52 protein-coding genes and 4 pseudogenes (1 of these 56 running past the window's edge) are annotated in these 56813 nt (G+C 70.0%); 35 read left to right on the top strand and 21 right to left on the bottom strand.

The genetic code is table 11. The annotated features are described in order from the left end of the window. Positions 1 to 1114: 1114 nt before the first annotated feature. From ACZ4SW_RS32835 to ACZ4SW_RS32855, 5 genes and pseudogenes are all read right to left on the bottom strand, one after another. Positions 1115 to 1603, bottom strand: a complete 489-nt coding sequence (locus ACZ4SW_RS32835; RefSeq protein ID WP_468252607.1) for a GNAT family N-acetyltransferase — start codon at positions 1601 to 1603, stop codon at positions 1115 to 1117. 244 nt (positions 1604 to 1847) lie between these two features. Further along, entirely contained in the window at positions 1848 to 2132 is a 285-nt protein-coding gene (locus ACZ4SW_RS32840) for a globin domain-containing protein (protein WP_468252609.1), read from the bottom strand. Between the two features lie 10 nt (positions 2133 to 2142). Next, a complete protein-coding gene (locus tag ACZ4SW_RS32845; protein WP_468252611.1) occupies positions 2143 to 2583 on the bottom strand; it encodes a globin domain-containing protein in 441 nt (146 codons plus the stop codon). Positions 2584 to 2667: 84 nt separating this feature from the next. Then, positions 2668 to 3681, bottom strand: coding sequence for a nucleotide-binding domain containing protein (locus ACZ4SW_RS32850; protein WP_468252612.1), 1014 nt, complete (start codon positions 3679 to 3681; stop codon positions 2668 to 2670). 23 nt (positions 3682 to 3704) lie between these two features. Continuing rightward, positions 3705 to 3998: pseudogene (locus ACZ4SW_RS32855) on the bottom strand (GNAT family N-acetyltransferase); the annotation flags it as partial. A gap of 926 nt (positions 3999 to 4924) precedes the next feature. Here ACZ4SW_RS32855 and ACZ4SW_RS32860 point away from each other — a divergent pair. From ACZ4SW_RS32860 to ACZ4SW_RS32875, 4 genes are all read left to right on the top strand, one after another. Next, complete coding sequence (locus tag ACZ4SW_RS32860) at positions 4925 to 6256, top strand: copper resistance CopC/CopD family protein (RefSeq protein ID WP_468252614.1); 1332 nt, start codon at positions 4925 to 4927, stop codon at positions 6254 to 6256. Positions 6257 to 6309: 53 nt separating this feature from the next. Further along, positions 6310 to 7365, top strand: coding sequence for a cupredoxin domain-containing protein (locus tag ACZ4SW_RS32865; protein ID WP_468252615.1), 1056 nt, complete (start codon positions 6310 to 6312; stop codon positions 7363 to 7365). Between the two features lie 269 nt (positions 7366 to 7634). After that, positions 7635 to 8027: a hypothetical protein gene (locus tag ACZ4SW_RS32870; protein ID WP_468252618.1), complete on the top strand. Its 393-nt coding sequence runs from the start codon at positions 7635 to 7637 to the stop codon at positions 8025 to 8027. After that, the gene (locus ACZ4SW_RS32875; protein WP_468252620.1) at positions 8015 to 8749 is read left to right on the top strand and encodes a cupredoxin domain-containing protein; all 735 of its coding nucleotides are present in this window, start codon (positions 8015 to 8017) and stop codon (positions 8747 to 8749) included. Before ACZ4SW_RS32870 ends, ACZ4SW_RS32875 begins: the two co-directional genes overlap by 13 nt. Before the next feature lie 307 nt (positions 8750 to 9056). On the opposite strand, the gene ACZ4SW_RS32880 is transcribed toward ACZ4SW_RS32875, so the two are convergent. The 4 genes from ACZ4SW_RS32880 to ACZ4SW_RS32895 form a co-directional block, all read right to left on the bottom strand. Next, positions 9057 to 11525, bottom strand: a complete 2469-nt coding sequence (locus ACZ4SW_RS32880) for a SpoIIE family protein phosphatase (RefSeq protein ID WP_468252622.1) — start codon at positions 11523 to 11525, stop codon at positions 9057 to 9059. Between the two features lie 411 nt (positions 11526 to 11936). Then, positions 11937 to 13121, bottom strand: a complete 1185-nt coding sequence (locus ACZ4SW_RS32885) for a cytochrome P450 (RefSeq protein WP_468252623.1) — start codon at positions 13119 to 13121, stop codon at positions 11937 to 11939. A gap of 29 nt (positions 13122 to 13150) precedes the next feature. Then, positions 13151 to 14506: an NAD(P)/FAD-dependent oxidoreductase gene (locus ACZ4SW_RS32890; protein ID WP_468252625.1), complete on the bottom strand. Its 1356-nt coding sequence runs from the start codon at positions 14504 to 14506 to the stop codon at positions 13151 to 13153. Beyond that, complete coding sequence (locus tag ACZ4SW_RS32895) at positions 14496 to 14705, bottom strand: ferredoxin (RefSeq protein WP_030176846.1); 210 nt, start codon at positions 14703 to 14705, stop codon at positions 14496 to 14498. Before ACZ4SW_RS32895 ends, ACZ4SW_RS32890 begins: the two co-directional genes overlap by 11 nt. 385 nt (positions 14706 to 15090) lie before the next feature. Between ACZ4SW_RS32895 and ACZ4SW_RS32900 the strand changes: the two genes are divergently transcribed. The 4 genes from ACZ4SW_RS32900 to ACZ4SW_RS32915 all read left to right on the top strand — a co-directional run bounded on the left by ACZ4SW_RS32900 (position 15091) and on the right by ACZ4SW_RS32915 (position 16761). Continuing rightward, positions 15091 to 15531: a hypothetical protein gene (locus tag ACZ4SW_RS32900; protein WP_468252626.1), complete on the top strand. Its 441-nt coding sequence runs from the start codon at positions 15091 to 15093 to the stop codon at positions 15529 to 15531. A gap of 239 nt (positions 15532 to 15770) precedes the next feature. Beyond that, positions 15771 to 16172, top strand: coding sequence for an SsgA family sporulation/cell division regulator (locus ACZ4SW_RS32905; RefSeq protein ID WP_468252628.1), 402 nt, complete (start codon positions 15771 to 15773; stop codon positions 16170 to 16172). Between the two features lie 42 nt (positions 16173 to 16214). Continuing rightward, a complete protein-coding gene (locus ACZ4SW_RS32910; RefSeq protein WP_468252629.1) occupies positions 16215 to 16544 on the top strand; it encodes an NIPSNAP family protein in 330 nt (109 codons plus the stop codon). A gap of 37 nt (positions 16545 to 16581) precedes the next feature. After that, a complete protein-coding gene (locus ACZ4SW_RS32915) occupies positions 16582 to 16761 on the top strand; it encodes a hypothetical protein (RefSeq protein WP_468252632.1) in 180 nt (59 codons plus the stop codon). Between the two features lie 35 nt (positions 16762 to 16796). Here the strand turns inward: ACZ4SW_RS32915 and ACZ4SW_RS32920 are convergent, their stop codons facing one another. Both ACZ4SW_RS32920 and ACZ4SW_RS32925 read right to left on the bottom strand, forming a co-directional pair. Further along, a complete protein-coding gene (locus ACZ4SW_RS32920; RefSeq protein ID WP_468252633.1) occupies positions 16797 to 16973 on the bottom strand; it encodes a hypothetical protein in 177 nt (58 codons plus the stop codon). A 155-nt stretch (positions 16974 to 17128) separates the two neighbouring features. Beyond that, a complete protein-coding gene (locus ACZ4SW_RS32925; protein ID WP_468252635.1) occupies positions 17129 to 17773 on the bottom strand; it encodes a TetR/AcrR family transcriptional regulator in 645 nt (214 codons plus the stop codon). A gap of 252 nt (positions 17774 to 18025) precedes the next feature. On the opposite strand from ACZ4SW_RS32925, the gene ACZ4SW_RS32930 reads away from it, so the two are divergent. Both ACZ4SW_RS32930 and ACZ4SW_RS32935 read left to right on the top strand, forming a co-directional pair. Then, the gene (locus ACZ4SW_RS32930; protein WP_468252638.1) at positions 18026 to 21247 is read left to right on the top strand and encodes a bifunctional cytochrome P450/NADPH--P450 reductase; all 3222 of its coding nucleotides are present in this window, start codon (positions 18026 to 18028) and stop codon (positions 21245 to 21247) included. Positions 21248 to 21410: 163 nt separating this feature from the next. Next, on the top strand, positions 21411 to 22457 hold the full coding sequence (locus tag ACZ4SW_RS32935; protein WP_468252641.1) for a zinc-binding dehydrogenase: 1047 nt from the start codon (positions 21411 to 21413) through the stop codon (positions 22455 to 22457). A 294-nt stretch (positions 22458 to 22751) separates the two neighbouring features. Here ACZ4SW_RS32935 and ACZ4SW_RS32940 read toward each other — a convergent pair whose 3' ends face one another. Continuing rightward, positions 22752 to 23390 (bottom strand): TetR/AcrR family transcriptional regulator, encoded by a 639-nt coding sequence (locus ACZ4SW_RS32940; protein WP_468252643.1) that lies wholly within the window; start codon positions 23388 to 23390, stop codon positions 22752 to 22754. A gap of 138 nt (positions 23391 to 23528) precedes the next feature. Here ACZ4SW_RS32940 and ACZ4SW_RS32945 point away from each other — a divergent pair, with 138 nt between their 5' ends. The 6 genes from ACZ4SW_RS32945 (at position 23529) to ACZ4SW_RS32970 (ending at position 30429) form a co-directional block, all read left to right on the top strand. Then, a complete protein-coding gene (locus ACZ4SW_RS32945) occupies positions 23529 to 24674 on the top strand; it encodes a VOC family protein (protein WP_468252644.1) in 1146 nt (381 codons plus the stop codon). Then, the gene (locus ACZ4SW_RS32950; protein WP_468252646.1) at positions 24671 to 25648 is read left to right on the top strand and encodes a fumarylacetoacetate hydrolase family protein; all 978 of its coding nucleotides are present in this window, start codon (positions 24671 to 24673) and stop codon (positions 25646 to 25648) included. Before ACZ4SW_RS32945 ends, ACZ4SW_RS32950 begins: the two co-directional genes overlap by 4 nt. After that, entirely contained in the window at positions 25645 to 27258 is a 1614-nt protein-coding gene (gene mhpA, locus ACZ4SW_RS32955; protein WP_468252648.1) for a bifunctional 3-(3-hydroxy-phenyl)propionate/3-hydroxycinnamic acid hydroxylase MhpA, read from the top strand. The genes ACZ4SW_RS32950 and mhpA overlap by 4 nt, the downstream gene beginning before the upstream one ends. A 16-nt stretch (positions 27259 to 27274) precedes the next feature. Next, positions 27275 to 29308 (top strand): acetoacetate--CoA ligase, encoded by a 2034-nt coding sequence (locus tag ACZ4SW_RS32960; RefSeq protein ID WP_468252650.1) that lies wholly within the window; start codon positions 27275 to 27277, stop codon positions 29306 to 29308. Continuing rightward, positions 29305 to 29652, top strand: coding sequence for a DoxX family protein (locus ACZ4SW_RS32965; RefSeq protein WP_468252652.1), 348 nt, complete (start codon positions 29305 to 29307; stop codon positions 29650 to 29652). Before ACZ4SW_RS32960 ends, ACZ4SW_RS32965 begins: the two co-directional genes overlap by 4 nt. A 72-nt stretch (positions 29653 to 29724) precedes the next feature. Then, positions 29725 to 30429, top strand: a complete 705-nt coding sequence (locus ACZ4SW_RS32970) for a hypothetical protein (protein WP_468252653.1) — start codon at positions 29725 to 29727, stop codon at positions 30427 to 30429. Positions 30430 to 30510: 81 nt separating this feature from the next. Here ACZ4SW_RS32970 and ACZ4SW_RS32975 read toward each other — a convergent pair. Beyond that, positions 30511 to 30603 (bottom strand): annotated as a pseudogene (locus tag ACZ4SW_RS32975) (hypothetical protein); the annotation flags it as partial. Positions 30604 to 30812: 209 nt separating this feature from the next. Here ACZ4SW_RS32975 and ACZ4SW_RS32980 point away from each other — a divergent pair. Further along, a pseudogene (locus tag ACZ4SW_RS32980) lies at positions 30813 to 30881 on the top strand (50S ribosomal protein L28); the annotation flags it as partial. Between the two features lie 332 nt (positions 30882 to 31213). Here the strand turns inward: ACZ4SW_RS32980 and ACZ4SW_RS32985 are convergent. Next, the gene (locus tag ACZ4SW_RS32985) at positions 31214 to 31924 is read right to left on the bottom strand and encodes a peptidylprolyl isomerase (protein WP_468252655.1); all 711 of its coding nucleotides are present in this window, start codon (positions 31922 to 31924) and stop codon (positions 31214 to 31216) included. 330 nt (positions 31925 to 32254) lie between these two features. On the opposite strand from ACZ4SW_RS32985, the gene ACZ4SW_RS32990 reads away from it, so the two are divergent. Continuing rightward, the gene (locus ACZ4SW_RS32990) at positions 32255 to 32947 is read left to right on the top strand and encodes a CAP domain-containing protein (protein WP_468252656.1); all 693 of its coding nucleotides are present in this window, start codon (positions 32255 to 32257) and stop codon (positions 32945 to 32947) included. A gap of 354 nt (positions 32948 to 33301) precedes the next feature. Here ACZ4SW_RS32990 and ACZ4SW_RS32995 read toward each other — a convergent pair whose 3' ends face one another. Continuing rightward, positions 33302 to 33919 carry a TetR/AcrR family transcriptional regulator gene (locus ACZ4SW_RS32995; RefSeq protein ID WP_468252658.1) on the bottom strand — a complete coding sequence of 206 codons (618 nt, stop codon included), beginning with the start codon at positions 33917 to 33919 and terminating at the stop codon, positions 33302 to 33304. Between the two features lie 126 nt (positions 33920 to 34045). On the opposite strand from ACZ4SW_RS32995, the gene ACZ4SW_RS33000 reads away from it, so the two are divergent. The 3 genes and pseudogenes from ACZ4SW_RS33000 (at position 34046) to ACZ4SW_RS33010 (ending at position 36654) form a co-directional block, all read left to right on the top strand. Then, a complete protein-coding gene (locus tag ACZ4SW_RS33000) occupies positions 34046 to 35038 on the top strand; it encodes a substrate-binding domain-containing protein (protein ID WP_468252660.1) in 993 nt (330 codons plus the stop codon). Between the two features lie 105 nt (positions 35039 to 35143). Then, positions 35144 to 35296, top strand: a pseudogene (locus tag ACZ4SW_RS33005) (IS630 family transposase); the annotation flags it as partial. A gap of 698 nt (positions 35297 to 35994) precedes the next feature. Continuing rightward, positions 35995 to 36654 (top strand): response regulator, encoded by a 660-nt coding sequence (locus tag ACZ4SW_RS33010; protein WP_468252661.1) that lies wholly within the window; start codon positions 35995 to 35997, stop codon positions 36652 to 36654. Here the strand turns inward: ACZ4SW_RS33010 and ACZ4SW_RS33015 are convergent. Genes ACZ4SW_RS33015 through ACZ4SW_RS33025 form a run of 3 tightly spaced genes read right to left on the bottom strand, consistent with a single transcriptional unit; the run spans position 36615 to position 38935 of the window. Beyond that, positions 36615 to 37601 (bottom strand): DMT family transporter, encoded by a 987-nt coding sequence (locus ACZ4SW_RS33015; protein WP_468252663.1) that lies wholly within the window; start codon positions 37599 to 37601, stop codon positions 36615 to 36617. The genes ACZ4SW_RS33010 and ACZ4SW_RS33015 overlap by 40 nt on opposite strands. Continuing rightward, positions 37598 to 38149, bottom strand: a complete 552-nt coding sequence (locus tag ACZ4SW_RS33020) for a MarR family winged helix-turn-helix transcriptional regulator (RefSeq protein ID WP_468252664.1) — start codon at positions 38147 to 38149, stop codon at positions 37598 to 37600. Before ACZ4SW_RS33020 ends, ACZ4SW_RS33015 begins: the two co-directional genes overlap by 4 nt. Positions 38150 to 38182: 33 nt before the next feature. After that, positions 38183 to 38935 (bottom strand): sulfotransferase-like domain-containing protein, encoded by a 753-nt coding sequence (locus ACZ4SW_RS33025; protein ID WP_468252665.1) that lies wholly within the window; start codon positions 38933 to 38935, stop codon positions 38183 to 38185. Positions 38936 to 39287: 352 nt separating this feature from the next. On the opposite strand from ACZ4SW_RS33025, the gene ACZ4SW_RS33030 reads away from it, so the two are divergent. The 13 genes from ACZ4SW_RS33030 to ACZ4SW_RS33090 all read left to right on the top strand — a co-directional run bounded on the left by ACZ4SW_RS33030 (position 39288) and on the right by ACZ4SW_RS33090 (position 51172). Next, on the top strand, positions 39288 to 39908 hold the full coding sequence (locus tag ACZ4SW_RS33030) for a hypothetical protein (RefSeq protein WP_468252667.1): 621 nt from the start codon (positions 39288 to 39290) through the stop codon (positions 39906 to 39908). Then, positions 39898 to 40947, top strand: a complete 1050-nt coding sequence (locus tag ACZ4SW_RS33035) for a BtrH N-terminal domain-containing protein (protein WP_468252668.1) — start codon at positions 39898 to 39900, stop codon at positions 40945 to 40947. Before ACZ4SW_RS33030 ends, ACZ4SW_RS33035 begins: the two co-directional genes overlap by 11 nt. A gap of 118 nt (positions 40948 to 41065) precedes the next feature. Continuing rightward, entirely contained in the window at positions 41066 to 42367 is a 1302-nt protein-coding gene (locus ACZ4SW_RS33040) for a DegT/DnrJ/EryC1/StrS family aminotransferase (protein WP_468252669.1), read from the top strand. Next, a complete protein-coding gene (locus ACZ4SW_RS33045) occupies positions 42364 to 43218 on the top strand; it encodes a transketolase (RefSeq protein WP_468252671.1) in 855 nt (284 codons plus the stop codon). Before ACZ4SW_RS33040 ends, ACZ4SW_RS33045 begins: the two co-directional genes overlap by 4 nt. After that, the gene (locus tag ACZ4SW_RS33050) at positions 43215 to 44162 is read left to right on the top strand and encodes a transketolase family protein (protein ID WP_468252672.1); all 948 of its coding nucleotides are present in this window, start codon (positions 43215 to 43217) and stop codon (positions 44160 to 44162) included. The genes ACZ4SW_RS33045 and ACZ4SW_RS33050 overlap by 4 nt, the downstream gene beginning before the upstream one ends. Before the next feature lie 56 nt (positions 44163 to 44218). Continuing rightward, positions 44219 to 44395, top strand: coding sequence for a lysine biosynthesis protein LysW (locus tag ACZ4SW_RS33055; protein WP_468252673.1), 177 nt, complete (start codon positions 44219 to 44221; stop codon positions 44393 to 44395). Between the two features lie 4 nt (positions 44396 to 44399). Continuing rightward, the gene (locus tag ACZ4SW_RS33060) at positions 44400 to 45266 is read left to right on the top strand and encodes a RimK family alpha-L-glutamate ligase (RefSeq protein WP_468252675.1); all 867 of its coding nucleotides are present in this window, start codon (positions 44400 to 44402) and stop codon (positions 45264 to 45266) included. Then, positions 45263 to 46288 (top strand): N-acetyl-gamma-glutamyl-phosphate reductase, encoded by a 1026-nt coding sequence (gene argC / locus ACZ4SW_RS33065; protein WP_468252676.1) that lies wholly within the window; start codon positions 45263 to 45265, stop codon positions 46286 to 46288. Before ACZ4SW_RS33060 ends, argC begins: the two co-directional genes overlap by 4 nt. Positions 46289 to 46304: 16 nt before the next feature. Beyond that, a complete protein-coding gene (locus ACZ4SW_RS33070) occupies positions 46305 to 47204 on the top strand; it encodes a [LysW]-aminoadipate kinase (protein ID WP_468252678.1) in 900 nt (299 codons plus the stop codon). Positions 47205 to 47207: 3 nt separating this feature from the next. Continuing rightward, entirely contained in the window at positions 47208 to 48347 is a 1140-nt protein-coding gene (locus ACZ4SW_RS33075; protein WP_468252680.1) for a M20/M25/M40 family metallo-hydrolase, read from the top strand. Then, a complete protein-coding gene (gene cysC / locus ACZ4SW_RS33080) occupies positions 48344 to 48925 on the top strand; it encodes an adenylyl-sulfate kinase (RefSeq protein WP_468252681.1) in 582 nt (193 codons plus the stop codon). Before ACZ4SW_RS33075 ends, cysC begins: the two co-directional genes overlap by 4 nt. After that, complete coding sequence (cysD, locus tag ACZ4SW_RS33085; protein WP_468252683.1) at positions 48922 to 49857, top strand: sulfate adenylyltransferase subunit CysD; 936 nt, start codon at positions 48922 to 48924, stop codon at positions 49855 to 49857. Before cysC ends, cysD begins: the two co-directional genes overlap by 4 nt. A 28-nt stretch (positions 49858 to 49885) precedes the next feature. Further along, the gene (locus tag ACZ4SW_RS33090) at positions 49886 to 51172 is read left to right on the top strand and encodes a sulfate adenylyltransferase subunit 1 (RefSeq protein WP_468252684.1); all 1287 of its coding nucleotides are present in this window, start codon (positions 49886 to 49888) and stop codon (positions 51170 to 51172) included. Between the two features lie 361 nt (positions 51173 to 51533). On the opposite strand, the gene ACZ4SW_RS33095 is transcribed toward ACZ4SW_RS33090, so the two are convergent. Next, entirely contained in the window at positions 51534 to 52550 is a 1017-nt protein-coding gene (locus tag ACZ4SW_RS33095) for a zinc-dependent alcohol dehydrogenase family protein (RefSeq protein ID WP_468252686.1), read from the bottom strand. A gap of 191 nt (positions 52551 to 52741) precedes the next feature. Here ACZ4SW_RS33095 and ACZ4SW_RS33100 point away from each other — a divergent pair, with 191 nt between their 5' ends. Then, positions 52742 to 53635 carry a helix-turn-helix domain-containing protein gene (locus ACZ4SW_RS33100; RefSeq protein WP_468252687.1) on the top strand — a complete coding sequence of 298 codons (894 nt, stop codon included), beginning with the start codon at positions 52742 to 52744 and terminating at the stop codon, positions 53633 to 53635. A 34-nt stretch (positions 53636 to 53669) separates the two neighbouring features. Here the strand turns inward: ACZ4SW_RS33100 and ACZ4SW_RS33105 are convergent, their stop codons facing one another. Both ACZ4SW_RS33105 and ACZ4SW_RS33110 read right to left on the bottom strand, forming a co-directional pair. Further along, the gene (locus tag ACZ4SW_RS33105) at positions 53670 to 55709 is read right to left on the bottom strand and encodes an SWIM zinc finger family protein (protein ID WP_468252688.1); all 2040 of its coding nucleotides are present in this window, start codon (positions 55707 to 55709) and stop codon (positions 53670 to 53672) included. Between the two features lie 452 nt (positions 55710 to 56161). Next, a protein-coding gene (locus ACZ4SW_RS33110) for a DEAD/DEAH box helicase (RefSeq protein ID WP_468252690.1) crosses the window boundary here: on the bottom strand, positions 56162 to 56813 show its end. 2192 nt of this gene lie beyond the right edge of the window; the window shows 652 of its 2844 coding nt (coding positions 2193–2844); its start codon lies beyond the right edge, outside the window — the gene reads right to left on this strand; it ends in the stop codon at positions 56162 to 56164.

Here is a 56813-nt window from a genome sequence, read left to right on the forward strand (position 1 = left end):
ACGGCGTTTTCCGGCGAATCGCTTCGTTGAGCGCTCGACCTGGCTCCTGAAAGCCCCCATAAACCGTTCAATACCAGAACCAAACGCTCACTAAGGGCCTGACTCCGAGGAGGTAGACCCCATTTCACCTGCATATTTGCCGTATCAGCGAAGTGGTGCTGAGTCACCCGCTAGTAATTGCAGCGGAACTCCACCACGTCGCCGGACAGATATCGCCATCTTCCTCTGCGCCAGCCGAGTACGCCTGGCACCACCGGCCCGCGACACGGCACGGGACCGTAGGACGCGGATTGCCGACCCCGCAGCACCGCCCCGACCCTGTTGAGTAGATTCCGGTCGGCCTGCCCCCGATAGCTCTGGTCGGTTTTCGCAACCTCCCCAGGGACGGCTTCGATGAAGTCAACCGCGCCGTGACCTGATCCTGGTCGGGCATGCTCTCCTGAATGATCGACCCGGAGATACAGCCCGCCACCCGGTCGCGAAAGCGAAGGTCGGGCCCGGCAGAGCCGATGGCGAGGATCCTGCTTGCACCACCAAAGGACTCTGGTCACAGCACGCCTACGGAGCCGTCAGCACGGGGACCAATCCATCCTGACCAGCCGCACGACGAAGCCCCGCCCTAGCAGACCCACGAGACTTCGTCGTACTGCCAGCTGTCACCCGCGAATCACAAACTCGGTGGACGCCCTCCCCACACAGGAGCTCGAAAGTGGACATATATGCTGGCATAGGACTGGATGGACGGTCCTGGACGGCTTCTACGACATGTGCCAGGTGGTACCCAGTGAGGGCCCCAGGATCAGGACGGGAGCCTCTTCTGGCCCGTCAAAGCGGTATTGCAGGGTGTTCGACGGTGTCTCACTCACGCCCCAGACCCTCTCACGTCTCACGGACGCCCCTAAAACGGGGGGACGCTGGGTACCGTCCTGACCAGGTTGAAGACCTCTCGGGCGGCATATCGCTTGGGCCATACGCCACCTCCCCCAACCGCTGGCGCAGGCGTTCCCCCGCCAGGGCGGAGGCGACGACACACACGGAACGCGCGGCGTCCAGCGGCTCTGCATGCCGGCCACCGCGCAGGCGAAACCGGGTGCCCTGCGACCCGGACACCGCGTCAATCCGAAGAAACGTGAAACTCGAATTCGGGACGGTCCCACGGCACGGCGGGCGGGTTCGCGAGCGCGGTCCCGGTCCGCACCGCACCAACGCGGTGGTAGAAGTCCTCGGCGGGACGATGCGACACGACCTTGACACGGTCGAGCCCGGCGGCACGGGCCTCGGACTGCATGTGCGCGACGAGCAGCCGTCCAATACCCCGTCCTTGCGCTTCGTCGGCGACGAACAGCAGGTCGAGCTCCGGTGGAGCGAGGACGAGCGAGTAGAACCCGAGGACCCGGCCTCCATGCTCGTCGGCACCGACGGCCACAAAGGCGCGGTGGGCCTCGATGTAATCAGGCCCGACCCGGTAGCCCGCGACTGCGGCTGCGTACTTACCCGCGTAGGCGCCTGAGCCACGCACGAGCCGCGTGAGCCGTTTGGCATCCCGCGCAACGGCCCTCCGTATCGTGATCGGCCGGCTGATCGGGGAAGTGCGTGAACTCATCGGGAGAGTATTTCGCACCGGGGCGTGCCGTCGTGCGGCGGGTCGGCTCCTCGGGCAGGATTCCTGCACCGCTCCCGGGAACCGCCTGCCCAGGCCCCGTTCGACCAAGTCACTGCCGCCGCATCGGCCGCCCGCCGACGCCGACTGGGATGCCCGAACCGCTGCGGAGGAGCCGGAGAACGGGGTGGTCACCCCTTCTTCCCCTGGGCCTGCCGCAGCGCGGGCCAGCCTGTACAGGACGACTTCAGGCTGGCCTCGTGAGCCGCATCAGCAGCGCTGGAAACCTGCGGTGGTCCCGACCGAGGGTGCGCAGATACCCGGTCAGCCGCTCGGGGCTGTCCAGACGCAGGACGAGCTGGGTGAGCGCTGCGAAGAGCCGGTCGCGTTGCTCCCCCATTTCCTCGGGGAACATCTCCCGCACGTGCGGGTTGTGGGAGAACAGGTGGGCGTAGAAGTACAGGGCCACCTGGTCCGCCCGCCGCTCCACGACGGCGAAACTGCGGCGGAGGACATCAGGGTCGAAGGCCACCGGCCGCTCCTCAGCCGCTGTGGGTGGACCCGGCCGTGCCGGCGGCCGCCTCGGCCATCGCCTCACTCATGGTGGTGGTGATCACCCCGTACAGAGCGGTCCACGACTCCTCGATCTCCGGCGTCCAGGCCTCGCCCGCAAAGTGCCCGAGGGTGGCGAGCAGGCTGGCGCCGACGGCCGGGAAGTGCTCGGGCAGCGCGCCGTAGCCGACGTGCCGGGCTCCGAGGTTTCGCAGGATGCGTACGACCGTCTCCGTGTCCTCGAGGTTGGCCACCAGGCCGCCCAAGGCGTTCCAGAGTCGGTCCTCCTGCTCCTGCATGTGCCGCGCGAACAGGCCCCTGACGCCCCGGTTGTTGTCGAAGAGATGTTCGTAGAAATATTTGGTGACCTGGGTGCCGTGGGGTTCGACGACTGCGAAGCTGCTGGTGATGAGAGCGGGGTTGAAAGTCATGCCGCGACCGTAGGCGCGCACTGTTACCGCTCGATGCCCGATCGATGGTTCGTACTTGTCGGATTCCTCAACCTGCGACCAAGATCATTGAGAGGTAGATGTACCAGACAATGACATACGCGCAACACGGTTGAGACAACGGCAGCCCGCAGCCCGCGCTTCCTCTTCCCCGACCCCATCGACTCGTCCCGACCCGACACCCTCGGCGACGACGAAAGCAGACCGCCGGATGGCGTTGACCTGGTGCACGGCCTCCACGAGCGCGGCGGAGACCCGGCGGGAGATCGCCAGACTCTCGTCCGCGTCGGCACTCGTCACCAGCAGGCGAGAGGTGCAGATCACGGCGTCGGCCGAGTCCAGCGCACCAGCAGCCGCGGTCGCGACCTCGGCGATGTGGGCGTCACGCCGCTCCTCGTCGAGCAGGAGGGCCGCCACGTCCCGCTCGCACTCGGCGATCCCGCCGCGCTCCCGCAGCCGTTCCAACTGCCGGATTGCCAGCACGACATGGGACTCCACGACGGGGATACCGTGCGGTGCGTCCCCGCGCAGCGGGCGCAGCTCCGCCGGGGTGAGCGGTGCCCGCGCCGCCTGTCCGGCGCGGGCCCTGACGAAGCACGGCCCGATCCGGTGCAGCAGCCGCGTGCCGTTCTCCTCCGCCTCCGCGAGGGCCAGGGCGAGCACCCGCAGATCGTCGTCACACACGGTGTCGACCACGGCGGTACTTCCGCCGCGCAGCGAGGACAGCTGCCGCGCGGTATGCGCGGGGCCGCCTCCCTCAAGTCGTCGCGGGTGATTCGCAGGACCTCGTTTTGCGGGCACGTGTCCGCCCGTCTTCTCCTCGACCCACTCGGGCAGCGGCGAGCTGCGCAGCCGAAGGCGGCGGACAAACTCGCTCTCGCCGGCCGGGAGCAGCCCGTTCGCATCCAGTGGCGGCAGCCGATGGTCAGCCAGCCTGCCTCGATGTACGCGGGGACCAGTACCATTCCGTCCGGAACTCCGACGCCGAGTTCGGTCAGCTCTTCGGCGAAAACGTGGGTCTCCAGCGTCGCTTCTTCGAGCAGAGAAATCGTTGCTGTGACGCCACCTCGGCCGACGCACGTCCCCGCCGACACCCAGTGGCGACTGCGGTCGTTGGCGGTCTGGGTGCAGAACACCACCGGCTCACCGGGAAGCGCGTCGGCGTACCAGTCGAGTGCCGCCGCGCACGCCTCGGCGGCGTACCCGCGTCCCCATGCCTCTGGCAGGAACAGGTAGCCGAGCTCGGCCTCCCCGGCATCCGGACGGACTCGGCTCGGACGCTTCGCGTCGCGCCGGTTGAGCTCTACGGTGCCGATCACCGCTCCGCCGAGCTCGACCACGAAATGTCCGCGGCGCCGCCCGGGCGTCTCAGGCAACGCGCGTTCGAGTTCATCAGCCCAAGCCACCTGTGCGAGATGCCACTGCCGCGCATATGCATTCGCGGTGATTCAGTGAAGGAATAAATGAGGAGCGCGTTCGAATTCACGAACACTCCATCTTCTTCACGGAATGTCTTGTGCGGATTGGGGTGGAGAGGTCCGTTCTCACAGGCGGGTAGAGGCCGATTATGAGGCAATGAAACGGGCGATTAACTGACGCGTATTGGTCGGGACTCCTCGTCCCGCTCCACTCCTGGGCACTGCCTTTCACACACAGCGTCAGGAGGGGGCATGTCCTTGTTCGCCAGGGCGTCCTGGCCGGGAGACCATCGCGACGAGATCGTGGCCGGTGCCCTGGTCGCCGCGGTGATCGTCGTGCTCGGATACGCGTCCGGCATTGGCGCACCCGCACCCACGACCTTCAACGCAGCCGCACCGCCGGCAGCCCCGGCTCCGTCGGCCTCCGTCGGCCCGTCACAGCGGACGGCGTCCGGGGATCCCGGCAATCCTGGCGGCGATATGGCCGCCGGTTCATCGGGGAATCCCTGGGCCGGAGGCGGCGGCGCCGGAATTCCTGTCGCAAGCGACACGTCGTCCGCCGACGGGGGCAGCGGACAGGAGGCAGGCAGCGGAGACGGAGGTCAGATGCCGATGCCCGGGCCCTCCGATTCGGCATCGGATTCCCCCTCACCGCAGCCGTCTTCCACCCCCTCTCCAACGCCGTCGGACGGCTGCCAGAAGGGCGAGGTACACGTGGTGCAGCCACTGCTGAGCGGCGCGCTCACGTCCGTGACCGGCTTGCTGGACGGCCTGCTCGGGCCGGACGCCCCCGAAGTCACGGCCTCCCCGATGCCGTCTCCCTCCTCGTCGCCGACGGGCGCAGACCTCTCGTCGCTGTGCGTCGGCGTTGCACCGTCACCCTCGGTAGTGCCGGAGGTGCTGCCGTGAGACATCGTGCTGTGCGCCTATGGGCCACCGCGCCGGCCTCTGTTCTGGCCCTGCTGCTGATCGCTCCGGCCGCTTCGGCTCACACCGAACTGGAGTCGTCCTCACCCAAGGAGGGCACCCGGATCACCCACACGCCCGCCACGGTACGGCTGACCTTCAGCGAACCTGTCGACCTGCCCGAGGTCCGTGTCACCGCAGGTGGCAAGCGGCTTGCTGTGTCTCGTCCGGACCACGGCGATCGTCGGGGAAATGTTGTCGAGGTCTCCGTTCCGAGGATGGCCGGTCAGGACCGGCTCGCCTTGGTTTGGCAGGTGCGAGACATGGAGGACGGTCATCCGACCTCCGGAACGCTCTCCTTTGCCCTCACCGCGAAGACGAAGGACGCCTCCGCCTCCGATGCCGCCGTCGTATCCACGCCTTCCGACAGTGTGCGCAAGGTTTGGGCGGCTGCTCGCTGGGCCGGATACCTCGCCCTCGCCCTGTACGTCGGTGGCCTCGTCTTCCTCGCACTTCTCTGGCCGCAGGGCGCCCAGGACCGCCGTACACGCCGCATCCTCACGTCGGCCTGGGCAGGTGGGATCGCGGCAAGCCTGGTCACACCGGGACTGCAGGACGCGTACGGGGCCATGGGCACCCTCGGCGACGCGTTTCACCTGGCCACGTACCGGGACCTGCTGGGCACGGAGGTCGGCATCGTGTCCGCCTGCCGGGTGCTGATGTGGGTGCTCGCCGCGATCGTGCTCGCCGCTCTGCTCCAGGGTGGCGAGCGGGCCGCGCGCTCGCCGGGCTGGCGGGTCGGCGCCCTCGCCGTCGCCCTCGGACTGCTCCGTACGACCGGCATGGCCGGCCACAACGCCGAAGGCACGCATCCCGGTTGGGGCGCCGTGGCCGACCTGGTACACCTGCTCGGTGTGTCCGTGTGGCTGGGCGGTCTGACCCTGCTGCTCCTCGGGGTACTGCCCAGGCACCGCCCGGAAGAGCTGTCGGCCGCCGTGTCCGGCTACTCCGCCCTCGCCGGTGTCTCCGTCGCGGCGATCGCGGTGGCCGGCGCGGTGCTGGCCTGGCAGGTCGTCGGCTCGTTCGGGGCCCTGTTCCACACCGGGTACGGCCGTCTGCTGCTGCTCAAACTCGCCATCCTGGCCGCGGTGTTGCTCATCGCCCAGGGCAGCCGGAGCTGGGTGCGCACCCGGCTCGACATCGCGGTCCTGTTGCGCGGCGACCGCGCCACCGTACGGCCCTTCGTCTACTCGGTCGCAGCCGAGACGGGGCTCGTCCTCGTCGTTCTCGCCGCGACGAGTCTGCTGGTCACGTCCGCTCCCGGCCGCTGACCGGTCCTCCCTGCCCCACCCCCCTCTCATCTGACAAGGAGAGACGCACGATCATGCGTACCGACGACACCACTGCGCCCCCGCCGCGTCACCGCCGCTCCCGGGCCGGCAACCGGGTACTGCTGGCCACCGGCGTGGGCGCCGGCATCACGGCCGCCGCCTGTCTGGGCCTCCTCCAGGCATCCAGCGGCGCCGCCGCTCCGGCGACCGCCGCCCCGGTCGCCGAAACCCACTCCATGGCCCAGCCGGCCGCGGCGCAGGCCAAGGCGGCCGACTACACCATCAAAATCACGAACTACAAGTTCGCCCAGCAAGCCTTGACCATCAAGGTCGGCCAGACCGTGAAGTGGATCAACGAGGACTCCGCTCCGCACACGGTCACCACCACCAGCGGCCCGGCGAAGTTCGACTCCGGCACCCTGAACAAGGGCGAGAGCTGGTCGTACACCTTCACCAAGCCCGGCACCTACAAGTACTACTGCGCCGTCCACCCCGACATGACCGCCTCCATCACCGTCGTCGCCGACAGCGGCGGCGGCACGGGCGGCTCGACCGGCGGCTCCGGTGGTTCGACCGGCGGCTCCACGGGGGGTACGACCGGAGGCTCCACCGGTGGGTCCACAGGGGGCGCCACGGGCGGCTCCACCGGGGGCAGCACGGGCGGATCGAGTTCCGGCGGCTCCGGCGGCGGCTCGGCCGGCGGCAGCAGCGGCTCGGGCGGAACGAGCGGAGGCAGCGGTGACGGCGGCAGCGAGCAGTGCGTCAGCATCCAGCAGGTCCTGCTGCCGATCCTCCAGCACATCGACAAGGCCCATGTGGAGGAGTCCCCGGGCCAGCAGGTCCAGGACGCGCTCAGCCTCGACAACTACATCAAGATGCACACCGTCTGGGTGGAGTCCATCCTCACCCCGGCCGTGAACGGCGCCGGCTCCGTCGGCGACGACACCCTCACAGTGCTGCTCCAGCACATCAACTCCGCGCACTTGGAGGAGTCCCTGGGCCAGCAGGTCTCGGACATCCTCAACCCCGACGCCTACGTGAAGATGCACACCGTCTGGGCCGAGCACATGCTCGCCCCGACCGAGGACTACCTCACCAACTCCTGCTGACATCGGGGCGATGAGACATGGCGGGCCGGCCGAGTCGCAGTCGGCCGGCCCGCCACCACCGCCATTGTCCCCGATCAGGCAGGCGCCCGCCACGAGCCCGAGGTACCGCCATGAACACGGAACTCCCGCCCACGCAACCGCTGCGGGTGCAAACCTCGTCCACCGCAACACTGCCTGAGCAGCCAGCCCATGGCCGGCTCCCCCACCCCGGTGCATACGCAGCCGCCGCTGACCGATGCATCACCGAACTTACTTATCGATTCGGTCCGTTGGTCACCCTGCGCCGACGCGCCGACGTCGAGGAGGCGGCACTGACCGTCGCCCCCGACCCCGAGGAGTCCGTCCTGAGCCTCGCGCTGGGCGGCGACGCACTCGGCGGCGAACTGCTCACCTTCGTCAGCACCGCCATCGAACCGGTGGCGGGCGGGACGCGGCTGCGCGTGCCCGGGTCCCTCGGCACCGGCGACGCCTCGCTCGAACCACTTCCCGCCACGCTGCTGCTACGCGTCGTCGAGCGCACCGACGCCAGCCTGCTCGTCGTCGGCACCGCGCGCGTCCCCTACGGCCCGCTGCACCGCACGACCGGTTTCGCCCTGTCCCGGACACGCCCCGCACGCCACCTCGGCCTGCTCGTCGCCGCGGAGTTCACATGCACCCCTTGACCACCCGCTTCCGGCCCGCCCACACCGTACGCCTGCTGCTGGCAGCCCTGCTCCTGGCGAACACCTTCACCTTCCTCGTCCCCCGCCCCGCGCACGCTGCCGCCTCGTACCGCGTCGTGATGTCCGGCTACGCCTTCAGCCCGCGCAGCCTGACCATCACAGCCGGCGACACCGTCACCTGGGTCAACCAGGACCAGGCCCCCCACGACGTGAAGACCACCTCCGGTCCGGAGTCGATCCACTCCCCGCTGCTGAGCAAGGGCGGCTCGTGGAGCCACACCTTCACCACGCCCGGCACCTACGGCTACGTCTGCACCGTGCACCCGGGTATGTCCGCGCAGCTCGTCGTCAAGGCCGCCGCCGCACCCACTCCCACCACGCACCCGACCGTCCAGCAGCACGCCGGTTCCGCCCCCTCAGCCGCACAGCCCGCCCAGTCCGCTCCCGCGGTTGGCTCCACCGCGCACGCCGGCCACAGCGCGTCAGCCGCCGTGCCCACGCCGGGCAGTCCATCTGCCACAGCCGCAGTGGCAGCCGCCGCGGCAGCACCCACCCAGCAGGCAGCCGCACCGGCCGACGGCACCACGTCTGCGGCCCGCCCGCTCGATCCGCTGCTGCTCCTGGCCGGGGTCGTCGCCGGGGTCGCCGTCCTCTGCCTGCTCCTGGTCGGTTCCCGATCGGCCGCCGACGGCGCACGCCGCGACACCGCCTCGCCGAGCTGACGTACCAGTGGCCGCTCACTGTCTGCGCGCAGGCAGCATCAGTGACGACCGTCCACGGCGACACCCGAGTAACTCCGGGCGGGTAGCGGTTCAATCCGTCGGGGTTGATCCGTGGGCCGCGAGACAGCCACCCGACCCGAGGTCAGAGACAGGCCCATGCACGAATCGCTCGCGACCACCGGATGGGAGCCCGTTCTGCTGGTCGTCCGACGTGCGAGGTCACTGCTGTTCCGGGAGGTCAGGGCCGGATGGCGGTCGGCACGATTCTGGCCGCCTTCGGCACCGCGCTTCGCGGCTCGCCGACGGGTCACAGGGCACCGGCCCTGGCGGGCAGGTCCTGTTCGGCCCAGACGACCTTGCCGTCCGTTGCGCAGCGGGAGCCCCACCGGCGCGAGAGCTGTGCGACCAGGTGGAGGCCGCGGCCGTGCTCGTCGAGCGTGCGGGGACGGCGGGGGCGTGGCCGGCCGGTGTTGCGGTCGAAGACCTCGCAGGTCAGCACTCGGTGCTGGATGAGCCGTAGGCGGCTGGGTCCGCCGCCGTGGCGGACGGCATTGGTGACCAGTTCGCTGACGATCGACTCCACGGGCGTCACGAGCGGCTCCAGACCCCATTCCCTGAGCTGACGGGCGGCCAGGTGCCGGGCTGTCGTGACGGTGACCGGTTCGTTCGGCAGGTCCCAGGAGGCGACCTGGGTGGGCTCGAGCGCGCGGGTCCGGGCAAGGAGCAAGGTGACGTCGTCGGCCGGTGTGCGCCTTTGCGAGGTCTCCATCACTCGCGAGCACATCTCCTCCAGGGACGCGCCCGGCTGTGCAAGGGCGGCGCCCAGACGGCGCAGGCCGGCGTCGATGTCCTCGTCCCGGGACTCGACCAGCCCGTCGGAGTAGAGGGCGAGCACGCTTCCCTCGGGCAGTTCCAGTTCCACGGACTCGAAGGGGACCATGCCGAGGCCGAGGCCGAGCGGGGCTCCGGCGGGCAGATCGGGGACGGTGACCCCGCCCTGTGCGCCGACGATCAGGGGCGGCGGATGCCCGGCCCGCGCCATGGTGCACCACCGTGTGACCGGGTCGTAGACGGCGTACAGACAGGTGGCGCCCACCACCGCGGGGGCCCGGCCGGAGTCATCGGTGTCCTCGTCGTTCAGCCGCCTGACCGTGTCGTCGAGGTGCGTCAGCAGTTCGCCGGGGGGCAGGTCGAGGTCCGCGAGCGTGCGTACGGCGGTGCGCAGCCTGCCCATGGTCGCCGCGGCGTTGATGCCGTGTCCGACCACGTCGCCCACGACGAGGGCCACCCGGGCCCCGGACAACTCGATCACGTCGAACCAGTCGCCCCCCACGCCGTGATCCATGTCGGCCGGCACATAGCGCGAGGCGACCTCGACGGCGGCACCGCCCTGCACACGGTGGGGCAGCAGGTCGCGTTGCAGCGTGAGGGCAGCGGTGCGTTCGCGCGCGTACTGCAGAGCGTTGTCCAGGCAGAGTGCCGCCCGGGTGACCAGCTCCTCGGCGAGGAGCAGGTCGTCCTCCTGGAAGGGCGTCTCCTCCACGGAGCGACCGAACAACGCCAGGCCCAGCACGCAGCGCCGCGCACGGATGGGTACCACCATCAAGGAGTGGACGCCGCTGTCGCGTACCTTCTGCGCCCGCACCGGGTCGTGGTCGACCCAGGGGCCGGAACGGGTGTCCAGCACCGGCTCCAGGTAGGACCGGCCCGTACGTACGGCGGCGGCGAACGACGACTCCGGGTGGGCGTGCACCACCTCTTCGCGCACCCACGGCAGCTCCAGGACACCCAGGTCGACGGAGGCCACACCGGCACGACGCAGCAGCGGCGGACGGCCACTCATCGTGCCGATCCGAGCCGACGGCTCGACGCCGAACGGCACCGACTCCACCAGGTCGACAAGGGCATGGTCGGCCAGCAGGGGCACGGCGAGCTCGGCCAGTTCCTGCCCGGTCTGCATCACGTCGAGAGTGCTGCCGATGCGCGTGCTGGCCTCGCTGAGGATGGCGAGGCGCTCGCGTGCACGCCGGTTTCCGGTGACGTCCACGGTCATGGAGCACACGCCCAGAGGCGTGCCGTCCGCGCCCTGCAAGCAGAAGAACGAGGCCGAGAACGCATGTTCACGGCGCCTGTCGGTCGGCGGCCATGCCCGGTATTCGTGCACCCTCGTGGTCCCGCTCTCCAGCACCTGCCGCATCACCACCTCCAGCGCCTCGGCCTCGACGGCGGGCAGCGAGTCCTTCAGGCCACCCCCGAAGCGCCGGTGCCAAGGCACGCCGTCATGACACTCCATGGCGTCGTTCGCCCAGACACAGCGCAGCCGCGGGTCATAGACGACGATGCCGATCGGGGCTCGGGCAAGGAGCGACTCCCGCACCGGTCCCCCGGTCGCCCCCGAGGACGAGGACAAGGAATCGATGTCCGTCACGGACACCAGCCACCGGGCGCCTGCGTTCTGCCCTCGCAGCAGCGAGACCCGCAGCGTCATCCTGAGCGTGTGGCCGTCGCGGTGGCGTATCGCCACGGTCCCCGACCAGCCACCCTGCGCCCGATGCTCCTCGGCGAAGGCCGACGCCCTCCGTGCCTCCTCGGGTGGCGGCAGCACGTGTGCGGCGTTGCGGCCCACCACCTCCCCGGCCGAGTAGCCGACAAGCTGCTGCGCGGCCTGCGTCCACCCCACCACCATGCCCTCGGCATCGAGCATCGCGATGGCGGCGTCGGGCATCTCAGGCGGGCTCACCGGCTCGGCGAGGGGGGTGTGGTCGGTGTACGTCATCGCGGTTCATCCCATCGGTGCGGAGGTGAAGAGAGCGTCGGCACGTAGTGCCGCGGCTCTGTGTGCAGCGGTGGTGAACGGCGTTGTCCGGTGAGCGGCACACGTGGGGCATGTATCCATATATGGCATTCTGCCTACTTATGATGAAATAATCAGATGTAATCCTGTCATCGTCAAGCCTTGCATCAGAATTGACAGAACGATCAAATGCCGGGGGTGCGTGCTTTCCGCCGCGGCGCGCCGGATGGGGGCGTCAGGCGTGCCGGTGGCGGCCCCGCTGGAATCCGCTGCGAACGCCGTCGCTCCGAGACCTGGCGGGCTCTCGAGTGGGCGGACGCACGGATGAGGCCGCGGCGGCGTCCGGCGCCCTCTTGCCGCTGCAGCCTGACGAGGGCGCCGTGCCTCTCGGCTTCATAGGTGAATGGGCAGGTGGCGGGGTCCGCGAAGCATGGCGTTCTGCCGGTAGGGGGGCGGGTCCTGGGCCAGGCTTGCCGTCGCCAGATGGGGAAGCAGCGCGCCGAGCGCGGCGTAGGCCTCGACACGGGCCAAGGGGCCGCCGTAGCAGGCATGGATGCCACTGCCGAAGCCGAGGTGCTGGTTGTCCGGGCGGGCGGGGTCGAACCGGTCGGGGTCGGGGAACCGCTGGGGGTCGCGGTTGCCGGAGGCGAGGGCCAGGATCACGGAGGCGCCTTGGGGGATGGGCGTACCGGCGACGTCCACGTCGGCGTGCGGGATGCGCTCGCGCATGTGGACCGGGGGCTCGTAGCGCAGCAGTTCCTCCACCGCACGCGGCAGCAGCTCCGGTTCCCGGCGCAGCCGGTCCAACTGCTCGGGCTGGCGCAGGAAGGTGAGGGCGCCGTTGGCGATCAGGTTGACCGTGGTCTCATGTCCGGCGATAAGAAGCAGTACGGCGGTTTCCGCGAGTTCCTCCTGGGTGAGCCGCAGGGCCGGGTCCGGCTCGTGGACGAAGGCGGAGAGCATGTCGTCGCCCGGCTTGCCACGGCGCTGCTCGGCCAGGTTCAACAGGTAGCCGCCCATCTCCATCCGTGCCTGGTCGCCGGCCTTGTCCGGCTCGGTGGAGTCGTCGTCGGGCCTGACGTCGGCGGCTGCGACCAGGGCGTCGGACCAGGTCCGGAAGAGCGGCTCGTCCTCGTGCGGCACGCCGAGCAGGCGGCAGATCACGGTGACGGGCAGCGGGTAGGCGAAGTCGTCGACGATGTCGATGTGCCGGCCCGCCTCGAAGGGCTCCAGCAGTTCCTTGGTGATCCGGTCGATCTCGCCGCGCATGCCGTCGACCCGGCCAGGGCTGTGCGGGGGCCCGAAGGGCCGCATGGCCAGGGTGCGCAGCCTGTGGTGCTCGGGGTCGTCGAGCCGCAGGAACGGCGGCTTGTGGGTCACCTCACCGCGGGTGCGGGGATCGGCACTCATCCGTGGGTCGTGGAGCAGAGCGGCGATGTGGTGGTAGGTGCCGATCAGGTAGCTGCCGTCGGCCTGCGGCACCACAGGACCGGCCTCGCGGAGTTCCGCGTACAGCGGATAGGGGTTGGGGCGGCTGGCGTAGTCGGTGATCCGTGCCAGCAAGGTCGCGGAGTCCATGGTGGCTCCTCGTAGGGGCGGGATATGGGCTACACCACCGTCAGCCGGCGGTCGGGAAGGTAACCGGTGAGTGCGACGGTCGGGCCGTGGGACAGCACGGAGGGGTCCGGTACGGCGGAGGGGATCGTGATGTCGGCGGCGATCGCACGGTCCTGGGCGCCGGGCGGGGGCGGGAAGAGAGCGGCGGTCTCGATCAGGTGTCGGTAGTAGTCGAGCGCCTTGGCCATGTCGACGGTGACGGCGGCGGTGACCCGGCCCTGGTAGCCGTAGACCATCGCGAGCCGGCGTGCCTCCAGGGAGCCCTGGGCGATGACCACGTGGTCGGAGTAGGTGGGGACGCCCACCGACTTGATGTTGAGTCCGAACTGGGTCGACCAGAAGACCGGGATGGCCAGGTGCGGGCGCCGCAGCGGCCCCGGGCTGACCATGTTGTGGGCCGCGACCGCGGCCTGCTCGACCGCGTTGCCCCAGTGTTCCAGCGACAGCATCTGGTAGCCGAACAGCGGGTGGGGAAAGCGGGAGACGTCGCCGGCCACGAAGACGTCGTCGGTGACGATCCCGTACATGTTGAAGGCCCGGCAGCCTGCGTCGCAGGCGATGCCGCGTGGGCCCGCCGCCAGCCCGGACTCCGCCAGCCACTCCACGTTGCGGATCGCGCCCAGTGCCACGACGCACACGTCCGCCTCGACGCGGCTGCCGTCGGACAGTTGCGCGCCGGTGAAGGCGCCGTTGCCGTTCAGGGCGGTGACTGTCACCCCGGTGCGCAGGTCCACGCCGTGGTTGCGCTGCATGACGGCGGCGAGCTTGGACAGGGTGCCGCCGAGCGCACCCACCAGGGGTGCGGGACCGCGTTCGGCGACGGTCACCTCAAGGCCCAGTTCCCGGCAGGCGGAGGCGATCTCGGAGCCGGTGAAGCCGCCGCCGATCACCAGTACCCGCTCTGGTCTCGCGGCCAGCCGATCGGCCAGTCCCGCGCCGTCCTCGCGCGTGCGCAGGGTGAACACCCCGTCCAGGGCGCCTTCCTCCGGGTTGGGCCAGGGCCGTGCCCGGGTTCCGGTGGCGATCAGCAGCCGGTCGTAGGGCAGCGACTCGCCGTCGGCCAGCAGTACCCGTTTCGCCAGCATGTCCACGCCGTTGGCGCGCACGCCGAGGCGCCACTCGGCGTCCGGGTCCCGCCGCATCGGCAGCTCGAGGCTGTCCGCCGTCGCCTGCCCGAGCAGCACCTGCTTGGACAGCGGCGGCCGGTCGTAGGGCACATGGGGCTCGTCCCCGACCACGGTCAGAGACCCGGTGAAACCCTCCTCGCGCAGCGCCTCCGCGGCTCTCAGCCCGGCCAGCGACGCGCCGACGATGACGATACGGCCGTCTTTCAGGTCACCGGGCACCGGTGCTCACCTCTTCCCCGAGGAGGATCGCCTGCACCGGGCACGCCGCCGCGGCCTGGCGTACCCGCTCCACCTGGTCGTCCGGGACGGCCGTGGCGTACAGCAGCCCCTCCTCCCCGTGCAGCTCGAACACCTCCGGGGCGAGGAACACGCACTGTGCATAGCCCTGGCAGCGCGTGAGGTCGACAACGGTCCGCATCTCCACCACTTCTTCCTCCGTTGTCACACCCCCCTCATCTCCAGCATGGGGCCAGACCCGGGTGTCTGCATGCCTTGTGATCGAGAGCTGGGATGGGGGCCAGCACGATGAGAGAGAAATGGTTGAACTCCCGGGAACTGCATTCCAGTTGCTCATCAGCATTCAGCGGTGACACCTCACCGAAGCAGGGGTGCACCTTGCGGTCAGCTCGTCCGGGTGACCCGAGTCACTGTCGCCGCCCCACCCATTTCCATACGTCGTATGGTTATCCTGGCAGGGCGATTCCATACAACGTATGGAACTGCTGGCCGGACAACGCCAGGCGCTCACACCGCCTGCAAAAGCAGCCGTTGCTGCAGATCGCACCAACTGGAAGGAAAAGATCATGAAGAAGCTCACGAGGCGGATTGCTGTCGCTGTTTCCTCCGTGGCGGTCGCGGGTGTCGCCGTTGTCGGTGCCGGGGGCACCGCTTCGGCCGCGACTCCCGCATCCGTGCACGCCCAGCGGTCGGCCGTCGGCGTCAACGCCGCCGACCACCGTTGGGACCACGGCGTCGGCTACCTGATCGAGCAGGGCTATTGCTGGGACGCAAACCGTGGCTGGCACCACGACGACCATGTCGCCGGCTCCCTCTGGCACAGCCGCGACGGTCGCTGCTACCGCTGGGACGATGAGCGGCGCGGGTGGAAGTCCGACAGGTCGTACCGGCACAACTGGAACCGCTACGAGAGCGACGGCCGGGACTGGGACCACCACGACCAGTACCACGGCGACCGGGACCACCTCGGCTGGGACCACTACGACCGGAACCACGGTGACCGGTGAGACAGGTACTGCTTGTGCCCATGGGCCGAAGCCGTACCCCTCGCCCTGATGCCTGCCGGCGGCAGGGATGCGACCGCTGGTCAAGGACCAGCGGTCCCCTGACCGCCGCCCGGGCGGGCGACTGAGTGAGGACCTGTTCCTCTTGAACCTGCCTGCGGACACCTGCCCGTGTCGCAGGCACGCGCCGCCACGCTGCCGCGCCGCCACGAATGTGAATACCGATGGAGTCTTTGAGGACCGTGGTTCAAGGGCTGACCGCGCAGCTCGTCGTCTCGCGCACCTACTCACTCCCCCTGTGTGTACGTCTGCGGTACGAGCCCGACGATCCCTATATCGTCCGTGCCGCCTTCTTCCCCCACAGCGACAAGCCGGTCGAATGGGTCCTGGGGCGTGATCTTCTGACCGAAGGTCTGAAAGGTCCCGCAGGTCATGGGGACGTCCGGATCTGGTCGGCCGACGGCCGTGGCGACCAGGCGATGTACATCGCTCTCGGGTCTCGCGCGGGCACCGCCCTGCTCGAGGTTCCCGTGCAGGACGTCAAGGCATTCCTGGAGCGCACGGAGGCTCTGGTGCCACGGGGCACCGAGGCCGGACGCATCGACTGGGATGTCGAACTGGCGCACCTCCTGTCGCAAAGCTGACCACTGACTATCCACGCTCAGACAGAAAAGGAACGAGTGCCCATGTCCCAGTACCAGCTCCGTGTCTACACGCTGTGCAGCCCTGAGGCGCTCGTCGCCTACGAGAACATCTGGTCCCAGCACATCCCCGGTATGGCGAAATACCGGATCACCACGCACGGCATCTGGACGGTGCCCGCGGCTTTCGGAAGTGAGACGCCCAGGCTGTACGCCCTCGTCTCCTACAGGGACGGCGACGACGTGCAGGAACGGCTGCTGGCGTACCTGGCCGGCCCGGAGTTCAGCGCCGACATGGAGGGCTTCGACCTCGGCCAGATCGTCGGTGTCACCGAGACCGCGCTGACGCCCACCTCCGACTCCCCCTTGCGCTGACGGTTCCCGCGCGACCTGCGCTTCGGCCATTGGGGCCATGGTCGAGCAGCTCTTGTCACGGGGAGGATTCCCCGACGCGGGACATGAGGTGCGGCCGGTGCAGATGACGCGAGGGGGTGCGTTCGATGATCAGGAAAGCGGCGTCGTCGGTGAGTTGCTCGCCGGTGTGCTCGAGCAGGTCGCGGTGAATGTGGTGCGGCAGGGCGTCGGGGCTTGACGAGGGGAAGGCGGCGACTCGTTCGGCAAGCGGTCTCATCCGGTACGGGGCGACACTTCGCGCTCACGGGCGGGAGCACTCGGCGGCGTAGCCGCCTCGGTGAACGGATGACGCGGGTGATTCAGCTCGACGAGGCCGACGGTCTCCTGCTTCAGGAGGGAGACCAGGAACAAGCCAACGACCATGGTCATTGCGCGGTTCAGCGCCGGCATACGGCTGCCGTGTAGAGGCTGGATGTGGAACCACCCCGCCCGGGCGCTCTCACCCGATGTGACGGGGTGGCTCGTGCGTCGCAGCCTGAGATCGCCCGACTGCGGGCGCGCCTCAGCCGCCAGTGCCTGGGGCGCAGCGTCTCAGGCCGACTGGCTCAATGGCCGGCGTGCCGGCCGTCACGACCGGCGATGAGGCGGCCTTCCAGGCCCGTGATCAGCGTGTCCATCACGAGGCGGAACATGTGGTCCTGGTCAGGGGCCGCACTCGTAGAGGCAGGGTCTGCGTCCGCGACCCCGTCTTCGTCGGCTTCAGGGCCGTGGGACTTGAGGGTCGACCACTGGTGGAGTGCGCCGTTGAGTTCTGCGGTGAGGACACCGATGACGACGGCGACCATCAGCGCGGCGATCTCCGAGACCTCTGACTGCGGCACACCGGCAGCGGCCACGATGGCGGTGAGTGCGGTCCAGAACGGGTCGTCGTGCTGGATGAAGTCGGCCTGGTGGCTGAACGAGTACACCATCAGCTTGGGGTGACGGTGCGCCAGGGCCCGGAAGTCCGTGGCGAGCAGGCGGATCCGCTCCTGCCAGGGCGCGTCCTCCAGTGACACGGTGCGGAACTGCGCTCCGACCATTCTCGTCACGCCGCGCAGCACGGCTTCCTTGTTCGGCACGTGGTGGTACAGCGACATCGGGTTCGCGTCGAGCGCGGTGGCGAGTTTGCGCATGGTGAGCGCCTCGACACCGTCCGCGTCGATCAGCCGCAGGGCGGCGGCGTAGATCCCGGCCTCGGTCAGAGGCACGTCCCTCTTCCTCGTTCCCCGCGGGGGACGTCTCGCCTTCTTTTCCATACCTCGTACGGTATCAGTTTCGTACGTCGTATGGAAATGACCTGAATCACAGCGCCCACCAGAGCGACCGGGCTTGCTTCGCATTTCCATACGTCGTACGGTACCAATTCCATACGGCGTATGTTTCCGTACGGCGCCACGGCATCGACCTGCGCAGCGCGCCCTTGCCCATCCCCTTCCGTCCCCTCCGCAGAGGAGCAAGACATGACCACGCACTCCGCGAACGACCTCCGCCCCATCCGGTCCCCGCACGGGATCCCCCTCCTCGGCAATACGCCGCAGATCCCCGACACCAATCCGGTGGAGTACTTCGGTGAGCTGTCCAAGCAGTTCCCCGAGGGCATCTACGGCATGGACATCGCCGGCATCGAGCAGGTCTTCGTCTACGACCCGGACCTGGTGGCCGAGGTCAGCGACGAAACACGGTTCTTCAAGCAGATCGACAAGACGCCGCTGCACCACATCCGGGACTTCGCCGGCGCCGGCCTGTTCACCGCCCACCAGCACGAAGAGGAATGGGGCAGGGCACACCGGATCCTGCTGCCGGCCTTCAGCCAGCGGGCCATGAGGAACTACTTCGGGCAGATGCTGGAGATCGCCCACAACCTGGCGGGCAAGTGGGAGCGCCGGGAGGGTCAGCCGGTCAACATCACCGACGACTACACCCGCCTGACGCTGGACACCATCGCCCTGTCGGGGTTCGGCTACCGGTTCGACTCCTTCGACAAGGAGGAGCTGCACCCGTTCCTCAACGCGATGCTGGGTGCGCTGACCGAGTCGATGCGGCGCTCTCAGGAGCTGCCGATGATGACCAAGCTGCGCAGGGCCGATGCCAAGAAGTACGGCGAGAACATCCAGGTGATGCGCGAGCTGGTCGAGAGCGTGATCAAGGAGCGCCAGGAGGGCAAGGGCAGCGCTGAGGACGACCTGCTGGGCCTGATGCTTGAGGCCACCGACCCGGAGACCGGCAAGCGGCTGGACGTCGACAACGTGCGTGACCAGGTGCTGACGTTCCTGATCGCCGGGCATGAGACCACCAGTGGTCTGCTGTCGTTCGCCACGTACTCGCTGATGCGCAACCCGCACGTGCTGGCCCAGGCGTACGCCGAGGTGGACCGCCTGATGCCCGGCGACACCGTCCCGGACTACGACACGATCATGAAGCTGGACGTCATCCCGCGGATCCTGGAGGAGACCCTGCGGCTGTGGGCTCCCATCCCGATGATCGCCAAGGCGCCCATCGACGACACCGTCATCGGCGGCCGCTACGAGCTGAAGAAGGGCACACGGGTCAGCATCCTTGAAGGCCCGCTGCACACCCACCCCAAGGCGTGGGAGCGGCCCGACGAGTTCGACATCGACCGGTGGCTGCCGGAGAACCGGGCCCAGCAGCACCCGCACGCCTACAAGCCGTTCGGCAACGGCGTTCGTGCCTGCATCGGCCGCCAGTTCGCGCTCACCGAGGCCCGCCTGGCCCTGACACTGGTGCTGCAGAAGTTCAAGTTCTCGGACACCAGCGACTACGCGATGGACGTGCGGGAGGCGCTGACGCGCAAGCCCGGCAACTTCGAGCTGATCGTCCGTCGCCGTCAGGAGCACGAGCGGACCGTCTTCGGCGCCGCGGACCTGCAGACCGACGACACCCAGGCCCAGGCAGCGGTCAGCGGTGTGGGTGTGAACCTGACGGTGGCGTACGGCTCCAGCCTGGGTTCGTGCGAGGACCTGGCGCGCACCATCGCCGACCGCGGCGAGCGCTCCGGGTTCGGCACCACGCTGGTGAGCCTGGACGAGCTGGGTGACAACCTGCCCACCGAGGGACTGCTCGTGGTGGTCGCCGCCAGCTACAACGGCAAGGCCCCCGACAACGCCCAGCGCTTCGACGACCTGCTCGCCGCCGGACTGCCCGAGGGCTCGCTGGCGAATGTGCGGTACGCGCTGCTGGGCGCCGGCAACACCCAGTGGGTGGCCACCTACCAGGCATTCCCCAAGCGGATCGAGGAAGGTCTGCTGGCCGCCGGCGCCACCCCCATCGTCGAGCGCGGCATCGCGGACGCCGCCGGTGACTTCGACGGCATGGCCACACGGTGGATGGACAACCTGTGGGCCACCCTGGCCGAGGAGTACGCCGCCGACACCTCCCAGGCCAGCGGCCCCCGCTACCAGGTCCAGCTGCTCACCGAGTCCGACGTGCGCCCCGCCATCGTCTCCGAGCAGGCGTACCCGCTCACCGTGGTCGCCAACGAGGAGCTTGTGGCCGACGCGACCGGTCTGTGGGACTTCAGCATCGAGCCGCCGCGCCCGTCGGCGAAGTCCATCACCTTCGAGCTGCCCGAGGGCGTCACCTACGACACCGGCAACCACCTGGCCGTCTTCGCCAAGAACGAACTCGCCCTGGTGGAGCGCGCCCTGAGGCGGCTCGGCGTCGACTACGACCAGGTGCTCCGGCTCGACCAGCCGGCCGGTGGCCGCACCCACCTGCCGGTCGGCACCCCGGTCACCGCCGGCATCCTGCTCACCGAGTTCCTGGAGCTGCAGGACGTGGCCGCCCGGTCCCAGATCCAGACGCTCGCCGAGTACACCGAGTGCCCGTGGACCCGGCCGCAGCTCCAGGCGTACACCGCCGACACCCAGGAGGCCGAGGAGCGCTACCAGAAGGAGATCCTCGGCAAGCGCATCTCCGTGCTGGGCCTGCTGGAGCGCTTCCCGGCCGTCGAACTGCCGCTGGCGGTCTTCCTGGAGATGATGGGCCCCATCCGTCCCCGCTTCTACTCCATCTCCTCCGCCCCGTCGGCCAACCCGCGCCATGTGCGCCTGACCGTCGGCCTGCTGGAGGGCCCGGCCCTGTCCGGCGACGGCCAGTACCGCGGCACCTGCTCCTCCTACATCGCGGGCCTCGAGCCCGGAGACGTCGTCTACGGCTACGTCCGCGTGCCCTCCCCGACCTTCGCCCCGCCCGCCGACCCCGCCACGCCACTGATCCTGATCGGCCCCGGCACCGGCATCGCGTCGCTGCGCGGCTTCCTGGAGGAGCGGGCGACACAGCACGCGAACGGCACCCGGGTGGGCCTGTCCCAGGTCTTCGTCGGTTGCCGCCACCCGGAGCACGACTACTTCTACCGCCAGGAGATGCAGGACTGGGAGCAGACCGGGATCGCACAGATCCACACCGCCTACTCCGCGGTGACCGGCCACCCGGCCCGGTTCGTGCAGAACGCCATCGCGAATGCCGCCGACACGGTGTGGCAGGCCATCGAGGACGGCGCGTACATCTACGTCTGCGGTGACGGCCGCCGCATGGCCCCCGCCGTCCGCGAGGCACTCGCCGCCATCCACCGCCAGAAGACCGGCAGCGACGACGAGACCGCCCAGCAGTGGCTCGCCCAGCTCGAAGCGGACGAGCGCTACCAGCAGGACGTCTTCGCCTGACCGTCACAACGCCGTCAAGGCGTGTGACCCCCAGCCGCCGGGAGGCGTGCGGCCCCGTCCTGCAACCCCCCACGCCTCCCGGCCACCACAAGCCCTCCAGACACCCCATGGCACCCTCCGGCCCGAACCGCCGGGCGGTACCGCTCACCGAAAGCAGATCTTCATGGACACCATGCTCGCCGGACGCTTCCACCTCGACAGCAAGAAGTTCGCCGTGGAAGAGGTCCCCATCCCCGTGCCGGGCCCGGGCGAGGTCCTCATCGAAGTGAAGGCCGCCGGCGTCTGCCTCTCCGACGTCCACCTCCTCGACGGCTCCCTCGTCCCGCTGTTCGCCACCTCCGACACCATCACCGTCGGCCACGAGGTCTCCGGTGTGATTCACACGCTCGGCCCCGACCTCAAGCGCGGCCTGCCCGTCGGCGCCCGCGTCACCCTGGAGGCCGGCAAGACCTGCGGCACGTGCGCCGGATGCGTGCGCCACCGCCCCTGCACCCAGATGCTCACCGCCGGCATCGACTACGACGGCGGCTGGGCCGAGTACGTCATCGCCCGCGAGGACACCCTCATTCCCATCCCCGACAGCCTCCCCTTCGACCAGGCCGCGATCATCCCCGACGCGGTCTCCACCCCCTACGCCGCCGTCGTCGCCACTGCGGGCGTCCGTGCCGCCCAGTCCGTCGGCGTCTGGGGAGTCGGCGGAGTCGGCGCGCACAACGTACGCCTCGCCCGCCTGGTCGGCGCCGCCCCGATCATCGCCGTCGACCCGCTGCCCAGCGCCCGCGAGCGCGCCCTCGCCTTCGGCGCGGACCTCGCGCTCGACCCGGCAGCCCCCGACTTCGCCGACCAGGTCCGCGCAGCCACCGGCGGACGCGGCCTCGACTTCGCCTTCGACTGCGCCGGTGTCCCCGCCGTCCGCGACCAGGCCGCCTCCGTGCTCGGCCTGGGCGGCTCCCTGATCCTGGTGGGCATCACACCCCGGCCACTGACCATCACCGAGGGCCTGACCTTCAACTACCTGCAGAAGCAGGTGCGCGGTCACTACGGCGGCTTCCCCGAGTCCGTCTCCGAGCTGGTGCGGCTGACCGCGGCCGGCCGCCTCGACCTGGCCCCCTCCATCTCCGACCACATCCCGCTCGTCGAGGCCGCCGACGCCGTCCACCGGCTGGAGAACAAGATCGGCGACCCGATCCGCCTCATCCTCGTCCCCTGACGCCCGTCAGCAGGACGACAAGCCACCCTGGGCAGGGGTGAGTGGGCGCCGGTGCGTGAGGGAGCACCGGCGCCCACGGCTTTCCTGCAACCGTGGAGAGAGAAAGAACCATGCAGACGACCGACACCCCGGGCCATACTGTGCAGCGCAAGGATGCTCACTACAACCGCCGACGCATCCTCGCGACCGCCCGGCGGAAACCGCGGGAGGACCCGGCGCGAGTCTCGACAGCATCGCTCAGGCGGCCGGCGTCGCCCGGCGCACCCAAGAGGGCCGCGCTTCAGGTGCAGGAGGTCATCGGGCGAGATCGGGCAGCGGGCGCCGGGTGACCTCGTGGGCGTCGTCCGCAGCGAGGCCGAGCATGCGCAGGACCATCTCGGCCAGGTCGGAGGCGGCCTCGTCGCCGTCGAGGTCCGGGCGGTCCAGCCGGAGAGCCACCAGGGACAGCAGGGTGCCGCCCAGGGCGGACAGGGCGGTGGTCGCGTTGCCGCAGGTGAAACGGCCCGAGGCGATGCCGATCTTCAGGTCGCGCAGGGCGCGTGGGGCGAGGCCGCGGTCGGAGTGGATGTGGGACAGGCCGCGGTCGCGCAGGATTCGCATGAGTTCCGGGTGGGAGTCGGCCATCCGGGCGGTGAGCCGGAAACCGGCCGCGACCAGCTCGGCCGGGTCGTCGATGCCTTCCACGCGCTCGTCGATGACCTGCCCGAACTCCTCCAGAGCGTCCGTCACCGCCGCGTCGAACAGCTCCGTCTTCGACTCGAAGTGGTTGTAGAAGGACCCGAAGCCGACATCGGCGCGCTCGGCGATGGCCTGGATGCTTGCGCTCGTATCCCCGGTTTCCGCGAGGATCTGCCGGGCCGCGCGGACGAGCGCCTGACGGGTCTCGGCACGGCGTCGCTCGAAGCGGTTCTTGGGCGGGGCTGACGTCGGCATGCGGCCCAGTGTAACCACCGCCACGATGACACTGCCATTACTGATGAGATCGTCAATTATTTGGACTGCATCTATTGACGATGAGAAGCGGCAGAGTTGATGATTTCCTCATTACGGCAGTGTTGCTTGGAGGACACCATGTCCCACATCCCCGTTAACAAGGGCGGTCCTCTGACGCCCCACCAAGACCTCCACAGTGAGCAGGGCGCCCTACGCGGTGAACACCCCGGACGAGCCCGGAATCCGGTGATCAAAGTGGCGGATCTGGCCTGGCTGGAGTTCGAGAAGGCGGACCTGGACCGGGCCGAGGTGTTCGCCCGGGACTTCGGCTTCGCGATCGCCGCCCGCACCGATCACGAGCTGTGGCTGCGCGGCACGTTCGCGGGTCCTCCCTGCATGGTCATCCGGCGCGGTCGCGCCTCCCGCTTCCTCGGGCCGGCGTTCCGCGCGGCCGAGCGGACCGATGTGGACCGGCTCGCCGCCGCCGTCGGAAACACCGTCCGGGACATCGACGTCCCCGGCGGCGGTCGGTCGGTCACTCTGTTCGATCCCTCGGGACTCCCGGTCCGGGTGGTGCACTGCGCCGAACCGCTTCCCGCGCTGCCCGGGCAGCAGCCGCTCATCCTCAACACCGGCATCGAAGGCCGTCGTACGAACACCACTCAGCGCCCGCCCCGTGAGCCGTCCCGCATCCAGCGCCTCGGCCATGTGGTGCTGGAGACACGGGTGTTCGCCCGCACCCTGGACTGGTACCTGGACACCCTCGGGATGATCGTGTCCGACTTCCTGTTCCTGGACGGACAGCGCCGGCGCGGGCCGACCATGGCGTTCATCCGCTGCGACCAGGGCAGCCTGCCCGTGGACCACCACACCCTCGCCCTGCACCTCGGGCCGGGCACCGGCTACGTCCACTCCGCCTACCAGGTCACCGACCTCGACGCGATCGCCGCCGGCGGGGAGTACCTGGCCGAGCGCGGCTACCGGCGCAGTTGGGGCATCGGCCGGCACATCCAGGGCAGCCAGCTCTTCGACTACTGGCGCGACCCCGACCACTTCATGCTGGAGCACTTCGCCGACGGCGACCTGTTCTCCTGCGACCTCGAACCCGGATGGGCACCGATGTCGGCGAGCGGCCTGGCCCAGTGGGGCCCGCCCGTCACCCGCGACTTCCTGGGCACCAGCCCCTCCCCCGCCAAACTCCGCGAGGTCATGACGGCCCTGCGCGACGACAACGAACTCGACCCCGCACGCCTGCTGGGCCTGATGAAAGCGATGAGCTCATGAGCACCAACGTGCTGCGTACCCCCGACGGCTGGTGGGCCGTCCTCCCCCAAGCTCTCGACTCCGCCCGAGCAGGGGGGACCCCCACCGAGCGCGCCGTCCGCATCGAGACCAAGGCGGTCACCACCGCCGAACTGCTCGCCGACCGGGCCGCCGTCCAGGAGGCCGCCGCCTCCGGCGAGCGCGGCACGCCTGTCGCCGACCTGGTGGCGCTGCCTCCGGTCACCACTCCCTGCCGGGTGGTCGCCCAAATGGTCAACTACCGCAGCCACGCCAAGGATTCGGGCTTCACGGGCGACATCCCGCCCACCTTCTTCCGCAAGGCGTCCGGCTCGGTCAGCGGCCCGCACGACACGATCGTCCGCCCGGCGCACGTGAAGTTCCTCGACTACGAAGTCGAACTCGGCCTCGTCATGGGCGCGGCGCTCCCGGTGGGCACCGTGGTGGAGGAACAGGACCTGCCTTCGTACGTCGCCGGGCTCGTCCTCACCAACGACGTCAGCGCCCGCGACGTCCAGCTGACCAAGACCCAGTTCTACGAGAGCAAGTCCTACCCGACCTTCACCCCGACGGGTCCTTACCTGGCCCTGCTGGAGCCGGAGGACTTCGACCGTCTGATCGACCTGCGACTGCGGCTGTCGGTGAACGGCGTAACGCGTCAGGACCGCACCCTGGCCGACATGATCGTGCGGCCCGCGCAGGCGCTCACCCTGCTCGCCCGCTTCCAGACCCTCGACCCGGGCGACCTGCTGCTGACCGGTACGCCCGGCGGCACCGCCCTGAAGGCCCCGCCCAAGCCGGTCGAGAAGATCGCAGCCCTGCTGCCGCCGGCGCTGAAGTGGAAGACGTTCTTCAAGGGCCAGGCCAAGAACCCCCTCTATCTGCGCGACGGTGACCTCGTCACCGCCACGATCGCCACCCCCGACGGGCGCATCGACCTGGGCGAGCAGCGGACCGCTGTGGCGGACGCGAGGTGAGCGCCGCAACCAGGAGGCCGGTGGTCATCATCGGTGCCGGACCCGTGGGCGTCACGGCCGCGCTCCTGCTCGCCCGGTACGGGGTGCGCAGCCTGCTCCTCGAACGTCACCGGGACGTCTACCCGCTGCCGCGTGCCGTCGTCGTGGACGACGAGGTCCGCCGCATCCTGCAGAGCGTCGGTGTCCACGAGGAGTTCGCCGCCCTCGCCCGACCGGCGCCCGGGTTGCGGCTGCTGGATGCCCGGCGTCGCGTGATCGCCGAGTTCCCGCGGTCCCTGCACGGACACCACGGCTTCCCGCAGACCAGCATGTTCGACCAGCCGGAGCTGGAACGGCTGCTGCGCGACGCCCTGGCGCGCCGCCCCGAGTGCGAGCTGTGGGGCGGGGTGGAGGTCGTGTCCGTCACCCAGGCCGGCGACGGATCACCCGCTGCCGCGGGTCCGGTGCGGGTGACCTTCCGCCGCGACGGCAGCGACGAGGACGAGCACGTGTGGGCCGATGCCGTCCTCGGCTGCGACGGCGCCGGCAGCATCACCCGCGACGCCATCGGCGCCGTATGGGAGGACTTGCACTTCGAGGAGAGCTGGCGGGTCATCGACGTACGCACCAGCCTCCCGGTGCGCACCTGGGAAGGCGCCGAGCAGATCTGCTGCCCCACCCGGCCGGCCACCTTCATGCGAGTCGGCGAGGACCGCTACCGCTGGGAGTTCAGACTGCCGGACGACGAGCCCTTGGACGGCCCGGACGGGAGGGAGCGCCTGCACGAGCTGGTGGCCCCCTGGGTCGACCTGCCGTCCGCTGCCCACGGGGGCGACGACTTCGAGGTGATCCGGCAGGCGCAGTACACCTTCCGGGCCCGCCTCGCCGACCGGTGGCGCCGGGGACGCGTCTTCCTGCTGGGTGACGCGGCCCACCTCACCCCGCCCTTCATCGGGCAGGGCCTGTGCGCGGGCCTGCGCGACGCCCGCAACCTCGCCTGGAAACTCGCCCGCGTCGTTCAGCAGGGCGCGGACGACCGGCTGCTGGACACCTACCAGCAGGAGCGCAAGCCGCACGCCCGCCACGTGATCCGTGTCGCGGTCGCCGTCGGCTGGGCCATGACCGGGGGACAGGACCGCGGTGCGGCCATCCGCCGGGCCGTGGTGGGCGCGGCCTGCCGCATCCCCGGTGTGACCGCGGCGGTGAGCCGGGACCTCAGTCCCGCACTGACCGCCAATCCGCTGGTACGACGCCGCCCCCGGCTGACCGGCCGTTCACTGGCCGGCACCTTCTGCCCACAACCCTGGGTGCTGTACGACGGCACGCGCGAGCGCCTCGACGACATCCTCGGGGACTCCTTCGCCGTGCTGACCGCCGTGCCGCCCACGGCACGGATGACGGGCGTGGCCACGGCCCTGGGCGCATCCGTGATCCATGTCGGCGACCTGGACGACGACGGCACGCTGGCCGCCTGGCTGGCACGCGGCCGGGCGGACGCCGTCCTGCTGCGCCCCGACCGCGTCGTGATGGACACCGTCCCCACCGGAACCGGCGACTTCACCGACGTCGCCGCCTGGGCTCCCCTGCTGCACTCGGCCCGCCGCCCCGCCGAAGTCCGGCCCGCACCCTGACGAGGAACACCACACCATGACCACCCGGCACTCCACGCCCTGTCCGGAACCCTTCCTGCCGCCCGACCCCCAAGCGGCCGCCGGCAGCCGCATCGCGGACTTCGCCCGCTGGACCGCCCGGCACCGGGGCGCCGAAGGCATCCAGGACCCCACCGACTACCGGGCCCTGCACCACTGGTCCGTCACCGACCTGGAAGGATTCTGGGCGGCGGTGTGGGAGTACTTCGACATCGACGCCACCACTCCGTACGAGCGGGTGCTGGCCCAGGAGACCATGCCCGGCGCCCGCTGGTTCCCCGGCGCCACCCTCAACTACGCCCACCACGCACTGCGCAACCTGCACCCCGACGCACCCGCGATCACCGCACTGGACGAGACCGGAGCCGCCTACGAGATCACGGGCCGGCAGCTCCGCGCCCAGGTCGCCTCCGTCGCCGCCACCCTGCGCGACCTGGGCGTTGAACCCGGCGACCGGGTGGTCGGCTACCTGCCCAACACCCCCCACGCCGTCATCGCCTTCCTCGCCACGGCCAGCCTCGGCGCGGTGTGGTCCGTGTGCGGCCAGGACTACGCGCCCAAGGCCGCCGCCGACCGCTTCGCCCAGCTCGAACCGACGGTGCTCATCACGGCGGACGGCTACCTCTTCAACGGCACCCGTCACGACCGCCGCGCCGCCTCCCTCGACCTGGCCGCCGCCCTTCCCACGCTCAAGGCCACGGTTCTCGTGGATCACCTGGGCCTTGCGTGGCCCGCGTCCCGGGCTGCGAGGCTGACGGTTCCCTGGGAGGACGCGGCCGGCCGCACCGAGTACCTCACCATCACGCCGGTGGCGTTCGACCACCCGCTGTGGATCGTCTTCTCCTCCGGCACCACCGGGCTGCCCAAAGGCATCGTCCACGGTCACGGAGGCGTCCTGCTGGAACACCTCAAGATCCTCGGCCTGCACTGCGACCTGGGCGTCGGTGACCGCCTGCTGTGGTACACCACCACCCACTGGATGATGTGGAACCTGGTCGTCTCCACCCTGCTGACCGGTGCCGCCACCTGCACCTACGACGGCAGCCCCGCGCCGGTGGCGCGCCGGGACGTCCTGTGGGAGCTGGCGGCCCGCCACAAGGTCACCGTCTTCGGCACCAGTCCCCAGTACCTGCTGGCCATGGCCAAGCTCGGCGTCGACCCCGCCGTGCACGACCTGTCGGCGATCCGCGCCATCGGCTGCACCGGCTCCGCCCTGCCCGCCTCCGCCTACCCCTGGGTCCGCGACCACGTCGGCGCAGGCGTCCAGTTGGCCTCCACCAGCGGCGGCACGGACGTCGTCTCCGGCTTCGCCGGCAGCGCCCCCACCACCCCGGTGTGGGCGGGTGAACTGTCGGCCCCCAACCTCGGCGTGGCGCTCGCGGCGTACGACGGCGCGGGACGGCCGGTCGTCGACCAGGTCGGCGAACTGGTCGTCACCCGGCCCATGCCGTCGATGCCGCTGTACTTCTGGAACGACCCCGACGGCAGCCGCTACCGCGACGCCTACTTCAGCGCCTACCCGGGCGTGTGGCGGCACGGGGACTGGATCACTCTCACCTCCCACGGCTCGGTGATCGTGCACGGCCGCTCCGACGCCACCCTCAACCGCAATGGCGTACGGCTGGGCAGCGCCGACATCCACGACATCGTCGAACGCCTCCCCGAGATCGCCGAGGCCCTCGTCATCGGTGCGGAGGAACCCGACGGCGGCTACTGGATGCCGCTCTTCGTGGTCCTCGCCGACGGGGTCGGTCTGGACGAGTCCCTGTGCGAGAAGATCCGCGACGCGATCCGCACCGGCGCCTCCCCCCGCCACGTCCCCGACGAGATCCTCGCCGTGCCGGCCATCCCGCACACGAAGACCGGCAAGAAGCTCGAGGTCCCGGTCAAGCGCCTCCTCCAGGGCGCACCCGCCGAGCAGGTCGTCAATCCCTCCGCGGTCGACAACCCCGACCTGATCGCCCACTTCGCCGGCCTGGGAGCCGAACGCCGCCAGGCCCATCGTCCGCACACCCCCGAAGGCGCCTCGTGATCCTCTCCACCTCGCTGACCTGTCTCCTCGCGTTGATCTTCGCCCTGCTGGGCGCGGCCAAGATCCTGGCCCTGGGTCCGATGCCCGAGCTGGCCGCCCACGCCGGCTTCACCACCGCGACCTACCGGGTCATCGGCGGGCTGGAGCTGGCGGGCGCCATCGGCGTGGCCCTCGGCCCGGTCGTACCGCTGTGCGGCGGCCTGGCCGGTATCGGGCTGCTGATGCTGCTCGCCGGCGCCATGACCACGCACGTACGCAAGGGCGACGGGCTGACCAAGCTCCTCCCCGCGGTGACATGCACGGCCCTGGTCGCCTGGTATCTCGCACTCCTCGCCGGCCTCTGACCCGTTCCGGGAGACTGTCGGCGGCCACTCGTCCTGTTAGCGAGCCCAGGGCGGGGCTGGCAGACTGACTCTGTGGTTCCGCTGATGGTCGCGGCGGATCAGATCGCGTCCGCATCGCTCACCGGCGCCAGTGTCGTGTCAGCCTGCGCACTGCTCTTCACCGTCGCGTCGTTCTGGTGGCTCAACGCCCGACAGGGACGCCTGCAGGCGTGGGAACCTCATTCCTTCGCGGCGATCGTCCACGGTTCCACGGCACGCCTACGACTGCCGCTCGTCCTGCACAACACCGGTCCCAAACCGATCGTCGTGCAGGACATCATCCTGACCTTCCCCGATGAGCCGGCCTCTCATCTGCCACTCCTGTGGGTGTCCTCGCCGTCCCGGCTCCAACCGGGGCCGGACGAGGAGGCGAAGCTGCCCGCCGGATTCGTCGTGCCCGGCAGAGAAGCGCAACAGCTCTTCCTCGAGTTCGAGGCACCGTTTTCCGGATTCCTCCCGGAGGCCCGTGACTACAAGGCCCAGATACAGGTGCGGGTCGGCCACCGCAAGGGGTGGCGCCCCCTGCTGACGTTCATCTTGAGGGCCGCCAACATCATCGATCCACTCCGCTACACCGTCTACAACAACGCACCGGTCGAGCTGACGAAGGAAGATCAGAGGAGAGCGGACGCCGCGCTTCTCGAACTGCTGGAAGAGCACGGGGACGGCTCCTCTCCGGGCGGCAGGAGACAGGGAGACCCTCCGAATGACGAAGGTGACGCCGACACGAGCCGCTGACATCGCCGTCCGTCCTCTGACGTGGACAGCGGTGGCACCGGCCCCGCCGGGCCGCCACAGCCACCGCACCGATCACTCGCGTCAGTCGACGCAACCGGCCGCCGCGAGGTCGAGCGCAATGTCCGTGATCATGCCCGCCTGGCCGCCGACCATCCTGCGCCGGCCGGCTTCGATTCATCTCCGGCCTGGTCGTCTCGGACCTCACCACCGCCCTCCCTCTCCCCCTCGGCGTCCTCGGCCACGAGGGCTCGACCGTCATCGTCGGCCTCAACGGCCTGCGGCTCATGCGCGAGGCCGCCTGGGCCCGGGCCCGCACGGAGGGCCAGCCCTGACTCGCCCAGCCCCACGGCCCGCCGTACCCGCGCAGGGGCGACGGGCCGTCCAAGACCGTCGACACGATCGGCATCGAGGCCGCGGTGGCCCGCATCCGCGCCCGTGGAGGGAAGGCCTGATGGCGAAGAAGTGTTCGAAGTGAGGGCGGACGGCGCAGGCCCTCACCTGGTCAGCAGTGCAACCTCGCGGTCTGCGGGAGAAATCTGGGACGGGTGGAGTCGGCCGCGTGGCCTTCGTCATCGACAACCACAGCGCACCACCGGCCGTCGCTACGGCCGCGCTCCCCCGGTCTCCACCGTCGAATCCACGACAGATCCAGGCGTCACGACGCACTCCACACGTTGAACCGCCAGGACCCGGAAACGGTCGAGCAGAATCTACCGGATTCATGAATATGCAGGTCGGCGATCCAGCGTCATAGCTGGACCCAGGGTGACCGCACGACAGTTCGTCAGGGCCGGCAGGACGGCCGGACGCTGAGCAGTTCGGTCCGCAGCACGGGCATGCCGTCGACAGGCGCGGGGTCCTGCGTGGTTGGCTCGATTCCGCCAGCAGCGATCTTGTCGAGCGTCTTCAGGCCGGCGGCACCGACCGTGCCGAACACCGTGTAGTTCGGTCGCAGCGCGGAGTTGCCGTAGACGACGAAGAACTGCGAACCGTTCGTGTTCGGCCCGGCGTTGGCCATCGCCAGCAAACCGCGTCCGTAAAGGCGACGGACGCCGGTCGGATCGCTCGGTGCCGGCGGCAGGTCCACCGGCAGCTCGTCCTTGTACTCGTACCCCGGCCCACCCTCGCCAGTGCCGGTCGGGTCGCCGCACTGCAGGACCTTCAGCGTCGGGTACGCCGTCAGCCGATGGCACACCGTACGGTCGTAGAACCGGTGCCGCGCCAGGTGCAGGAAGCTCTGGACCGTGCACGGCGCCTTCGCCCGGTCCAGGCGCAGCGGGAGCGGGCCCTGGCTGGTCGGGACAGCCATATCGACCGTGCCGTGACTGGGGGTGTGCCGCGGGTCGGGCGGCAGGGGAACCGGCCGCGCCGCCGGCTCGTTCGGTGTCTGGGTGTACTGGCAAGGACCGTGCGTGGTTCGCGGCGGGGCATCGGAAGCGGAGGCGGTGGTGCCGCCCCCGGACACGACCAACGCTGCTGCCGCCAATGCGGTCATGAGAGCTCGGTTCACCCTGCACACCTTCCAAAAGATCGTCAGATTTCGGAGCGGTCGCAGTCTAGAGTGCGGCCCGGCGGGCGAGTACCCGTCCGCAAGCCACATCCGCCTCCCAGCCTTCGGCCCACGGCCGCAGGCCACTACGTTCGTGTGCGACACAGCGTCGGGTTGGCGCTTGACCTGGATACGAGCCAGTTGCGCGGTTGCCCAGGTAGGGAAGATGGGGGCAGGAAGCGAGGCGGGATCCGGGCTTTGCCAGGGAACGGGAGTGCTTTTCGACCAGGTCCAGGGTGCTGGGTTGTTCACGACGAGCACGCCGCTGACACGGCTGTGGGGCCGACCCCAACAGACACTCCCGCCCCGGAGAAGCCCACACGCGCCGAGACCACGACGCCCCCGACCGCTCCGACCGCGGAGCAAACGGCCGCGACGGAGGTCCTCAACGTCATCAACCAGGCTCGTGCCGAGGCGCATCTCGCGCCGTTGCAGTTCAGCACCGGCCTGGGAACGAGTTCTGGGCTACACACCGACACCATGGCCGCCGGTTGTGGCCTGCAGCACCAATGTCCGGGCGAGCCGTCGCTCGGCGACCGCGAGACGGCGGCCGGCGTTCACTGGGGAACCGCCGGCGAAAACATCGGCGAGGGTGGCCCGGTCGCCGAAACGCAGGCGAACATCACGGGCATAGCCGTCGGGCTCACGAAAGGGATGCTCGCCGAACAGCCTCCCAACGACGGACACCGCCGCAACATCCTCAACCCGAACTTCCACCACATAGGAATCACCGTGCTGCGCGACAGCGGGGGGGGTCTGGATGACCCAGGACTTCTCCGACTGACAACGGCCGAAGTGACGAGCAGAGTTGTCGCCCCGGAGCGGGGAGTCGTCCCCGCCATTGAGCCATGCATCCGGCGCGGCCACACTGCGCGGCGATCTCGGGACCGCCGCCGCCTTGCTCACCGAGATCGTGACCGAGGACGACGTCCTCCGGCATCGGCTGGGGCCGGAACCTCTACGCGATGACTCGCCCGCTCACCAGCCTGGCTCGTGCACATCGCCAATGAGTGGGGCCGCCTGGTGTGGATATCGGCCGCCCGCCCAGCCGCACCCACGGCATCACCGCCGCACGGACTCGGACACCTGGGCGAGGAAGCTGACGCTCGCATGGCCGGAGGGCGGTTCATCGCCGCGAAGCGAAGGGGTGGAGACAACCAACGGCTCGGCAGCCGGTCTCCTGACCTTTCGAGGAGCCCACCCCCTGTGCGGCTGGGGCCTCCACCGGCGACCGGCAAGCACGCGCGCGGCGCGGGGATCAATGCGTCACTGTCCGTCCGCTGTGATGCCGGTGTCGCGCCGCCTTGGCGCAGTCATAGCCCATCACAAGATCAGCCCGCCGTGCAGGTCGTCTGCGAAGCCGGCCGTGTCCGTGAGTCCGAAGGCCACGCGCTGGAGCAGGATTCCGTGCAGCAACCCCATCACCACGCGCGCTGCGCGGTCCGGGTCCATGGCGGCGGGCACCGTGCCCGCGGCCCGGCCGCGACGCAGAGCGTCGGCGACAGTGGCGCGGACCTTTTCGAAGCCCTCCGCGGCCGGGCCGCGTACCTCGTCGTTGCGCAGCACCTCCGCCCACGTCTGCACGACGCAGCGCAGCAGTTCCTCCACTGCGACCTCGTGCCCCGCCGCGTCCTGCACCGTCTCGCCGCTGATCGTGCCGAGCGCGGCGGCCACCAGTTCCGCGACGGACGGGGCGTCCGCACTCTCGGCCAGCCGCTCAACCGGTTCGAAGATCAGCCGGAACGCGTCGCCCGCGATGGCGAGGATGATCTCCTCCTTGCTCGTGAAGTAGCGGTAAGGCGCGCCGGCCGAGACGCCTGCCTCCGCGGCGATGTCCGGCATGGAGGTCTGGTGAAACCCGTCGCGGGCGAAGCAACGACGGGCCGCGGCGACAATCTCCGCACGCTTCGCCTCGCGGCGCTCGGCTGTGATGCGCGGCATGGTCGCCTCCTTCATCGTGAATGAACATTCATCTTGACAGCTCTACCGTTCCGGGAACACCCTAAAAGTGAACGGTCATTTACGGAAGCGGGCCACTCCGCGGGCTCCCGGAGGGGAGATCCACTGATGAGCACCAAGCTGAGCATCGGCGTCTACGCCTACGAGCACACCGAGGCACTGTTCGACGGCCGGGTCACGGTCGACGGGGTGGACGCGACGTTCGAGACGGCACCGCTCGTGTCGGACATCTTCCGCCGCGCCGTCGAGGGACACTACGACCTCGCCGAGTTCGGTCTCACCTACTTCCTGCGCACGTTCGACCTCGACGACGCGCCGTTCCTGGCGCTGCCGATCCTGCCGAACCGCAACTTCCGCCACTCGGCGATCTTCGTGAACACCGCCGGCGGGATCGTGAAGCCGCAGGATCTGGCCGGCAGGACCGTCGGCGAGTTCGCTCTCTACGGCCACGACGCCGGGATCTGGCCGAAGGGCATCCTGGCCGACGAGTACGGCGTGACCCCCGACCAGTGCCGCTGGGTCATCGGCGGCACCAACCACCCCATCCCCGCCTTCGACTGGGTCCCGCAGCCCGTCCCGGACGGCGTCGACGTGCGCCACGCTAAGGAAGGTCAGACCCTGGGCGCCATGCTCGAATCCGGCGAGATCGACGCACTGATCTCCGTCGACGTACCGCAGGCGGTGCTGGACGGCTCCCCGAAGGTGGCCCGCCTGTTCCCCGACTACGAGGCCGTGGAGCGTGACTACTACCGCCGCACCGGGATCTTCCCCCCTATGCACATCATCGCGATCCGCAGGGAACTGACACATCGGCCGGGCCTCGCACGGGCCGTGTACGACGCCTTCACGCAAGCCAAGGTACTCGCCGAGCGCAAGTACCTCGACGACGCCACGAAACAGCACATGAGCGTCATCACGCCGTGGTTCAGCACGCTGTTCGAGGAGAACCGTCGGCTGCTCGGCGACGACTGGTGGCCCTACGGCGTCGCCGCGAACCGCAAGGCCATCGACACCTTCTTGCGCTACCACCACGAGCAGGGCCTGTCGAAGCGAAAGCTGACGTGCGAGGACATCTTCGTGCCGGAACTCCTCGACACCTGAGTCGAGCGGCAACGGCGTTTCGGGCTTGTCGATCCGAGAACGCGAGACTGGTCGTCGTCATGGCCGCCAGCCGATTGGCTATGACCAGCACTTTCGCAACAGGCCCTGCGGTACCCCGATGGCGGTGGGCTGACGGCCGAGGAACGGGCTCGGCGTGAGCAAGTCCAACCCGCAGCCGCCTATCTGATCGAGGCCGGAGCCGGCGACCGGGAGGTGGCCCGACGGTTCAGGGTGACCAGGAGGTCGGCAGGCCCCTGGCCTCCAGGGGCCCCGGCAGTGCCACCTCCAGAGGCGTTCGACTTTGCGGAGGCGAAGGCTACGACCTGTTGGTCGCCAAGGGCCCGGGCCGCATCCACCACAGGCGTGTGTCATCACTACGCCCTCGCGTCAAGTGCTTGCCGGAGGAGACCCCGGGGGGCGGTCCACCGCCGGAGCTGCAGCACACCCGCCCGGAAGCGCCCTCCGGCCGCGCCTGCAGGGGCTCGCCGTCGAACGCCTCTCTCACAGGCGCTGTCACAGGTCTGTCACCATCGGTTCCCGCACCGCAAAGCTTCCTTCGCCCGAGCCGCCACCCCGCTGCCTCAGCCATATCGCTCGGGCCTTGCTGCACCCCGCACCGGGAACGCTTCCGGGCAGGCACCACTTTCCTACAAAGCAGCCGCATTTCCATGCGCCACCCAGCGTGCTCATTTCTGATCTTTCAGTGGCCGAAACCCTGTGGTGCGGGGAACGGGTGGCGTGCCGTGGTGGTGACGGGGAACCAGAGATCCGGCGGCACTCTGCAGCGGTCGTCGGGCTGATCAGTGTTTCCGTTCGCGATTGCCATTCTGATTCCATAAACGCAGTAATCCAGCAGGGGGTGGCACGGGTGGCACGTCTTTACATGCACTTGGTTGCGGTCGTGTAACTTTGGATCATACGCTCGTTGACAAATTATCCGGGAGGTGCAGATGGCAATGAAGGTGCTCGTGTGTGATTCGGTACCTGTTGTGCGGGACGGCCTCAAATCGATCCTTTCCTCGGCGCCGGACGTGACGAGCGTTTCAGCCACGGGCAACGCCGTCGAATGCCTCGTCATGGTCCGTAAATTACACCCCGACGTTCTGATAACCGACCTCAACCCGGAAGGGATGGACGGGGTCGATCTCGTTCATCGGGTGATCAAAGAGAATGCAGAGGAACGGGAGAAGTCGCCCGGGATCGTAGTCTTCACGAGCGGGATGACGGACCAAACCATAGAGGCCCTGTTACGGGCCGGGACGATGGCTCTCCTCGAAAAGGAAACGGGGCGCGAACAGCTTCTCACCGCGGTCAGGGCGGCGGCGCGGGGTGAAGTCATGCTCGCTCCCCATGTGACCGGGAAACTGGTCGGCTGGTTCAGGAACCAGGAGTTCGGGCCGGACCCGGGCCTCGACCCCCAGGTCGAGTCACTGACCCCGCGCGAGAGGGAGATACTCGTGCTCGTGGGTGAGGGGCTGCCGATAGAAGAGATAGCGTCGAAACTCGTCATCGGCGCGGCGACCGTACGTACGCATATCTACCGGCTGAGGCACAAGCTCAATGTGCGCGACCGCGCTCAGCTCGTTTCCTTCGCCCACAGCTGCGGGCTGCTCTGATTCCGCTCGCTCTGAGAGCGTTCCGCGTCGGATCGGGCTGACGGCTCATCGGATGCGGATGTCCCGGACGTCGATCCGGGAACCTCGACCAGGAACATCGCCGTCACCACGAGGGCGCCGCCGACAAGGGTGGAGAGGGTGAGGCGCTCGCCGCCGGCGAGCACGGCGAACAGGCCCGCGAAGACCGGTTCCATGGTCAGGATCACCGCGGCCTGGGTCGCCGTCACATGCTTCTGTGCCCACGTCTGCACCATGTAGGCGAAGGCCGAGGCCAGCACCGCCGTGATGAGTACCGCCGTCCACGTGCTGCCGCTCTCCGGGAGTCGCACGCCTTGAGGGAGGGCACCGATCAGGCACATCAACGAGGCCGTCGCCAGTTGGACCACGGTGAGCGCGTAGGCGTCCCGTCCCGGGGACCAGCGTCCCAGTGCCAGGAGGTGCAGCGCGAAGCAGACGGCACACAGCAAGGTGAGCGCTTCCCCCGAGCCGAACGAGACGCCGCTGAGCGTGATGAGCGCAAGGCCGGCGGTCGCGGTCAGCGCCGCTGCCCACGCGAGCAGGGAGAGGCGCTGGCGGAACAGCAGCCAGGCCAGGAGCGGGGTGAGGACGACGAAGAGACCGGTGAGGAATCCGCTGACGGCCGCCGACGTGTTCTGCAGGCCGAGGGTCTGCAGGATGTACGCCATGCCCAGCAGGAAACCGGCCGCTGCTCCGCGTCCCAGCGTGCCGCGGTCGACGCGGCGGACGACCGACGGACGGATCGCGGCCATCACCACCGCGGCGATCGCGAACCGCCAGGTCAGGAAGGAGAAGACGGGCGTGCCCACGGTGGCGTCCTTGACGACCAGGAACGTGGCGCCCCAGACGGCCGTGACGAGCAGCAGCCCGACCACGGCGCCGAGCTGTAACTTGCCGTAGGTCGGCCGGATCCGGAAGCTCCTGTTCATGACGGTCCTTTCGTCCGGGAGATGACTGCGGTGTCGACCGGGCACGACTGCTTGGGGCATGCGTCCAGGGCGCACATGCGGCAGATGCGCTGTCCGTGAGCGGCGTCAGTTGTCAGATGGGCCAGCATCCGCTCGAGGAGACCGGTCAGCACGGTTCTCTCGTGTGGTTGGAGCACGGACATCGCGTCGCGCATGAGGCCGCTCCGCAACTCCAGCAGCCGCTTGGCCTCACGTGTCCCCTGCGAGGTGAGGTGGATGGACACCTTCCGGCCGTTGGCGCCCGGCTCCCGTCGTGCCTTGCCGTCGCGCTCCAGCCGGTCCACCAACCGTGTGGCGGCGGACTGGGTCAGGCCGAGAGGGCCGGAGATCTGGTCTACGCCCGCGCCGGGCTCCTGCAACAGGTAGGTGAGGGCGGCCGGGGTGGCCCCGCTCTGCCCGGACGCGCTCTCGCTCGCCGTCCGCTGCGCGTCGCCCAGCGCGGTGACCAGGGCGCCCAGCAGATTCTCCGTCCGACGGTTCATGGAGTCCATGCCCATGAAATCAACCATGCATGACTCATGCATGAGTGTCAAACAGTCGAGTCAAGAGCGGGGAGACAGGCGATGCCGACGCAACTCTTCGTAGTACGGGAGCTGTTGGCGATGGAAGTCCGCCAGCGTCGGATGGTTGTCCACGGTGAATGCGTACTGCCGGGGAGCGCGCGTGAAGCCGACGCTGTCGCCGGCGTCCCGGTGCCACTTCGGGGCCTTGAGCCACTCCTCACGCATCCCGCTCTCCCAGTTCAGTGTGCTGGGCAGGAAGGGGAGTCCGACCTGGGCGCAGTACTCCCTGACGGTCTCGGCGGGGCGGTCGAGAAGGTCGTCGGAATCCACCACCACGGGAGCACTCCCGCTGCTTCCGGTCGCCGTACGGACCGCCTCGAACAGCTCGTGCAGCCGTCCGAAGCCGATGTCGTCGGCCGTGACGTCGGGATTGAGCGCGTAGTGGGAGGCGATGACCTCGTCCGGCTTCCGGATGATGAAGGTGTGCCTGGCCTCCGTCAGGAAGCGGCGGTCAGTCAGCACCGTGGGGAAACGGAAATCCGTCGTGTCCTTGAAGAAGACCCGTGTGGTCCGGGCCAGCTCGCGTATGGCTTCTATCACCCCCGCTTCCGTCTCGACCACATGTCCCGCCACTTCGGTCGAACCGAAGTCCGAGAGGTGCGAGAAGGGCTCGTGCAGCGTGGTGAGGTCTTCGCGCTCCATCATCATGCGGAGAAACGCGGTGGAACGTGATCGAGGCGCGCTCCACATCGCGATAATGCGTGGGCCAGTGGTGGGGATCGAATCGCTCATTGGTCCGCCTTTCGCTTGCGGAGGTCTGTTCTCGGACCGTAGCACCGCAGGGGTGCGCCACTGAAGGGCGCATCCGGTACAGGTCACCGGCCGCGGTCTTTCGTAATCATTGTGATTACGGCGTGAGCTGCGGGCTCCGTTGTTTCGCGCGGTATGCGACGGATCCGACGGTGCTCGGGATGATGCTCATGACGACATGGGCCTCATCCGTTCGCTGGCCGTGGGGTGGCAACGGTCCTCGGAATTGTCATGGCGAAGTAATCGCCTGGCGGATGATTTCCGGATCCGGAGGGTGCTTGAATCCATGGAGACGAGATCCCTGCTGCCAGGACCTATTGCCAGGGGAGTGATCGTGACTGACGTATCCGAAGTCCTCGTTCCTGCCGAAGCCTCGGCTTATCGAACCGTCGATCTGACGCCGCATTCCAACAATGTCGGCATTTCCGCCGCCGACCGCACCTCGCGTGGTGCGTTCAACGTGTGGGGCAACTCGTTTCCGGCCGAACACCTACCGGAAGCGGGAGCCCAGGTGACCGTGGGCGGCGTACCGTTCCGTTTTCCCCGGGTGGGCGAGGGGAACGACAACGTACGGTGCGACGGGCAGTTCATCGCATTCGAGGCGGGCCGATTCGACTGGCTGCATCTGCTGGCCGCGTCCGAACGGCGCGCCGAAGACACAGTGGAGATGCACTTCGAGGACGGCAGCGTCGATCCCGAGTGGCTACGCGTCTCGGACTTCTGGGCCGCGCCCCCGTGGTTCGGTGAGACGACCGCCTTCGCGACTCCGGTGATGCACTATCCGCACCACGTCCAGCAGGGACTCTCGGCCATGCTGTGGTCCCAACGGGTTCCGGTCACCCGACGAGCGGACCTGGGCGGGTTCCGCCTGCCGCCCAACGCCGCCGTCCACGTCTTCGCCGCCACCTTGCAGAAGACCGTCACGGCAGGCTCGGAGGCCGGCCGTGACCAGTGACTTCGTGACGCCCGCGGTGTCCGCGAGGACCGAGGCACCTGTGCTGTGGTACCGGGATCCGATCAGCTGCCTTCAGTCCACCTTCGCGTCGATACTGGCCCGGGCAGGAGTGAACCCGCTGTTCGCACTCGGAGCCGGCTGGGAGTTCCTGTACATCCCCGACGACGTCCGGTCGGAGGAGTTCTACTATCCCTGCCGGTACCAGGGTGACTTGGGCCGCAGTCTGCTGCCCCACCACGAGGTGAGCTCATCGTGGTGGTGCCCGGCGGACCCTGCCGATCCACTGCGCGAGATACGGGCGGCCATGGCGGAGGAACGGCTGGTCATCGCCGCCGTGGACAACTTCCATCTCCCGTTCAGGCCCGCCTTCGGCGATGTCCATGCCGCACATCTGCTGATCGTCTACGGCCTCGACGAGCAGCGGGAGCTGGTCCATGTCTCCGATGCCATGCCGCCCGCATTCCAGGGGCCGATTCCGCTCGACGACTTCCTCCGCAGCTGGGGATCGGCGAATCCGCAGGACCACCAGGACGCCTTCTTCAGCGACTCCCGGATCAACCGGCGCTGCCTGTCGGTCTCGGTCGGGCCCGGCGACGCCGCCGACCCCTCCCCCGAGCAACTCGCCGGCTGGCTGCGGGCCAACCTGGAGCGGTTCGAGGAACCCGTGGCGGTGGCCGGACTCGGGGGACTGGCCGGACTTGACGGCTACCTCGGCGAGTTGACCTCCCGCGCACGGGCCGGTGAGGTTCGCCCACTGCGGGAGCTGTACCCCCTCGGCTGGGGCCTGCAGGCGCAAGCGGCCCTGCACGGTGAGCTGTTGCGCGACCGCGGAGCCGCGTGGCGTGCACCGGGGCTGGCGGCAGCCGGACGCGCCGTCGAAAGCGTGGCCCACGCGTGGACGCCGCTGCGCATCACCGCAGCCCATGGACTCGACGACCCGGCGGCCGCGGCCGAGAACCTGCGACGGCACGCGGGAGTGCTGCGGTGGCGCCACACCGAGGCGGTCGAATCCGTCCGGCGCGCCCTGGGCGAACTGTGAACAACCGCTCCCCGGCCGCGCCCCGCCCGCTCCGAGGACCACCGACGCCCCATCGGACCGCCGCCGTCGACGACCCTCTGGGACCGCCGCCACCCGAGACGCCACTGGAGAGAACGACATGAGCAAGCTCGCAGTACTGGGCGGAACAGCCGCCGTACCACCGGAACAACGCCAGGTCGAGTGGCCGGTGATCCAAGACGACGACCGCAAGGCGGTGCTCGATGCGCTGGACGGCGGACGACTGGTCTCCGACACCGACGGTGAGACGCCGGTGAGCCTGCTGGAACGCGAATGGGCCGAACGATTCGGCTTCGGCCACTGCGTGGCCGTCACCAATGGCACCGCGGCGCTTTCGCTGGCCCTGGCCTCGCTGGGCGTGGGGCCGGGGTCGGAGGTCATCGTCCCGGCGCTGAGCTTCATCGCCACCGGACTGGCTCCGCTGCACAATCTGGCCGTTCCCGTCTTCGCCGACATCGACCCGGTCACCTTCAACATCGACCCGGAGGACATCGAGCGACGCATCACCCCGAGGACCGCCGCGATCATCCCCGTCCACCTCCATGGCGCCCCGGCCGACATGGACCGGATCACCGAACTGGCCCGCCGCCACGGCCTCGCCGTGATCGAGGATGCCGCGCAGGCACCCGGCGCGACGTACCGAGGGCGTCCTGTGGGCGGCTGGGGCGACATGGGGGCGTTCAGCCTCCAGGTCACCAAGAACATCCCGACCTGTGGAGAGGGCGGTCTGCTGGTGACCGGCGACGCCGGCCTCGCGGGATCCGCGCGCCGGGCACGCCAGTTCGGAGAGGACATCGAAAGCGGCCGGGACCGGGACTACATCTCGCACCGGCTCGGCTGGAACCACAAGATGAACGTCCTCCAAGCGGCCTTCACCCGTGCGCAACTCACCCGCTTCGACAGTTACGAGCGGTCCCGTCAGGACAACATCACCCGTTTCCTCGGCCGGCTCTCGTCGCTGCCCGGCCTGACCGTGCCCACACCGCCGCCCGGCGCCACCCATGTCTGGCACATCCTGCGGTTCCGCTTCGACCCGGCGGCCGCGGGCCTGCCCGGCATCCCCCGCGAACGTTTCCGGGACGCCCTGCGGCGGGTGCTGCGGGCCGAAGGAGTGCCGATGTCCCAATACCAGCTCATGCCGCTGCCGGACCAGACCGTCTTCCGGGACCGTACCGGCTTCGGACACGGCTATCCCTGGGCGGCGCTCCAGGACGGCGCGGCCTCCCCCGCGCAGAACGACGACCATCCCGTCACCCGCACGGTCATCCGGGACTCGCTCACCCTCCAGAAACGGCACCTCAACCCGGGAAGCGGCGAGCTCCTGGACCGGTACGCGGACGCGTTCGAGAAGACATGGCGCAACCTCGATGTGGTGGCCAGGTTCGCGGGGGTGGCGGCATGACCACGCTGAACCCCACCGCGACCGGCCTCGGCGCCCTGCGCGAGCGGGCCACCCGCATCCGCGAGCACGTCGCGGACATGTGCGCGGGACCCGAGGGAGGCCATCTCGGCGGCGCGTACTCGTCCGCCGAGATCATGACCGCCCTCTACTTCGACGTGATGAACCTCGATCCGACCAGGCCGGACGCACCGGAGCGGGACCGATTCGTGCTCAGCAAGGGGCACGCCGCCGTGGGCCTGTACGCGACCCTGGCCGAGCGCGGCTTTCTCCCGGTCGACGAACTCGCCTCGTACGGCCGTCCCGGCAGCCGGCTGATGGGCCACCCGGTACGCGCCGTGCCCGGCGTCGAGGCGGCCACCGGATCACTCGGTCATGGTCTCGCGCTGGGCTGCGGCTTCGCGCTCGCGGCGCGCCTGGACGGCATGGACAGCAGGACGTTCGTCCTCATGGGCGACGGCGAACTGCAGGAGGGCTCGGTGTGGGAATCCGCCATCGGCGCAGCCTCCCTGGGGCTTGACCGACTGGTCGCCGTAGTGGACCGCAACTCCCTGCAGCTGACGGGTGCCACCGACTCCATCGCCGTCATGGAACCGCTGGCCGACCGCTGGCGCGGCTTCGGCTGGGCTGTCCGGGAGGTCGACGGCCATGACCTCACGGCACTGGTGCAGGCCCTCGGTGACGCGCCGTGGGAACCGGGGCGCCCCGGCGTCCTGATCGCCCGCACGGTCAAGGGCCGTGGCCTGCCGTTCCTGGAAGGGCGCACCGCGAGCCACTACGTCACCTTCTCCGAACGCAACCACGCCCGGGCCCGTGCCGCACTGGGCCGTATCAGGAAGGAGGACGCCAGGTGACGACCACCGCAGCACCCCCCGCGGTGACCCGCGAGGCCTATCGCGACCGGCTGGTCCCACTGCTGGGGACGGACCCGCGGCTCATGTGCCTGGACACCGACACCGGGCTGTTCGGCCCGGACCACATCGAAGCGGCGGGCGATCAGTACCTCAACCTCGGCATAGCGGAACACAATCTGATGGGCATCGCTGCGGGGCTCGCGTTCTCGGGCCGTATGCCGTTCGTCAACACCATGGCCGGATTCGCCAGTTCCCGGGCGCTGGAGGCCGTGAAAGTCGACATCGCCTATCCCGCCCTGCCGGTACGCGTCATGGCGACCCACGGCGGACTGGCCGCCGGCCATCTCGGCCCCACACACCACGCGTTGGAGGACCTGGCCGTCATGCGGACGCTGCCCACCATGACGGTGGTCGTGCCGGCGGACGCCGCCGCCACCGCGGCCGTGGTCGAGCAGAGCCTCGAACTGAGCGGCCCGCTTTACGTACGACTGGGCCGCAAGGCCACACCGGCTGTGCCGAGTGACGAACCGGTGGTCATCGGCCGGGCCCAGCAGTTACGCCGGGGCACCGACGTGGTCCTCGTCGGCTGCGGGCCCCACCCGGTGGCCGCGTGCGTCGGAGCCGCCGGACTCCTGGCGGAGTTGGGCATCTCAGCCGCCGTACTCAACATGCACACCCTGCGGCCGCTCGACACCGAATCCCTCCGTACGGCCGCTTCCGGGGCCTCGCTCGTCGTCACCGTGGAGGAGCACTGGCGCAGCGGCGGCCTGGGCGGCGCCGTCTGCGAGGCGCTGTCCGAACGGCAGCCGGTCCGCGTGCTGAGGATCGGCATGCCGGACAAGTTCTCGGACACCGTCGGCGGCCAGGAGCACCTGCTCGACCACTACGGGATCACCGCCGCCCGTACCGCCGCAGCCGTGACCACCGCACTCGACGCCGACTGACCACAGAGCGAAGACCAACGACCACAGAGCAGAAACCGACAGAGAAAGGGAACGTCATGACAACCGCGACCCAGATCTGCCCGGAGTGCGAGGGCCCGGTGGACGTCGACGAGGCCGTCCGGCCGAGCGAGGTCATCGAATGCCCCGAGTGCCGCAGTGAGTTGGAGGTGGTGGCCACCTCGCCTCTCCTGCTCGCACTGGCACCCGAAGTCGAAGAGGACTGGGGAGAGTAACGAGGTGGCCTCCTCCACAGCGCCCCGGACGGCGTTGCTGGCTTCCAGGATCCGCTTCGAGGAGAGGCGCATCCTGGAGGCCCTGGACCGCCGGGGCATCCCCTGTACGACGATCGACACGCGGACCGTACGGCGCCATCTGCACGAGGTCCCGCCGCCGTGCGACCTGGTGCTCAACCGGGAGATCTCGGCGACCAAGGCGCTCTACGCGGCCCTCACCTTCGAGGCCGCCGGCCTCACCGTCCTCAACTCCGCCGCGGCCATCGAGACGTGCGGAGACAAGTGGCGCACCTCGCTCGCGCTGCGTGCGGCCGGGCTGCCCACGCCGCCCGCCGCCCTCGCCCTCACGGCCGAGGCCGCGGAAGAGGCGGCCGAGGAGATCGGCTACCCGGTGGTCCTCAAGCCCCTGGTGGGGTCGTGGGGCAGGCGGGTGGCACTGCTGCCGGACGCCGCCGCGCTGCGCACTGTGCTGGAGTACAGCGAGGCGCTGCCGTCACCGCTGGCCAAGTTGGTCTATCTGCAGCGCTACGTCGACAAGCCCGACCGGGACATCAGGGTGATCGTCATCGGCGGCACACCGATCGGCGGCATGTACCGGACGTCGGACGGGTGGCGGACCAACGTGGCGCGCGGCGCGACGACCAAGCCGTGCGAGTTCACCGACGACATCGTCAAACTCGCGGCGACGGCGGCCCTGGAGACCGGGGCGCACATCGCGGGAGTCGATCTCGTCGAGGACTCCGACGGCGGCCTCCATGTGCTCGAAGTGAACCACGGAGTCGAGTTCAGGGGATTCCAGGAGGCTCACTCGGGCCGGTTCGACGTCGCCGAGATCATCGTCGACCGCCTCGTGTCAGGGGCGAGCTCATGATCAAAGCGGCGGTGTTCGGTGCCGCCGGGTACATCGGCGGCGAACTGCTGAGGCTGCTGCTCGGCCACCCCGAGGTGGAGCTGACGGCCGCGGTGTCGTCGCGCTTCCCGGGCAAGCGGATCGACAGCGTCCACCCCAATCTCCGTTCGGCCACCGACCTCACCTTCAGCGCCCCCGAGCGGGCGGAGGACTGCGACGTGGTCTTCCTGGCCACACCGCACCGCTCCACCATGGACCTCGTACGGCACTGGACGGACCGGACCGACCTGCTGGTCGACCTCTCGGCAGACTTCCGGCTGCGCGACCCGGATGTGTACGAGCACTACTACGCGGTGCCCCACGAGGCCCCCGAGCTGCTGGACGCCTTCGTGCCGGGCATACCGGAACTGCACCGCGACCGTTTGCGCACCTCCCGGCTGATCAGCGTCCCGGGCTGCATGGCCAACGCCGCGATCCTCGCGCTGCACCCGGTGGCGGCCCACGGCCTCGTCGTTCCACCCGCGCTGGTGGACGGACGCACCGGATCCAGCGGCTCGGGAGCCTTGGCGGGCGACTCCAACCTGCACGCCGAACGCAGCGGCGCCCTGCGCGTGTTCGCCCCCGCGACCCATCGTCATGAGGCCGAAGTCGCCCAGCACACGGGGCTCGACGTCCGTATGACGGCGACCGGGGTCGAGGCGGTGCGGGGTGTGCAGGTCGTCTGCCACGCCGAGGTGCCGGAGGACACCGAGCCGCGGGCCGTCCGTGCCGCGTACCGAGAGGCGTACGCGGACGAGCCGTTCGTCCGGCTGGTGGCCCACAAGCGGGGCACCTACCGCTACCCGGAGCCGAAGATCCTGCTCGGCAGCAACTTCTGTGACATCGGCCATGTGTGGGACGACGCATCCCACCGGCTGGTCGTCGTCGCCGCCCTGGACAACCTCGTCAAGGGCGGCGCGGGCAACGCCGTGCAGTGCCTCAACGTGCGCATGGGCTGGCCCGAATCGTACGGACTGTCCTTCCCCGGGCTGCATCCGGTGTGAGGACGAAGGGAGAAGCATGGGCGCACCCCAGTTGGTGGTCGTCAAATGCGGCGGCAACAGTGACGTGAACGCCGCCGGTATCTGTGCGGACGTCGCCGACCTGGTGAAGGACGGGCACCGTCTCGTGATGGTGCACGGCGGATCGGCCGAGATCGACCGGCTGGCGGGCGAACTCGGCGTACCGCAGCGACGCCTCGTCTCACCCGACGGTGTGTCGGCCCGGTACACCGACGAAGCCACCCTGGAGGTGGTGACCCTGGCCCTGGCCGGATCGGTGAAGCCGAAACTCGTCAGCGAACTACTGCGCCACGGCATCCCGGCCGTCGGACTCACGGGCCTCGACGGCCAACTGGTGCTGACCCGCCGAAAGAAAGGGCAGAAGGCGGTCGTCGAGGGACGCACCGTGGTCGTACGCGACGATCACAGCGGCAGGATCGACACGGTGCGCGGAGAGCTTCTCGCGACACTGCTGTCGCAGGGGTACGTGCCCGTCGTCTCGCCGCCCGCCTCCGACGAGCACGGCGATCCGGTCAACGCCGACGCCGACCGGATCGCCGCCGCGCTCGCGGCCGAACTCGAGGCCGACCGGTTGGTGTTGCTCACCGGCGCCCCGGGTGTGCTCGCCGACCCGGACGACGAGCACAGCGTGCTGCCGGACTGCGAGGTGACTGCTACGGGCGCTCCGGGAGAGTTCGCCCAGGGCGGCATGGCGCTCAAACTCGTCGCGGCCCGGGAGGCGTTGCTCGGCGGCGTCGGGCAGGTCACCGTCGCCGACGGCCGCGGCGACGGGGCGGTCGGCGACGCCCTGCGCGGAGCCGGCACGGACGTCCGGCTGACACCCGACCAGGAACCCGGCGAGGAACCCGGCCGCGCATCCGGCCGGCAAGAGGAAACACCCGGAACAGGCAGGGAGTGACCGATGACCACCGAAACCGCCGTCCCGGCCACGGAACCCACTACGGAACTCACGGCCGCGCTGGCCGGAACCGACCCCGGCGCAGCGGTGGACATGCTCCAGTCCATGCTGGAGATCCCCTCCCCGTCGGGTGAGGAAGGCCGGCTGGCCCGTCACCTGGCCGACGTCATGAACGGACTCGGGCTCACCGCCCGCATCGACGACGCGGGCAACGTGATCGGTGAGACCCCGGTCCGCCCCGGCCCGCGCATCATGCTGCTGGGCCATATGGACACCGTCCCCGGGACGCTGCCCGTACACCGCGAAGGCGGCCGGCTGCACGGTCGCGGCGCGGCCGACGCCAAGGGCCCCCTCGCAGCCATGGTGCGGGCCGTCGCCGCGGGCCGCCACCTCCCCGGACAACTCGTGGTCGTCGGAGTCGTCGAGGAGGAGACCCCGCGATCCCGTGGAGCGGCGCACATCGGGCGCACCCTCGCCCCGCCGGACGCCCTGATCGTCGGGGAGCCCAGCGGATGGCCGGGCATCGTCGTCGGATACAAGGGAAAGCTGGACCTGGAATACCGGGTCGACCGTCCTGCCACGCATCCCAGCAACCCCATGGAGAAGGCCACCGAGTCCGCCGCCGCCTTCTGGCAGGACGTCCTCGGGCTCCTGGGACCCGACCAGGGCCACAGCTCGTTCTCGACTCCGGGCGCCACCCTGGTCGGCATGCGCGGTGACCTCACCGGCGCAGAACTGGCCATCAGCGTCCGCACACCCCTCGGATTCGACCAGGACGGGTTCGTCGCCGCTCTGCGGGACCGGGGCAGGGGCGGCCGGGTGGAGGTCGTCAACGGTGTGCGAGCGGTGGAGGCGGACCGCCGAGGCCCGGTGGTGCGCGCCCTCAGCGCGGGGATCCGCGCTGTCGGGGGAACACCGCGGCCGACGCTGAAGACCGCCACATCCGACATGAACACGCTGGGCGAGGTCTGGGACGTACCCATGGCGACCTACGGCCCCGGGGACAGCACGCTGGACCATTCCGACGAGGAGCACATCCTCGTGGACGAGTACCTGCGGGGCATCGCGGTCCTGTCCACGGCGCTCCGCGAGCTGGCCACAGCGCCGGCGGGCGGCGCGGGCGGACTCGGGGGTGCGTCATGACCCTTGAGAGGCCGGTGCCGGCGACGCCCGAGTTCTGCACCTGCTGGCCCGGCGCGACCGTATGGCTCACCGGTCTGCCGAGCGCGGGCAAGTCCACCATCGCCACCGCGCTGGCGGAGCGGCTCCGCCACGACCGTCGGCGGGTGGAGGTGCTCGACGGCGACGAAATCCGCAGGTTCCTGTCGGCCGGGCTCGGCTTCTCCCGCGAGGACCGGCATCTCAACGTGCAGCGGATCGGTCTGGTCGCCGAGGTGCTGGCACGCAACGGGGTCATGGTCCTGGTGCCGGTGATCGCGCCGTACGCGGACTCCAGGGAGACGGTTCGCCGCCGCCACGAGAAGTCGGGGACGAGCTATCTGGAGGTACATGTCGCGACGCCGGTCGAGGTCTGCTCGGCGCGCGACGTCAAGGGCCTGTACGCCGGGCAGGCGGCAGGCCGCATCTCCGGACTCACGGGGGTGGACGACCCGTACGAGGAGCCCCAGCACCCCGATCTGCGGATCGAGGCGCACGCCGAGAGGCCCGCCGAATCAGTGGACGCGCTGCACGCGTTGCTCGTGCGAAAGGAGCTGGCATGACTGTCGCAGCCAAGTACGGACACGGCACGGAGAGCCCGTATCTGCTGCCGCACCTGGACATGTTGGAGACCGAGGCCGTGCACATCCTCCGAGAAGTGGAGGGGGAGTTCGAGCGGCCGGTGATCCTTTTCTCCGGCGGCAAGGACTCGATCGTCATGCTGCACCTGGCGCTGAAGGCGTTCGCTCCGGCGCCGGTTCCCTTCTCGCTGCTGCATGTGGACACCGGTCACAACTTCCCCGAGGTCCTCGAGTTCCGCAACCGTGTGGTGGCCGCACATGGGCTACGCCTCCAAGTGGCCTCCGTACAGCAGTACATCGACGACGGCACGCTGTGCGAACGCCCGGACGGCACCCGTAATCCGCTGCAGACGGTGCCGCTGCTGGACGCCATCACCGAGGGCGGGTACGACGCCGTCTTCGGCGGCGGACGCCGTGACGAGGAGAAGGCCCGCGCGAAAGAGCGGGTGTTCTCGCTGCGCGACGAGTTCGGTGCCTGGGATCCGCGCCGCCAGCGCCCCGAGCTGTGGCAGCTCTACAACGGCCGGCACGCCCCCGGCGAACACGTCCGCGTGTTCCCCCTGTCCAACTGGACCGAGCTGGACGTGTGGCAGTACATCGCCCGAGAGGGCATCGAGCTCCCGCGGATCTACTACGCCCACGAGCGCGAGGTGTTCCGACGCGGCGAACTGTGGCTGGCACCCGGCAGTTGGGGCGGCCCGAAGGGCGACGAGAGCGTCGAGAGGCGGTACGTCCGCTACCGCACGGTCGGTGACATGTCCTGCACCGGCGCGGTCGATTCCGACGCCGTCACCATCGAGCAGGTCATCGACGAGATCACCACATCGCGGCTGACCGAGCGGGGTGCCACCCGGGCCGACGACAAGCTCTCCGAGGCCGCCATGGAGGACCGCAAGCGCGAGGGCTACTTCTGACATGACCGCCGACGGCAAGGGACCGAGCATGACGACCAACACCCCGCCCACCACGGTGACCTCGCTGCTGCGTCTGGCCACGGCCGGTTCGGTCGACGACGGCAAGTCCACCCTCGTCGGGCGGCTGCTGCACGACTCCAAGTCGGTCCTCGCCGACCAGCTCGAGGCCGTGGAACGCGCCTCAGCGAGCCGCGGCCAGGAAGGCCCGGACCTCGCGCTGCTCACCGACGGTCTGCGGGCCGAGCGGGAGCAGGGCATCACCATCGACGTGGCCTACCGCTACTTCGCCACCCCTCGCAGGCGGTTCATCCTCGCCGACACCCCGGGCCATGTGCAGTACACCCGCAACATGGTCACCGGCGCCTCCACCGCCGAGCTGACGGTCATCCTGGTCGACGCGCGCAACGGCGTCGTCGAGCAGACCCGCCGCCACGCCGCGATCGCCGCCCTGCTGCGCGTCCCGCACGTGGTCCTCGCCGTCAACAAGATGGACCTCGTCGACTACCGGGAGCCGGTGTTCGCCGCGATCGCAGAGGAGTTCACCGCGTACGCCGGCGAACTGGGTGTCCCGGCGATCACCGCGATCCCGATGTCGGCACTGACCGGCGACAACGTGGTGCACCCGTCAGCGCACATGGACTGGTACGGCGGGCCGACCTTCCTGGAGCACCTGGAAACCGTCCCCACCGGCACCTCGCTCGCCGCCGCCCCGGCCCGCTTCCCCGTCCAGTGCGTCATCCGCCCCCAGAGCGCCGAACTCCCCGACTACCGCGGCTACGCGGGCCAGATCGCCTCCGGCGTACTACGCGTCGGCGACCGGGTCACCGTCCTGCCGTCCGGCCTCACCAGCACCATCACCGCCATCGACGCCCTCGGCACACCCGTCGACGTCGCCTGGGCCCCGCAGTCCGTCACAGTGCTGCTCGCCGACGACCTCGACATCTCCCGCGGCGACCTCATCGCGCCCAGCGCGCAGGCCCCGGACACGACACAGGACATCGAAGCCACAGTCTGTCACCTCAACGAACGCCCGCTGCGCGTCGGCTCCCGCGTCCTGCTCAAACACGCCACCCGCACCGTCAAGGCGGTCGTCAGGGAACTCCCGGACCGAATCGACCTGACCCACGGCCTGGCCCGCGACGCCCACCCCGGCGAGTTCGCCGTCAACGACATCGGATCCACCGTCCTGCGCACCGCTGAACCGCTCCCGATGGACGCCTACGCCGACTCCCGCCTCACCGGCTCCTTCATCCTGATCAACCCTGCCGACGGTGCCGTCCTGACGGCGGGGATGTGCGCGGCGACCGATCGCTGAACTCGCGGAGACTGATGGCATTGACGCGGTCGAAGCGTTCGGCGGGTTCGTCGGCCGCGTCGCTGGGCGGTATCTGGATGCCCGCGTTGCCGAAGGCCATGTCGAGGCGGCCGAAGGTCTCCACGGTGCGGTCGACCGTGGCGCGACCTGGTCCTCTTCGCTGACGTCGCACGTGAGGGCGGCGACTTGGTGGCCGGCGTCGGCGAGTTCGCCGGCTGCTGTCCGCAGAGCGGCATCGTCGATGTCGACCAGGGCGACGGCGGTGCCGGACCGGGCGAAGGCGCGGGCGGTCACGATGGGTCCTTGAAGGTGTGGGGGCCGGGCGTGTGCAGGCCCGGCCCCGGCTGCGCATGGGCCGCGGTCAGGGCTTCAGCAGCGTCTTGACGGCGCGGCGCTCGTCCATGGCCTTGTAGCCCTCGGCGACCTGCTCCAGGGGCAGGGTGAGGTCGAAGACCTTGCCGGGGTTGATGCGGCCGTCGAAGACGCGCTGGATGAGGTCGGGCAGGTAGCCGCGTACCGGGGCGGGGCCGCCGCGCAGGCCGACGTGGGAGAAGAACAGCTCCTGGCCGTCGATCGCCACGTCGTGCGGAACGCCGACGAAGCCGACGTTGCCGCCCGGGCGGGTGGAGCGCAGCGCCTGCTCCATGGACTGTGCGGTACCCACGCACTCCAGCACGCTGTCGGCGCCGATGCCGTCCGTCAGGTCCTTGACGCGGGCGACGCCTTCCTCGCCGCGCTCGGTGACGATGTCGGTGGCGCCGAACTCCAGGGCCAGCTTCTGCCGGCTCTCGTGCCGGCTCATGGCGATGATCCGCTCCGCGCCGAGTTCCTTGGCGGCGATGACGCCGCACAGGCCGACCGCGCCGTCGCCGACCACCACGGCGGTCGATCCCGGCTCGACCTCGGCGGCCTTGGCGGCGTACCAGCCGGTGCCCATCACGTCGGACAGCGCCAGCAGGCTGGGCCAGAACTCCTCGGCAGGGTGCTCGTCGGTGGCGACGAGGGTGCCCTGGGCGTTGGGGATGCGCACGTAGTCGGCCTGGCAGGTGCTCATGAACTCGCGGCGCAGGCAGTTGGACTGGTAGCCCGCCCGGCAGTTCGCGCACGTGTTGTCGGAGGTGGCGAACGAGCCGATGACGAACTGCCCCGGCTTCACCGCGGTGACCTCGCCACCGACCTCCTCGACCACGCCGACGTACTCATGCCCCATCGGGTGCGGCCCGTCGATGGGCTCCGCGCCGCGGTAGGGCCACAGGTCCGAGCCGCACACACAGGTGACCACGGTGCGGATGACCGCGTCCGTCGGATGGATGATCCTCGGATCTTCGAGCTCCTCGAAACGGACGTCGCCGGGGGCGTGGATGACTGCTCCGCGCATGAGGGTGCTTCTTTCGATGTGAGAGGTCTTCGGTCAGACAGCCCGGGAGGGAACGAACGATGTCTTTCCTTCCGGGTGCTCGTCGTCGAGCCTCGCACGCGACGGCATGCGCCAAAAGCGGAGAAATCTATCCGGGGAGAGACACATCCTGGGAGGAAACCCTCCCCCCTTGCCGGGGCACGATCGGTGCCATGCTGGGTCTCATGACCGAGAGCATTCCCCTCAATGAGCTGGGAGAATTCCTCAAGAAGCGCCGCTCTGAGCTGAGCCCGCGCACGGTCGGACTGCCGGAGACGGGCGGGCCCCGCCGGGTGGCCGGTCTGCGCCGTGAGGAGGTCGCCCAGCTCGCCTCGATCAGCACCGACTACTACACCAGGCTCGAGCAGGGCCGTATGCAGGCGTCCGCTCCCGTGCTGGACACCCTCGCCCGCGTCCTCCATCTGGACGACGACGAGCGGGGCTATCTCTTCCAGCTCGCGGGCAAGACCACCGTCCGCACGCGGCGCCGCGGCAGGCAGCAGGTCCAGCCGCAGCTCCAGCGAGTCCTGGACGACCTCACCGCCACCCCGGCCATCGTGCAGGGCCGGCGCGGGGACATCCTGGCCTGGAACGCGCTGGCCGCCGCCCTGGTCATCGATTTCTCCCGCATCCCGGAGAAGCACCGCAACTACCCGCGGATCCAGTTCACGGAGCCGGCGATGCGCACGCTGTATGCCGACTGGGAGACCTCCGCGCAGATCTCCGTGGCGCAACTGCGGATGGAGGCCGCCAAGTACCCCGAAGACCCTCGTCTGATCGAGCTGGTCGGTGAACTGTCCACGCGCGACGAGCAGTTCGCCAAGTGGTGGGGCGACCACCGCGTCGCCGCCCGCACCGTGGGCACCAAGACCCTCAACCACCCGGTCGTCGGCGAACTCGTCCTGGACTGGGACACCCTCACCGCCAACACCGATCCCGACCAGCACCTGACCGTCTGGACCGCCGCACCCGGCTCCCCCACCCACGAGCGGCTGCGCATCCTCGCCTCCTGGGCCGCCGACCAGCACCTGCCGGCCTCCTCGTCGCGCAGCGACCACGGTCAGTGACAACCGGCGTTCCGATCGCCGGGCGACGGACGCCTCACCGCTCCCCCGGCGCCCCCAGTCCGGTCAGCGCGCCGACCGGATCAGGGTCGGGGGTGCCTCGGGGCCACCAGTCGTCACGGCCGGGTTCCGACTCGTACGCGTACCACAGGCCGTCCTGGCCGAGGCGGAGCTGGGCATGGCCGTCGGGGTGGGTGAGACGGTTGCGCCAGGGGCGGAACGCGGGCAGGTCCGCGGCCAGGAGCAGGGGGCGGGCGCGGTCGAAGCGGCCGGCCGGCGGGTCCCAGGGCTCCTCCAGTACGGCGAGGGCCGCCCTGCCGCCCTGCCGCCAGGCGGCGACCGCCCGGGCCAGGTCGGCCGGTGTCCGCCCGGTGGCGGCGGCCAGCGACGCGTACAGCGCCCGGCTTCCAGCGGTGAGGCCCGAGCCGGGGCGGGCGGCGGCGAGCCGTACCGCGTCCTGCCACAGGGTCAGCTCCGCGACCGGGTCGTGTCCGGTGGTCAGCAGGGCGTGCGCGCGGGCGGCGGCGTCCGTGGCGAGCTGGTCCAGGGCGAACGAGTCGGGACCGCCGGGAGCGTCCGGGTAGACCGGAGGCTGCTCGGGGTGGGCGGGCGGGGGCAGGGGCGCGGGGAGCGGCGGACGGGTGCGGTGGGCCAGGGCGTCCCGGGCGCGTATGCCGGGGACGGGGGCGGGCTTTCGGGCCCGGTCGGCCCGGGCAGCGCGGGCCGCGTTGCGCCGGGACAGGGCGTCGAGCAGGTCGCGCTCGCCGCGGCCGCGCAGCAGGAGCAGAACGAAGGGGTCCCGGTCGAGGAGGCGTGCCGTCTGGTAGCAGACGGCGGCCGCGTGCTTGCAGGGGTGGCCGAAGTCGGGGCAGCTGCAGCGGGGTTCGAGGTCGCCGGGGCCGGGGAGCAGGCGGACTCCGCACTCGGCGAGGGACTGCGGCATCTGTTTGTCGAGCAGCGCGGCGATGTGCGCGGGCCGCTCGGCGGCGGCGTCCAGGAAACGGTCCCACTCGTCGTCGGAGAACGTCCGCAACCGCACCTGCACGCGGTACGGCCGGGGCCGGCTGCCCTGGACGTAGGCGAGCACGAGCCCCGGGGTGACGGTGATGGCGTCCACGTTCCCCCGCCCCGCGTACGCCCTGCCCCGCGCCAGCCGCGCCGGGTCGAGGGCCCCTTCCTCCAGCGCGGAGACCCAGGCGTCGCCCCACCAGGTCTCGGCGAACCGGTCGCGGTCACGCACCGGACGCGTGGGGAGCGCGGCGAAGGTGCGCCGCAGCTCGCCGTCACGCCCGGGGGCGGCCATGGACGACGGGTAGCGGGGGGCGGCCGGGGGCGCGGCGGACGGCGTGCCGAGGGGTCCGGGGGGCGGTTCGTGCGTGTCCTGCCGCGGCGGTGCGGGCGGGTTCGCGGTCTCGTGCCCGGAGGGCGCGCCGTGCCGCTCGCCGGGCTTCCGCCCGGTGGACGCGCTCCCGCTCCGTGGTGCCGCCGACGCAGGCGGTTCGAAGGCGTCGGCGAGGAGCGTCCGTACGTCCCGGACCTGGCGGCCGCCCGCCGGTGGACGGGGGCCGCGGCGGGGGCTCGTGCCCGTCCGCCTCGGCGCGGTGGCCGTTCCACGGGGGGCCGAGGACTCCTCGGTGCCGGACGGCTCGGCGACGGCCGGAGGCTTCTGGGAGCGGGTCGCGCCCGGGCGGTCGGTCGGGCGGCGGGCCTTGGCCGCCCCGGCGGGGCTCTCCGTGCGTTCCCGTTCCGCCTCCTTCCGTGCAGTCCGCAACGCCTCGCGTGCGGCGTCACCGGGCCGTGCGGCGGGGGTGGCGGCCTGCGGGGCACGACCCGAGGGGGGTGTGGCCTGCGGCGCCTCCGCCGGCTCCGCCTCCCCCGGCGCGTCCGCCCGCCGGGTGCTGCGGCGCTCCGCGTTCGCCCGCCGCAGCGCCGCGCGCGCCGCATCGCCCGGCCGGGGCGTCGTCGGCTTCCGCTCCGACTCGGGGAGTGCGACGTCCGCTCCCTCGGCGGGAGCCCCGGGTCCCGGGGAAGCCCCGGACCCCACAGACGGCCCGGGCACGCCGGACGGCCCGGGCACGATCGGAGGCTGCTCGGACTTGGCGGACGGCCCGGACACGGCGGACGGCCCGGACACGGCGGACGGCCCGGACACGGCGTGCGGCTCGGACTTGGCGGGCGGCCCAGACCCGACCGTAGGTTCCTCCGACTCGATGGACGACCCGGACCCGACCGGAGGCTGCTCCGACTCGACGGACACCCCGGACCCAACCGGAGGCTCCCCCGACTCGACGCTCGACCCGGACCCGACCGGAGGCTCCCCCGACTCGACGGACGACCCGGACCCCACGGACGGCCCGGGCGCGGCCGGCGGCCGGGGCTCGGCCGGAGGCTTCGGGTCTTCCGCCTCACCACCGATCCGCTCGCGCTCCCGTGCCGCGCGCAGTGCACGGCGGGCCGCGTCGGCCGGGCGCCGCGCGCCGTCACCGCCCTGCTCCCCGCCCGACCAGGGGCGTTCCGCGCTCGCCCCGTTCATGCCGTCCTCCTCAGCGACACCAGGTCCGCCAGCTCACGGTCCGTCAGTTCCGTGAGGGCCGACTCGCCCGAGCCCAGGACGGCGTCCGCCAGTGCGCGCTTGGCCTCGAGCATCTCCGCGATGCGGTCCTCGACCGTGCCCTCCGTGATCAGACGGTGGACCTGGACCGGCTGGGTCTGGCCGATGCGGTACGCACGGTCCGTGGCCTGTTCCTCCACCGCCGGGTTCCACCAGCGGTCGAAGTGGATGACATGGCCCGCGCGGGTGAGGTTGAGGCCGGTGCCCGCCGCCTTGAGGGAGAGCACCAGGACCGGGGTCGCGCCGCTCTGGAAGCGGTCCACCATCCGCTCGCGCTCGGGCACCGGCGTACCTCCGTGCAGCAGGTCGACGGGCACCGCTCGGGAGGTCAGGTGCGTGGTGATCAGGCGGGCCATGCCGACGTACTGCGTGAAGACCAGCGCCGAGCCGTCCTCGGACAGCAGGGTGTCCACCAGCTCGTCCAGCAGGGCGAGTTTGCCGGAGCGCGCGGTGAGACGCGCGGTGGCCCCCGCCTCCTCCTTGAGATACAGGGCCGGGTGGTCGCAGATCTGCTTGAGGGCGCTCAGGAGCTTCAGGACCAGACCCCGCCGTGCGATGCCCTCCGCGGTC

Source organism: Streptomyces sp. NPDC028331 (genome assembly GCF_055565775.1).

Coding starts and splice junctions, on each gene's coding strand:
- ACZ4SW_RS32835 (WP_468252607.1), bottom strand. CDS start 1,603: ATGAGTTCACGCACTTCCCCGATCAGCCGGCCGATCACGATACGGAGG.
- ACZ4SW_RS32845 (WP_468252611.1), bottom strand. CDS start 2,583: ATGACTTTCAACCCCGCTCTCATCACCAGCAGCTTCGCAGTCGTCGAA.
- ACZ4SW_RS32865 (WP_468252615.1), top strand. CDS start 6,310: ATGCGTACCGACGACACCACTGCGCCCCCGCCGCGTCACCGCCGCTCC.
- ACZ4SW_RS32875 (WP_468252620.1), top strand. CDS start 8,015: ATGCACCCCTTGACCACCCGCTTCCGGCCCGCCCACACCGTACGCCTG.
- ACZ4SW_RS32880 (WP_468252622.1), bottom strand. CDS start 11,525: ATGACGTACACCGACCACACCCCCCTCGCCGAGCCGGTGAGCCCGCCT.
- ACZ4SW_RS32885 (WP_468252623.1), bottom strand. CDS start 13,121: ATGGACTCCGCGACCTTGCTGGCACGGATCACCGACTACGCCAGCCGC.
- ACZ4SW_RS32895 (WP_030176846.1), bottom strand. CDS start 14,705: ATGCGGACCGTTGTCGACCTCACGCGCTGCCAGGGCTATGCACAGTGC.
- ACZ4SW_RS32900 (WP_468252626.1), top strand. CDS start 15,091: ATGAAGAAGCTCACGAGGCGGATTGCTGTCGCTGTTTCCTCCGTGGCG.
- ACZ4SW_RS32910 (WP_468252629.1), top strand. CDS start 16,215: ATGTCCCAGTACCAGCTCCGTGTCTACACGCTGTGCAGCCCTGAGGCG.
- ACZ4SW_RS32915 (WP_468252632.1), top strand. CDS start 16,582: ATGGTCGAGCAGCTCTTGTCACGGGGAGGATTCCCCGACGCGGGACAT.
- ACZ4SW_RS32920 (WP_468252633.1), bottom strand. CDS start 16,973: ATGCCGGCGCTGAACCGCGCAATGACCATGGTCGTTGGCTTGTTCCTG.
- ACZ4SW_RS32930 (WP_468252638.1), top strand. CDS start 18,026: ATGACCACGCACTCCGCGAACGACCTCCGCCCCATCCGGTCCCCGCAC.
- ACZ4SW_RS32935 (WP_468252641.1), top strand. CDS start 21,411: ATGGACACCATGCTCGCCGGACGCTTCCACCTCGACAGCAAGAAGTTC.
- ACZ4SW_RS32940 (WP_468252643.1), bottom strand. CDS start 23,390: ATGCCGACGTCAGCCCCGCCCAAGAACCGCTTCGAGCGACGCCGTGCC.
- ACZ4SW_RS32945 (WP_468252644.1), top strand. CDS start 23,529: ATGTCCCACATCCCCGTTAACAAGGGCGGTCCTCTGACGCCCCACCAA.
- ACZ4SW_RS32950 (WP_468252646.1), top strand. CDS start 24,671: ATGAGCACCAACGTGCTGCGTACCCCCGACGGCTGGTGGGCCGTCCTC.
- ACZ4SW_RS32960 (WP_468252650.1), top strand. CDS start 27,275: ATGACCACCCGGCACTCCACGCCCTGTCCGGAACCCTTCCTGCCGCCC.
- ACZ4SW_RS32985 (WP_468252655.1), bottom strand. CDS start 31,924: ATGACCGCATTGGCGGCAGCAGCGTTGGTCGTGTCCGGGGGCGGCACC.
- ACZ4SW_RS32995 (WP_468252658.1), bottom strand. CDS start 33,919: ATGCCGCGCATCACAGCCGAGCGCCGCGAGGCGAAGCGTGCGGAGATT.
- ACZ4SW_RS33000 (WP_468252660.1), top strand. CDS start 34,046: ATGAGCACCAAGCTGAGCATCGGCGTCTACGCCTACGAGCACACCGAG.
- ACZ4SW_RS33010 (WP_468252661.1), top strand. CDS start 35,995: ATGAAGGTGCTCGTGTGTGATTCGGTACCTGTTGTGCGGGACGGCCTC.
- ACZ4SW_RS33015 (WP_468252663.1), bottom strand. CDS start 37,601: ATGAACAGGAGCTTCCGGATCCGGCCGACCTACGGCAAGTTACAGCTC.
- ACZ4SW_RS33020 (WP_468252664.1), bottom strand. CDS start 38,149: ATGGTTGATTTCATGGGCATGGACTCCATGAACCGTCGGACGGAGAAT.
- ACZ4SW_RS33025 (WP_468252665.1), bottom strand. CDS start 38,935: ATGAGCGATTCGATCCCCACCACTGGCCCACGCATTATCGCGATGTGG.
- ACZ4SW_RS33040 (WP_468252669.1), top strand. CDS start 41,066: ATGAGCAAGCTCGCAGTACTGGGCGGAACAGCCGCCGTACCACCGGAA.
- ACZ4SW_RS33045 (WP_468252671.1), top strand. CDS start 42,364: ATGACCACGCTGAACCCCACCGCGACCGGCCTCGGCGCCCTGCGCGAG.
- ACZ4SW_RS33055 (WP_468252673.1), top strand. CDS start 44,219: ATGACAACCGCGACCCAGATCTGCCCGGAGTGCGAGGGCCCGGTGGAC.
- argC (WP_468252676.1), top strand. CDS start 45,263: ATGATCAAAGCGGCGGTGTTCGGTGCCGCCGGGTACATCGGCGGCGAA.
- ACZ4SW_RS33070 (WP_468252678.1), top strand. CDS start 46,305: ATGGGCGCACCCCAGTTGGTGGTCGTCAAATGCGGCGGCAACAGTGAC.
- ACZ4SW_RS33075 (WP_468252680.1), top strand. CDS start 47,208: ATGACCACCGAAACCGCCGTCCCGGCCACGGAACCCACTACGGAACTC.
- cysC (WP_468252681.1), top strand. CDS start 48,344: ATGACCCTTGAGAGGCCGGTGCCGGCGACGCCCGAGTTCTGCACCTGC.
- cysD (WP_468252683.1), top strand. CDS start 48,922: ATGACTGTCGCAGCCAAGTACGGACACGGCACGGAGAGCCCGTATCTG.
- ACZ4SW_RS33090 (WP_468252684.1), top strand. CDS start 49,886: ATGACGACCAACACCCCGCCCACCACGGTGACCTCGCTGCTGCGTCTG.
- ACZ4SW_RS33095 (WP_468252686.1), bottom strand. CDS start 52,550: ATGCGCGGAGCAGTCATCCACGCCCCCGGCGACGTCCGTTTCGAGGAG.
- ACZ4SW_RS33100 (WP_468252687.1), top strand. CDS start 52,742: ATGCTGGGTCTCATGACCGAGAGCATTCCCCTCAATGAGCTGGGAGAA.